Source organism: Mesorhizobium sp. BHbdii, assembly GCF_053848045.1.
In genome coordinates, this window is the sequence record NZ_JBSPKX010000003.1 from 458,516 (window position 1) to 516,186 (window position 57,671).

The following is a 57,671-nucleotide window of genomic DNA, read 5'->3' on the forward strand; positions in this document are numbered from 1 at the left end:
GCCGGTGCCAATCCGCCCTGGCGGCATGAAATCGCCTGACCGGATCGGATCATTCAGAAGGCATTGCGCCGATCGATCACTTTATGTTTCGCCTCACCGGATAGGATGCGATGCAAAGGTCGGACCTTGCTCGACGAAGCCCGGATTTCCGGCGTCTTTACAAAGACACACCGGCAATCGCGGGTAACAGGCTGCGACACTTGAGCAATTCGCGGTTTTGCCCATGCGGCTTTCTCGGCCGCGGCAAGTCTGATACCAGCGGCCGTTATCTGGCTAGTACCGTTTGAGGCCGACATGCAGTTCATCGATCTAGGCGCGCAGCGCGAACGAATCCGCGACAGGCTGAAAGTAGCGATCGACCGCGTCGTCGACGAGGGGCGCTATATTCTCGGCCCCCAAGTCACCGAATTCGAAAACAAGCTTGCCGCCTATATCGGCACCAAGCATGTGGTAGCCTGCGCCAACGGCACTGACGCACTGCTGCTGCCGCTGTTTGCGGCCGGCATCGGCCCAGGTGACGCGGTGTTCGTGCCGAGCTTCACCTTCGCCGCCACGGCGGAAGTGGTGGCGCTCGCCAAGGCTGAGCCGGTTTTCGTCGATGTCGATCCCCAGACCTACAACATCGACATCGCCAGTCTCGAGGCGGCCATCGCCATGATCAAGGCGGAAGGCCGGCTGAAGCCAAGGGCGATCATTCCCGTCGACCTGTTCGGGCTCGCTGCCGACTACGAGGCGATCATGGCGATCGCCAACCGCGAAGGGCTGATGGTGATCGAAGATGCCGCGCAGGCGATCGGCGGCTCGATCGACGGCAAAATGTGCGGTTCGTTCGGCGCGGTCGGCTCGACCAGCTTCTACCCGGCAAAACCGCTCGGCTGCTATGGCGACGGCGGCGCGATGTTCACCAATAACGATGCGCTGGCCGAGCAACTTCGCTCGTTCGCCTTCCACGGCAAGGGCGAAACCCAATATGACAATGTCCGCGTCGGAATCAATTCGCGGCTCGATACGCTGCAGGCGGCGATACTGATCGAGAAGCTGGCCATTCTCGAAGACGAGATGGTTGCCAGGCAGGCGGTCGCCAATCGGTATGCCGAAGGCCTCGGCGACATCGTCAAGACGGCGCGCAACCTGGAAGGTGGCCGTTCGGCCTGGGCGCAATATGCCATCGAGACGCCGAAGCGCGACGGGCTGAAGGCGCATCTCGGGGACAAGGGCATCCCGTCGGTCATCTATTACGTGAAGCCCTTGCACAGCCAGATCGCCTACCGCGACTATCCGCGCACGCCGACGGGTCTAACCGTTTCGGAGGAGCTGCCGAGGCGCATTCTCTGCCTGCCCATGCACCCCTATCTGGGCGAGGCCGACCAGGACCGGATCATCGAGACGATCCGCAACTATATCGGCTCGAATTCGGCGCAAATCGCCGCCGCGTAGACGGTCGTTAGACGGATCTGGGCTCCGCAGGCTTGCCGCTGGCGATGAAATGCGGATTCGCGAAGTCCTCGTCATCGCTCTGGTTGCGCTTGCCGTAGGCCAGCGGCTGACCATCGAGTGTGCGCGTTATACCGCCTGCCGCGCGCAGCACCGCATCGCCGGCCGCGGTGTCCCATTCCATGGTGCGGCCGAAGCGCGGATAGACGTCGGCCTCGGCGCCGGCGACAAGACAGAATTTCAGCGACGAGCCGACCGACACGATCTCGGCAGCACCCACGGTGCGAATATAGGCTTCGGTCTCCGGCGTATTGTGGGACCGGCTGGCGACGACGGTCAGTGGCGCCACACCCGTTCTGGCCGAAATCGGCCGACGGCCGATGATCTGGTAGTCGCCATTGACTTCGATTGCTTCCGCCCTGCCCGGCCGGCCGGAAAAGAAGCGTCCCGTGCATGGCGCAAAGACCACACCGATATCCGGCACGCCGTGGCGAACGAGCGCGATGTTGACGGTGAAGTCGGTCCTGCGGTTGACGAATTCCTTGGTGCCGTCGAGCGGATCCACCAGAAAGAAGGCGTCGTCGAGGTCGGGCGGCACGGTGCCGGTCGATGCCTCTTCCTCAGCCACACAAGGGATATCGGGGAAAGCCGCGCGCAGCCCAGCGAGAATGATCTTTTCGCTCTCGCGATCGGCCTCGGTCACCGGCGAGCTGTCTGATTTCTGGTCGACCGCGCAGCCGGCATCGAAGACGCGCATCACCTCTCGCCCCGCCGCCAAGGCGATGCGCTCGAACACGCCGAGCATCGCTTCGTCGTCAGATGCCGCCGCCGCTATCATATTGGTTTTCGGCAATGTCACGCTCGTTCAGCCAGAGTTCCAGGGCCTCTACCATCTCCTCGGCAGACTTGCCGAGTGTCTTGAGATGGATTTCGGGGTTTTCCGGGGCTTCATACGGTGAATCGACGCCGGTGAAATTCTTGATTTCGCCATTCAACGCCCGCGCATAGAGGCCCTTCGGATCGCGTCTGGCGCATTCCTCAAAGGGTGTGTCGACAAACACCTCGACGAATTCACCGGTGGCCATCAACTCCCTGGCCATGCGCCGCTCGGCCCTGAATGGCGAAATGAAGGAAACAATGACGATCAGCCCGGCATCGGCCATCAGCCGCGCCACTTCCGCAACGCGGCGAATGTTTTCGACGCGGTCGGCGTCGGTGAAGCCAAGATCGCGATTGAGGCCGTGGCGGACATTATCGCCATCCAGGATGTAGGTATGCCGGCCGGTGGCGAACAGCTTCTTCTCGAAAAGATTGGCGATGGTCGACTTGCCCGAGCCCGAGAGCCCGGTGAACCAGAACACGGCGGGCCGCTGGTTCTTCAGATCGGCACGGCCGTGCTTGCCGACATCGAGCGATTGCCAGTGGATGTTTTCGGCGCGGCGCAGCGAATGCAGGATCATGCCGGCCCCGACCGTGGCGTTGGTGATGCGGTCGATCAGGATGAAGGCGCCGGTCGTGCGGTTCTCGGCGAAAGTATCGAAGGCGATCGGCGCCCGCGTCGAGATGTTGCAAATTCCGACTTCGTTCATTTCGAGCGACTTGGCCGCCTCATGGGCAAAGTCGTTGACGTTGACGCGGTACTTCAGGTCGGTGACGGTGGCACTGGTCTGATCGGTCTCGGTCCGCAGGATGTAGGAGCGGCCCGGCAGCAGCGCATGCTCATCGAACCAGACGATGTTGGCGGCGAACTGGTCGGCGACCTGCGGCCGCGCCGCCGGCGACACCAGCATATTGCCGCGCGAGACCTCGACCTCGTCGTCGAGAACAAGAGTGATCGCCTGGCCGGCGACCGCTTGGCTCAGGTCGCCGCCATGCGAGACGATGCGCCTTACATGAGCGGACTTGCCGGATTTGGCGACAACGACCTCGTCGCCTGTTGAGACGGAACCGGACGCAATCGTGCCGGCAAAACCGCGAAAATCGAGATTGGGACGGTTTACATATTGGACGGGAAACCGGAAAGGCAACTCGACCGCGGCCTCGTCAACCGAGACGGTTTCGAGATGTTCGATCAGCGTCGGGCCGGAATACCAGTTTGTCCTATCGGAAGGGCCCGTAACGTTATCGCCATAACGGGCAGACATCGGGATGGGCACGATCGTCTCGAAGCCGAGCTTGTGCGAAAATTGTCGGTAGTCTTCGATGATGCGTTCGAACACGGCCTTGTCGAAGCCGACGAGATCGATCTTGTTGACGGCGAGCACGATGTGCCGGATACCCAGCAGCGACGCGATAATCGAGTGGCGCCTTGTCTGGCGCAGCACGCCCTGCCGGGCGTCGATCAGCACGATGGCCAGATCGGCGGTCGACGCGCCCGTCGCCATGTTGCGCGTGTATTGTTCGTGGCCGGGTGTGTCGGCAACGATGAATTTGCGTTTCGGCGTGGCGAAAAAGCGATAGGCGACATCGATGGTGATGCCCTGCTCGCGTTCGGCCTCTAGGCCATCGACCAGCAGCGCGAAATCGACGTCGTCGCCAGTCGTCCCGTGCTTGCGCGAATCACGCTCAAGCGCGGCAAGCTGGTCCTCGAAAATCTGCTTGGTGTCCGAAAGCAGGCGCCCGATCAGCGTCGACTTGCCGTCGTCCACCGAACCGCAGGTCAGGAAGCGCAGCAGCGACTTTCGTTCCTGCACCGCAAGATAGTCACGAACGCCGTCGGTGGAGGCGAGACTCTTGGCCATGATGTGGCGCATGCTCAGAAGTACCCCTCGCGCTTCTTCTTTTCCATCGAACCGGCTTCATCACGGTCGATCAGGCGGCCCTGTCGTTCGGAGGTGCGCGCCGTCAGCATTTCGCCGACAATGGCCTCCAGCGTATCGGCGTCGGATTCGATCGCGCCGGTCAGCGGATAGCAGCCGAGCGTGCGGAACCGCACCAGCCGGTTCTCAACCGTCTCGCCGGGACGCAGTTCCATACGGTCGTCATCCTTCAGAATGAGCATGCCGTCGCGTTCGACGACCGGTCGCTCCTTTGCGAAATAGAGCGGCACGATCGGGATGTCTTCCTGGAGAATATACTGCCAGATATCGAGTTCGGTCCAGTTCGACAACGGAAACACCCGGATCGATTCACCAGTCGCGATGCGGGTGTTGAATATCTTCCACATCTCCGGCCGCTGGTTCTTTGGGTCCCAGACGTGCTGGGCGTTGCGGAAGGAGAAAATCCGCTCCTTGGCGCGCGATTTCTCCTCGTCGCGACGCGCCCCGCCGAAGGCTGCATCGAAGCCGTATTTGTCGAGCGCCTGCCGCAGCGCCACGGTCTTCATCACATGCGTATGGGTGTTCGAGCCATGGTCGAAGGGATTGATGTTGTCGCGCACACCATCCTCATTAACGTGGACCAGGAGATCGAAACCGAGCTTTTGCGCCATCTGATCGCGAAAGGCGATCATCTCGCGGAACTTCCAGGTCGTGTCGACGTGGAGAAAGGGAAAGGGCGGCTTGGCGGGATAAAACGCCTTCATCGCAAGATGCATCAGCACGGAGGAATCCTTGCCGACCGAATAGAGCATAACCGGCTTGGCGAAGGCCGCCGCTACCTCGCGAAAGATATGGATCGATTCAGCCTCAAGCCGCTGAAGGTGCGTAAGCGCGATATTCATGGACTGTAAGCGTTCTCTCGTGCCAATCCAGACCTTGCATTGATGCATCAGGCGCAATTTTCAGCGGCCCGGTTCAAGCTTCACTTCTGGACGATCTCATTTTCGTGCAGGCGTTCTAGCAGATCGCCATGGTTTATAACAATGCGGGACAGGCTTGCCCTGGAGTGGTTCGGGAATGAATTTTCCACGCAAGAACCAGAAACCGGAATTTCCTGCTCAACGGGCTGATGGGCTTGGCGGCCCAAGAAAAGTATTCCAGGGGAACGAGATCAGCCTGTGCGCCGCTGGGACAATCGCAATCCTCTTCTCGACCCAGTCCTGATGATCTTCCTGGTTTCCGAGACATATGGTGGGTCAGGACACTACCCTGATGGAAGAGCAGAGCCGTCGCCAAGAGGCGCTACGACGAAGTTCCGATGGGAACAAACAACTTGTCACCGTTATGGTCGATCTCGATCAATTCGTTCTTCTGGGCCAAACTGTCTGCAAATCCTTTGTGGAAGATAATGGCGTTCATAAAGGCGAACGTCATTGCGAGCGCCTCGGTCCGCAATGGATAATCGACGAGTGAATGGATGAGGAGAAAAGACACCGAGAGAAACGCCGCCTTTTGAAGAGGATCTCGGCGAACTTTGGTAAGCGCCCCAAAAAGTAATATTAAGTAAAAGACCATCAGTAGAATTGCAGTAAGCCCTCCCTCGAAGGCTATTTCGAGGTATTCGTTGTGGGCGTGGTTTACATACTTGCTATAAATCATTCCTTCCTTTTCGTATATCTGATAGGCCTTCTGAAAATTCCCAAATCCAACACCTGTTGCCCAATTCTCTTTGATCCCCTCAATAGTGGTGCGAGCAAACTCTCCTCGCCCGAAAGCCGGATCAATCGCGTCGGCCTCGATCTTAGTCCATGCGCCTATCGTATAGGCCGAAAGTCCTATGAAAACGGCAAGGATGCTGAGCCGACTCACCCTGGAACGCGCTGAAAGAAAGACTATGGACAGTACGGTGATCGCTAATCCGATCAGAACGCCGGCCCGCGAACCGGCGGCCAAAAGGAGCAGCAGAAGTATGGCCAGCCCGAGCGATCCGGACAAAAGATGTCCTCGGAACAGACCATAATAAGCGACAAAGGGGATAGAAACAAAAAGTAATGCCGCAAAATGATTCTCGTTGGCAAAAAGCCCGGCATTGATCGTGAACGGCAACAATCCCTCTACGGCGATGTCGTCAGAGAGCGAATATTGAATCGCTCCCGCTAACCCATTGCAGATAACGCCCATAAAAAAGAAAGGCAGAAGCCCTTGAACCTGCTCGGTGCGCAAGCGCAATACGCTCAAGAAAAACGCGGCTGACGCCACCAGATACAACAGACATTCGATCGTCCGTCCCACTCCGACGCTGACGAAGCGAAATCCGCTCTGTCCCGCCAGCCATGAATCTCCGAGCAACGGCTCCGGCCGCAACCCGTTGAGTATGGCCGCAGGCAGCGGAACGATTTGCAAAATCACCAGCGCCACAGCGAAGATAAGCAGCCACAGAATTGTATACGGGATTCTTTGGCCAGAGGTCTGTGAAAAGACCGCCGCCGCCGAGACAATTGCCGCGACCTCAATCAGCGTGTCCGTGTAAAGGCCGCTTGCAGTGCCACCGCCGATCAGCAGCGATATAAACAGAACCGATCCAAGGAGATATTTATCCCATTCCGATGGCCGGTCGCTCAAGATGAAAGTCTCTCGATGCTCAATTTGTGCATTACCAACGTACCGACGTAGCGAAATCGCCAGCTCTCAGCAATGGCGGCCGTCTCCAGCCGTAACAATTGCATGGGGCACCCAGCCGGTCCAACCGAAAAATCGTGACTCAGTGCCTGACGATTGTATGTACCCTCGGGAATATTGAACCGCGCTATTTCCCCAGATGGACCCAAGCACCTGATCGACCAGAATAATTCCTTTGGAAGTTTCAGGTTCCTTGCAGAGGCATTAAGAGAAATCTTGTACGAACCTGGAGGGAGTTCAATATACTGCTGAAGAGAAGCGTTCTTGACGGGCGTGTTCAGGAAGCGAATCGTCGCACCACCCTCACCTGCGACCGCATCCTGAGATGTTACAAAGGTAACTTCCAAACCTGACTGCTCGCCGACTTGCCAATCGAAAGGTTTACCACTGGGTACCGGTTCAAAGGTACTGTTGAAAATGTATCCGCCCAACTTCCGTTCCTGATCAGACAGGCTGAAAAGAAACAATCGATACGCTTGTTCGTATTCTTTTTGACGAATATAGCCGTGGATCACATAGGACAATTCGCTCGAGTTTGGTGGCGCACTTGACCCAGTCAAATCGAGCAGCAGCCGATTTGCGAAATCGAGCCCGTCGGGGGTTTTGCCCAGCGCGACGAACAGACTTGCTCTCCAAGGTGCCTCGGCCTTGATGGCTGCCAGAACGGCCTGGTATCCGTCGGGGCTTGAGAGGATTGTCGGCAGGCCCTCGGCGATAGCCGGAAATCGATCTGGCCATCGCCGCAGCAATATATCGATCTCGCCGACAGCCTTCGACAGATCGCCGGTCTCGATCGAGTGGCCGATGGACCTCTGGAGCGCGTGGATTTCGGTCTTGGATAACTTTCGAGCTTGATCGAAGAAGTCATAGGCTTCTTCTTTTTTGCCCTGTCGGTATTTGATCTCGCCAATAAGGCTGTAGAGACGCGCATCTGCCACGTCAAAGCGAAGCGCGCCTTCGGCCTTGGCGAGCAATGCATCGAAATCGGGAGTGTTGCTTGTATCGTTCAGGTCGGCGGTTATTCCGCCTATCAAGGCATTGACGTTCAACGGATCCAGCGCGAGGGAAACGGCCGGCGTTTCAGTTTCAAGAAACCGACTTAGCCCGATCGACGAAGCCGCCAACACTAGAGCGGATGCGACGAACCAAACGCCTGAACGCCGGAGATTTCGCGAAAGCGGGCTGGTCTGCTCCATCATCGACTTTGCCCTCAAGTTTCGGGGTACTCGTGCCGTAATCGTAATACTGGTAATTCATATACTTATAGGCGTAATTGTAATCGAACTTGTTCACCGCAAACTTCGACATCGCGGCTCCCACCACGTTCGCGCCGGCAGCTCGCAGACGCTTCAACGCCGTCTTCGCCGACTTGCGTGTGACCTGATTGGTCGAAATGACCATCAATGTGCCCTCCGCAAGCCGGCTGAGGATGGGTGCATCTGAAAGGCCGACGACCGGCGGGGCATCGATGATGACAAGATCAAAGCGCTTGCCGAGATTGGTAACGATCAGTGCCATCTTTGGCGAAGAGAGCAGGTCAGCAGGGTTGGGCGGGATCGTTCCGGAGGTCAGGACGGTCACGTTAGGATATTTCGTCGCCCTGAAAATGCTCGCCAGATCCTCCTTGCGGACAGTGTTTGTCAGGAGATTGCTCAGTCCGATTGTGTTGTCGAGACCAAATAGCCTATGAAGATTCGGCTTTCGAAGATCGCCGTCAACGATGAGAACCCTTGCACCGAGCGCTGCAAAGTCCTGCCCGAGCTTGAACGAGGTGGTCGACTTGCCTTCCGACGGCTCCGAACTCGTGACCAGCAGCGATCGCGGCGCACCTTCGGCGCCGGAGAACTGCAACGAGGTTCGAAGCGAACGGTAGGCTTCGGACAATCCTGATTTCTGGTCGGTAATACTGGCTATGAGTTCCCGATCATCGACTAGCGGCAAGATGCCGAGCATCGCCAATCCCAACTCCTTCTCGATCTGCTCAGGGTTGGTGAAGGTGTTGTTCAACAGCTCGATCACGTAAATAATTGACGCGCTCAGAGCCATGAAGAGGCCAAGCGCCATCGCAAGATTGATGCTCAGGCGCGGAGAATAAGGGCTACCAGGCTGCGTCGCGAAATCAACGATTGCGGCGTTTTGAGACTTGAGCTCGGAGCTGACGCCAACTTCGTTCAGCTTGGCGATAAGATTATCATACTGCGATCTATTCGAATCAACCTCGCGCTTCAGGATCGTATATTTGATGTTTTTGTCGTTGAAGATAACTTGTTGCTTTTCCATCTCGGCGAGTTTGGACCTAAGGTCGGCCTCCTTGTTCTGAGCCTCCTGGTATTTCTGCCGCAACGAATCGGTTATAGTCAAAACGCCATTGTTATAAAGCCGTTGCAGCTCCTTGATCTGCGCCTGAAGCTGCTGCATCTCTGGGAAGCCAGGCTTCAATATGCCCAACTTCTGCTGGTACTGGCTGGTCAAATCCGCCAGTTTATCGGTGATCTTCTGCAGGCCTTCGCTTTCCAGGACGGGACCAAGGCTCGCCCCGCGACCTTTGTCTATCTGGTCCACCATTCGTCCGGCATCGAGACGTTCCTGGATTGCTGTCGCGAGCGCCGTGTTCAAGGCCTCGATGTTGGACCCAATCAGCGATTTGTCGTCGCCGGTTATCGTGATGCCCGCATCCTTAGCATAAGCGACGAGTTCCTCTTCGGATTTCTGAAGCTTTTGCTTTACCTGCAAAACTTGCTCCTGGATGAATTGCCGCGCCAGGTCCGAGGTTTCGCTGGTCTGATCGAGGCGTTGATCGATAAAACTTTGCGCGACCTGGTTCGCTATATCACTTGCATACTTCGGTTTCTGGTCGGCAAATGTGATCGACAAGAGGCTCGTGTTGGTGACCAAACTTACAGTGAGGTCATTTAGAACGCGACTGATCGCAATCTTCTCACGCTCCTCCGGGGTTTTCTCTTCAATGGAGGGCGATTTGGAAATTCCGAATGCACGATAGAAGATGTTGCTAGGCGAAAAGCTCGGCGTCGGAAACAGGAAATCCGGCTTTTCACTGAGACCCAGTTGGAAAACCACGCGCTGGGCCAATGCGCGGCTTCTCAGCTTTTCCCGGGCCGTTTGAAAGGCCCGTAGGTCGCTGTTTTCAGAAACCACTTCAATGTCCTGGAAGACCTTGGCCGAAGGAACCAGCACTTCCAATTGCGCTGTAGCCCGATATTTTGGCGTCTGCATCATGGTAACGACGACGCCACCGACAAGCCCGGCAGCCGCCATCATGACGATCAGCCACCGATACTGGACAACGTAAAAAAACAGCTTGAGGGGATTGAAGCCCTCGTCGTGCTCCGCGTAATCGCGGCCGTACGAGCTATAGTTTTGCGCACCGTCATAATACAGGTCGGGAGACAAGGCCTGGCCATGCCCTGGGCCTGCAATTTGATGCTGTCTATTGCGATCGAGCATGGTGCGAAGTAATCCTAGCTTGCCTGTATCCTGAATTCTGACCGGTGATGGTTAAATTCCCGGGATCACCGCAATTCGGGCTGCACTCGAGGCGACGCCGAGCGCGTCCTTGAGATTGTTCAGCGCAATTTTCGATTTCGAGGCGAAGACGACAATCTTGTCGCCACCATAGATGCGTGGATTGCGGCTCTTGCCGGCGCGAATCTGCTCCACATTGTAATTTGCGACCAAAGTGTTTTGGCCGACATTGCGATAGACAAAGACTTTTTTCGCATCGCCAACGGCATTGAACCCGCCAGCAAGGGCGATCGCATCGATGAGAGAAGAATTGCTCGACACCGGAAAAATACCGGCCTTGGCGACTTCGCCGTCGACGGTAATGCGCTGTCCGATCGATTCCTTGACGAAGACCGACACATCGGGCGACTGCAGATAGTTGGCGCCGTAGGCCGTTTCGATTTCCTGCTCCAGCTGACGGACGGTCTTCCCTGCCGCGGTGACGGTCCCGATAAGTGGAAGCGAAATTTGCCCGCCGGCATCGACTTGAACGGTTCTGTTCAGATTGTCGACTTGGAATACATTCACCTCGAGCACATCGTTCGGAGACAAAGGCTGCTCATTGCCGTTCTGGGTGTTCCGCGGCGCAGGCAGTTCCTTTACGACCTGCAGGGCACCGCCGCCCGAGAGCGGCGCCGACGATGATGTCAGTTGCAGCGCATCGACCGAAGTCGGCGAAGACGATGTCGTCGACGAGTTGCTCGTGCAGGCAGACATCGAGAGCGAAGCAAGCAAGACACATATCGTGCCCGTATAGCTTTTTGCGAAATGAAAAACGCCCATTACGCTGTCCCACCCTTCAACAAGCGACCCAATCCCGCAAAGCGACCGACGTTGCCGGAGCCTGGCTTTTTCGAGCGTGCCTTCCCGACCGGCTCGAGAGGCCGGTTCGCCAATATTTCGCCTGGGCGTTTCAACACCATATTGCGGGCCTCATCTTCCCCACATCGCTTCGCGGCAGCGGCGACTGCCTGCGAAAGCCCAGGCGGCCGACGGGTGGCGCCATGGGTGTCCGATGCGATAATATCTACCCTGCCCTCGTCAATCAGCTTTTCCGAATAGTAAAGTGCCGTGCGGCCAAAAGCACCAACAATCGAGTCTGCGGTAAGCTGAACAAGGCAGCCGATTGCATTCAACCTCTCGACAACGTCGTAATTTGCCTTGATCCAGGTCAGCCGCTCAGGATGGGTAAGAATCGGAATGAACCCGGCGTTTATGAGGCGCAGAGCAAGCTCCTCCAGTCTTGGGGGTAAAACGTGATGCGGCGGTTCGAAGAGAAAATAACGAGATCTGTTCAAGGTCGGCACGCTACCTAGCGCTAATTGCTCCGGAAGATCCGGCGCTATATGCACGTCGGCCCCAACGTAAAGAGCAAGCGGGATTGCCGCGCGGCGTAGCGCCTGCTCCAACCCTTGAACTGCTCGGGCAATATTTGCCGATCCGTTTTCGTACATGCCCGGCACGATATGCGGCGTACACGCCATATGCGTCGTTCCATCTGCCACCGCCAGCCGCGCCATTTCCAGCGATTCAGCAAGACTGGGCGAGCCGTCATCAAGACCGGGCAAGATGTGGGAATGCAGGTCGATCATTGGCGTTTGTGGCCGCACTGAAGCAACGTGACGACTTCTCCCCGATAATAGGCAAATGCGCCATCCGCACGATAGCGAATGACGCATCTATCAAGCTCATGCAATGCGGTAGACGCCAGATCCAAGCTATTCGCCGACAGCGCTGTCGTCATTCTGCAAGCTGATAACCAGCACTGCCGCGCCACCTTTCACAGCGCCGCCCAGCGGCGCGAGACGAACTCGCCCAGCACGAAGCGCATTCAGCTTCAACTCAAGCAATAGAGCGGTATGGTTGACGAATTCCGTCAATATCCCGACTCCAACCGACGCGCCAAGGCTACGGCACAGAGGCGCCGGCAATACAACATAGCAGAGCAGTCACCCGCCTCTGCTATGTCATCTACTGAGCCTAAGGGCTAACGCCGCCGTTGCCGTCGCCATCATCCTGCGTTGCGGCAAGAATACCGGCCGCACCAGCCATGCCCCCAAAAATATAGAGCGGGGTGTTGGACCGGTTGGACTGGTTGCCACCCGGGGGAATCTGACCCGTATGCTCGGAGCTAACGGCGGCAGCCGTCTGCTCGGAGCCGACAACTTTCAGGCAGATATTGTTCTCGATACGGGAAATGTCGAGGCTTGAGTTCGCAGGCACATCCAGGTTGCAGCCACCGACATTGACGGAAGCCGATCCCCTGGCACCGACCACTACGCGGCTGCCGAAATCCAGAGCATTTCCCGCCTTGGCCGGGCCATAGCCGGCGGCTTGCGAAACCATTACGTCGCCATTGGCGTGCCCGATGGAACCAATCGAATTCGCCGCTGCCTGATAGGGTGTCGTACAGGTGCATGGCGTGTCCTGAGCGAAAGACGAAACCGGGCCGAAGCCGATCGAGGCGACAAATCCGGCCAACGCAATTTTTACAGTAAGGTTCATTCGTTTCGATCCTTTTTTCCCGCCGTACCTCGGCCCCGCCCAAGCACTAAGGTATTGAGTAAGCGCGTAACAGCTTTTTTCTTTGATTCCAACCTGTTTCGCAAGTGCGAGATGTATTTTTGGTTTCCGCTGTGTTTCATTGGACACACTCACCTGGCAGATTTGAATCTTCCATTTTCGCGCCGCCCCCGCTGCAAATTGTAGGAAAGGCAAGTTTATTTCGCGGCATTTGATGGCCGCTATCGCGCCGATGCTTGGTACAGGGATTGTGGCCAACTCTGTTTAACGTGGGGCGTTATCGCACATTCTGTCTTTAGTTTTATGACAGGCAGTTGGCGAGCCGTGAACTACGAACCTGATAGGCAAGATTTGTAGGTCGAACCGGCCTGCGCGGGCTGTCCGCACAAAATGCCATTCTCGGCAAGTTTCGCCGCTAAATCCATGCCATCGGACGTGAGGCACTGCACAACGATGGCATCACCAAACTTTGAGGCGACATTGCCGTCGCAAGGTGTCCCCGTGCCTACCGGCTTGCAGGTCAGAGCGAGCCCTTGGTAATCCCGGCGCGCTGCCTCCGTTACCATGGCACGCATGGATCCTGGCTTGGTAAACGCCACGCCGCACAGCACAATCTTGCGGCCGGCGACGCGAAGATCATCGACCGCCTGGACGGAAAGCTTGCCCTCAAACGGCTCAAGCGCCGCTTGTAGCTTTGGGGGTTGCGGACGAACAGGCGTCCCTTTTTCCACGATAATGACAAAGAAGCCAACCGCAAACGCCAAGGCAACAAATGCAAGCAAGCCCATTTTCTTGAGCGACAATATCCTACTCCGCCATGGCCAGGTACGCATCTCTATCGCCAACGGAAACGCCCGCACAACACACCGTTTGTTTGGTCGCATCGATAGCGGCTGATGGGCCCCGAGATCTGGTCAAAAAACCGATGTTTGGCTCGAAAAACAACAGACCGGTTTCAATCGAAGAGACTTTTTATTCAGCCAACCGCTCTATCGAGATTTGCCGATGGTGCCGTCGAGATACTGGGTCAGCGCACAGACCAGATGGTAAAAGATACTTGCCGGCACATCGGTCGCCAGCGAGCGGCCACGTTCGTCGATCCGGTCTATCCACAGGCCAAGCGGTGCCGGGTCGATGTGCCAACGGAACAGGCGACCGACACGCGCTTCGATCTCGGGCTTGAGGTCAGGTCCGCCTGAACCGTCCAGCGCAATCGCCGCCTTGATCGCTTCCGCCTGTGGCCAACTGCGTGAGACACGGTCGAGCGGCAGACCTTGCCGCGAGACGGCACCATAGGCAAGGCCAGTGGCGCGATTGAGGCCGTTGGCGATGGCTGAGGCATAGAGCTTTCTGGCAAAGCCGGTCAGTTCACTCTGGCCGCTGCGCCCGGCAAAGTCGACCAGCAGCGAGGCCCATTCGAAATGGTGGCCGGGTTCCGTCCATGTACCCTTCTCGCCCTCCGCCGGCCTCCACTCGGCATCGAAATATTCGCCCAGCGTCCAGCTTTCCGGATCGAAGAAGTGGCTGCGAAACAGATCGACGATGCGCGCGGCGCGGCGAAGATAGGCGAGTTCGCCGGTCGCTTGATACCAGGCCAGAAAAGCCTCGAGCAGATGCATATGCGGGTTGGAACGCCGCTCGCCCGCGCCGCTCGACGTTTCGAGAAAGCCGGTCATGCGGTGATCCTCGAGATGCGCGTCGAGAAACGAGAACGTTTCTTCGGCAAGCCGTAACGCATCAGGATTGCCGACCATATGAGCATGCGCCAGCGCCAGGAGCACGCAGGAATGATCATAGGCATCCTCGACGGCGTCGGCGACCGTGCCGTTGACATTGAGCGTGCGCACCCAGCCGCCATTGTCGGTGCGGCCGTTTCTGGCCATGAATTCGAGGCCGTGGCTGATCAACCGGTCGGCAGGCCCGTCCCAGCCGCGCGCCTTGGCGACAGCGAAGGCGTAGACTTGCCTGGCCATGGTGCGCATGCGCTTGGGCTTCATCAGCGGTGTGGCGTCAAAGCCGAGCGCCTCGTGGAAACCGCCATGGCGCTCATCGACCCCGACCGTGGACCACAGCGGCACCGTCTCTTCAAACAGCCAGTGGTGCACACGGCGCCGCCAGGCGCCGCTTTCGATCACGCGGTCGGCGGCGGGCGTGAACCTGGTTTCCAGCCGACCGCTCTTTTCGAGCTGCTCGACGATCTTCTTGACGTTCTGGCTGCGGCTGACCGGGGCGACGAAGGTGGCATCGGCGGTCGAGACGACGGCAACGTCCTTCAAGCCGATGGCCGAGAGCAAGCGACTGTCGCTGCGGATGTAGGAGTTCTCGCAGTCGATGGCGACCACATCGCCGACGATGACATTGCCGTCATTGTCGGACGGGCCGACATCGAGCAACGACTGCCAGGAACCGAGATCGTTCCAGCGGAAGCCGGCCGGCACCATGGCGATGTGGCTGGCGCGCTCCATGATCGCATAGTCGATCGACGTCGAGGGAATGGCGGCGTAGAGCTCCAGAGGCATATACAGACCGGAAAGATCTGATGTCGCGGCCTGGTAGGCAATTTCGGTGGCCTGCCATATCTCCGGCTCGAAAGCCGTGAAGGCGTCGCGCATGGCGCTGGCGCGAAACAGGAAGATGCCGGTGTTCCAGTAGAAATTACCTGCAGCCAGGTAATTCTGCGCGGTCGCGAGGTCCGGTTTCTCGACAAAACGCGAGACATCGCAGATGCCATCCCTCTCGCCGGCGATCTCGATATAGCCGTAACCGGTCTCGGGGTGGCCAGGCTTGATGCCGAATACCACCAGCCGGCCCGCACGCGCCGCGCCGGTGCCGTTTTCCACGCTCTGCCAGAATTGCCGTGCAGTCGTGATCTCATGATCGGACGGCACCACCAGCACCAGGCTGTCGCCATATTCGGACAAGGTGCGCAGGGTCGCCAAGGCAACGGCGGCGGCAGTGTTGCGGCCGGTCGGCTCGAACAACGGGCCACCACCGGAAAGGTCGAGGCCAGCGAGGTCGGCGTGGACGCGGTCGGCGTGCCGCTCCGAGGCAATCAGGAAGACCGGCGTTTCGCCCTTCGGCCGTGCGGTCAGCCGCCGCAACGTCTTGGCCAGCATCGAGCCATCGCCCGAAAAATCGTGGAACTGCTTGGGATTGTCCTCGCGCGATAGCGGCCACAGTCGTGAGCCGATGCCACCACTCATGACAAAACTCACGATCCGTTCGGTCATTTGGGTGACACCTTTAACTTTTTGACATTTTCATAACTACGCAAGGAGTGCCGCCACATATCGGCGATGCATCTGTTGCCGCCCCTGCGGCGGGACTGTCCAGATGCTTGGGAAAGCTATACGCGGACCAATGTCAAGGAGTTACTCCACGGATTGAGGAGTTCTTTGGCTACCGCGCCAGGGCTATCGGGGTTTCTGTTTGGGAAAGTTCGAATAGGGATTCAGGATGGTCACCGGTTTGAAGCCCCGAGCATAGGCGTTCTCCGCCGTTTCGCCGTTCGAGCCGTCGATCACGTTCCAGTACGCCTTGAGATCCCCCGCCATCAAGAATGAAGGAATGTTACCCCAGCCAAAATCCTGCGGCGCACACGAGCCTATCGCGACCGAGCGCTGAAGCACTAGTCACGGAACCGGAGCGGGTAGCACGCTGGGGCTTTCTGGGACTTTGAGGCGTGGCCATGGGATTCGTAAAGTCAGGCTTCGAGGTTGTTTTAAAACTCACTCCACTCGCCCTCAAGCGTCATCCACCCGTCTCCAGTGCCCCCGGTCCGTGCGGCCATTAGCTGGCTGCCTACAACGCTAAAACTTACAAAGTCCTCGAAGCCGGATGAAGGGAGGACCGGTCCAACCCATCCCCAGTGAATATTATCACCGGCACGATCCAGCGCAACTATGTACATTCCCACAGTGACTGTGTCGGCCGAGCGCTTTGTTGCAGTGACTCTGACCCACCCATTGCTGTTCGCAGAAATGCCCGTAGCAGTCATTGTAGTTCCGAGCGCAAGCCGCCCCGTCTTCTTAATGCCTGGCTCGTCGCGGCGCACCGCCATTGCCGCGGTGTTAATTGTTCCGGCAAAGCAATTCAGCAGCGCAATGGAGCAGCCGTTTGATTGGCCGTTCCCATCGATCGAGTTGCTCCGCGATGGATTTCCACCGCGAATAATAATATTGCAGTTTGGCGCCATCAATCGCGCAAAAACACCATCTACCTGCCCCAAGCCATCGGTCGATTTACTAATCTTGTCGATATCGAGCTCAGTAAATATACCGCTAGAACTGTCAACAAGGATATCTATTGGCAACCCGTACTCAGCGACGACCGCCGAGCCGCCGCCTTGTGTGCTTGATTCTGCAAGCTGCGTACCGCGGGCGATGGAATAGGAGTTAGCGTTGATCCTCCTGATAGTAGACTTGCCATTCGCCGCTATATCGCCAACGAGGGCAGCTCCTTTTATATTAATCTCGTCACCGGTTGAGAGACCGTGACCTTTATGCACCACGATGATGATCGCCGATCCTTTGAGAGTAGTGAAGGGATCGATTCCAAGCGAAACAGGAGCCACTGCTGGTTTGATGCGCCCGTTTCTTTCGAAATGATTCGCCCCTAACATCTTAACTCGCATCTTGTTAACATACAGACCGGCCCCATCATTTCCTTCAATCGTTGCGGATTCTATGGTTAGCTCGGACAGACTAGTTCCAATATTCTCAAGATGGATGGCTGTAATCGCAGTTCCTGAGACACGGATGTTGCTGATTGTAGAGCCATTCATTCCGGCGTTTGCGCGCCAATAAATTCCGCGCCTTCCTCCCTGCAGAATCACGGATTGCAACACGCCAGCATACATAGGCATCGTCGAGTTGATGCTTGCTATTACCGGATTAAGACCTCGGATGTTCCGGAAATAGCTGCCTTGCGTAATGACCGCCGATCCGCCACCGGCATCAAATAACACTCCGTTATCGGCGGTGCCACTACCGTCAATTTGAAAATCTTCCCACTGAACTACTATATTTGTCGACGTGCTGGCATGAAAAACTGCGTCAATCTTTCCAATGGCCTTAAACGTCGAAGCATACATGCCGGCACCGCGGATAAACGTATCTCCGACGATAAACGCCTTAACTGATGTCTTGTAAGTTCCCTTCCTTGCGATGAGACGAAACCCATTCGATTGACAGTAAGCGTTGGCGTCCGGCCAACGAGATCCATTGTCGGTCGAATTATCTCCCACCAAACCTAGCGCTTCGCAAGTAATCTCACCGCGCGGCACTATGAGTTCGCCCCATCTTCCCGCACCAAGGGCAATCTTTCCGAAGTGTGCAGGTTCCGAACTTCTAACTGCATAAAGCCAGCCGCCACCATCATCAACAGCGTTGTAGCCCCGCGTTTCGAAAGCAGCCAGCCCAGTCGGGAGATTGATTGCAGCCATGCCAACCGCTGTATCATAGACAGGGACATTGCCCTGGCTGACGGCATCTGATGCATCCCCGGCGGCTTCATCGCGAGCCGCTACGGCTCGCTGAGCCACACCAGAGAATACGGCCGCAGGCGGCACGGCCATTAAAAACGAACGGCGGGTGGTAGTTGGCGGTTTCACTGCTGCTTTTGTCGCTCAGGTGCTAATTGGTAGCGGATGGAAAACCCGCGTGCGAGTCAAATGCCTATGAGCCGGACCACGAACTCTCTGCCCTGAAACTAGGGCCCTATCGGACCAAGACGACCGCATTCGGTATTCCCAATACAGCACCTATCAAAGTACACGAATCGCAACCGCAATAGGATGGCAACAAAAGAGGCAGAAACCGGGGCGTGAACTTAACAGGTTTGCTTAGATTGTTTGATGTTTGTGTGCTGATGACGCGATCGGCAGGCCGTCTTGACCGACGACACATTAACTTTGGTGCTCAGCCCGCCATGAGAACGGCCGATGGCGCTTTCGGCCCCCTTTCAGCCAGTTGCACGCCACTCTCGGACATTCATTTCGGGTAGAAAAATAGATTTGCGCCATGTCCCTGCCGTGAAGGGCGCTGCACATAGTCATACTGCTCCATCAGTTCAAACGTCTTCCTCCGATCTGAGGTCACCTCACAATACAACTTAGGTCGGATCGTGGAGAGTATCTTCCTCATTCCGCTTAATACCAAGTTTTCTGCGCCTTCAACATCTATCTTCACGACCGACGGAGTCACGCAATATTCAAGAAGATAATCCAACTCGAACGTTGGAACAAGAACGGTCGATCTGGCTCCACCGGATTGAGTACTTCCAGTCACTTCCCCGAGGTGATTTGACGCTCGGCCGCGAGCGGCGATTAAGAATTTCTGAATACTTGATCTGTTAGATGCTGCTATGGGAACCACCTCGATCCCGTATCTGCGATTCTCGTCTAATTCAAATGTCTTTCGCAACATATTTACTAACCAAAGGTCGGCTTCTACCGCCACTACCTTCCCAGTCCCAGACCGAAACGCGGAAGCCAGGCTGAACACTCCCATATTCGCTCCAATATCCCAGACAGTGTCTCCAGCCTCTACAAGTTCATCGACGGCGTGCAACAGTTGAGGGTCAAAGGCGGCACGACCCGGCTTAAGTACCTTCAATTGCGCATCAGGGCTGACATAGATGGGCAGCGAGCCATACTGCTTAGGCAGACGCCTTTTAAAGATCCGATTTCTGGTCAACAACTCAACTATATGCCGCACGGTACCTCCGCCTTATCGCCCAAAGAAACATCAACGACGCGCATCACCCATTACGAACTCAACGGGTCTCTACAATCGCGTGAAATATTCAATGGTCTTCTTGAGACCTTCGCGCAGCTGAACACTTGGTTGCCAACCAAGCATCTCACGCGCCTTCGCCAGGTCTGGGCGTCGTTGACGTGGGTCGTCTGCCGGCAATTCTTCACTCACTATTACCGATTTCGAACCCGTCAGTTCTATAATTGCCTCGGCGATACCCCTTATCGAGATTTCGCTATCGTTACCTAGATTTAACGGCCCCGGATACTTGACATCGTCATCCATAAAATCGATGAAACCCTTGATCAAATCGTCAACATAGCAAAACGACCTAGTCTGCTCACCGTCCCCGTATATCGTGATCGGCATCTGGTTCAGCGCTTGAACTATGAAGTTCGAAATAACACGCCCGTCGGCCGGATGCATTCGCGGCCCGTATGTATTGAAAATTCGCGCCACTCTAATATCAAGTCCCACTTGTCTGTGGTAGTCAAAAAATAGAGTCTCTGCACAACGCTTGCCCTCGTCATAACAGGATCTTGGGCCTATAGGATTTACATTCCCCCAATATTCTTCCACCTGCGGATGCACAACCGGGTCGCCATAAACTTCGCTGGTGGACGCCTGAAAGATTCTGCAATTAAGCCTCTTTGCAAGTCCAAGCATATTAATCGCGCCATGGACAGATGTCTTCGTAGTTTGGACTGGGTCGTGCTGATAGTGAATAGGAGACGCCGGACAAGCAAGATTGTAAATCTCATCAACTTCAACATAAAGCGGAAAAGTGATGTCATGGCGGATGAATTCAAACTTTGGATGAGACGCGAGGTGTTCGATATTTTTCTTGGCTCCCGTAAAGAGATTGTCAACGCATAAGACTTCGTTGCCCATCCCGATGAGCTTGTCGATCAGGTGAGAGCCAAGGAAACCGGCCCCTCCAGTTACAAGAACCCTCTTTGCACTTTGATAAAGTCGTGTCACTACTACTCTCCAAATTAAGACTGGGTGGACAGACGATTATTTCTAATGTCAACGTTTTCTATTTTTTCCTCGTACTCAAGGATTAGATTCCTTATAGTATGAAAATACCACGTTTTATAAAACGCGTATGAGAAGCCTGGCCACCCGTCCAATACGCCCCCTTTTAAAACGTAGCTATAAAAAAAGTAAGCAAACGCATACCAACGAGACGATAAGTATTTGTATTTCACACTTTGTCTCTTTGTTAAAATATTCTGCGTCACCCGTGACCGAAGTAGCATATATCGGTTCGCCTCCCACTTGGCATATGCTTGGTGACGGCCTATGAACCTGTCTATGCCCCGGAAGTCGCGGTGATCGATTAAGGTCTCAATCGATCCGACCCGGCCCGTGAGTATTGGATGCTCATGGACTTCCATGTCCAAGCTACTCCATTGATCTTCCTCAATACGCTCATACAAACCCGCGTCCACTCGAAATAACGCCAACTTCTTTTGTGCTACACCGAATTTAAGCTCCCTCCCCATAAAGTAATTCCTGTATTTTAACCAGAAGCCGACATATTCGTCTGACGCCGTTCTAGCTTTCACCTCATCGCAGAATACATCATCAATCACCTCATCCGCATCCAGAAAAAACACCCAGGGAGTCGCGATTGCATGATTAATAAGCACCCAATTCCGTTTCTTTGGGTAAAAGCCGTCCCACCGAAAGTTAACTATCTCGGCTCCGTTCTTTTCGGCTATCGCAGCCGTATTGTCCTCGCTTCCGGAATCCACAACAATGACACGCTCAAACCTGCCAAGCCTTTCCAAACACCTTGGCAAGTTGTCTTCCTCGTTCTTCACTGGAATAATGACGGTAATGGGAATCTTCTGCACAGGATTGCCCTTAATCAACTCTTGTTTCGTGTTGTTAGGATCTTCAAAGCCAAGTCCAATTGCGTTTCTAAGAGCCGCTAGACACTTGGCCCGTTAAATTCATCTTTCGGCGTCCCACACTGCGCGCAGGATTGCCAACTACAATGTCATACGAAGGAACACATCGCATGACCACGGCTCTCGCACCTATTATAGCCATAGATCCAATTTCCACCTTTGGGCCCACAAACGCTTCTGCGCAAATCCATACGCCGTTCGACACACGAATAGTCGCCTTGACGAGTGGCATTGACGGGTCACGATAGTCGTGAGTCCCCGCGCAAAGATGCGCTCCTTGGGAAATGGTCGCTTCTGCCCCAATGCTAATTGGCCCAAGCGCATACAATGTGACCCTGGATCCTATGGCAGCGTTATCTCCAATCGAGATATTCCATGGCATCGATATGCGCACATCGGGATAAATATGCACATTCCTTCCGACCTTAGCTCCAAACGATCGCAGTAAGAGTACTCTCCATTTCCAAAGTGGTCGCGGGCTTAAGATGAATAGAGGACCCACCAAGCCCCACAGCACGCGTCCGAGTTGCTCGGCCCTGCTCCACTTCCGTGCTCTCCGGTTCTCATTTACGTCGAGCATTCCAGCCATAACTTCGATTTCAACGCAGTTTGAACCGCCCGCGTTCACAAGTTTTTATCATTGTCGGCTCAATCCTAAGCCTTGACCAGATTCCTGCACACGATATTCCTACGAGCAAAACAATTCCTCGTATCCACTATCAATTTTGCGTGTTCAGCTAACAGTCTGTAGTCGATTTGGTCGTGATCTGTCGCTATAAGAACCGCGTCATAATTCGAAAGCGTATCTGTCGTTAGTTCAACGGACTTCCGCCCAGACAAATCGGGGTGCTCTCGAGTCTTTGGAATCTCCTGAACGTGAGGATCGTAGTAGTCTACAGATGCGCCTCGTTTCACCAACGCCTCAAGCATTACAAGCGTCGGACTTTCTCTAATGTCGGATACGTTTGGTTTGTAAGCCAGTCCGACAATTAAGATCGAGGCACTGCTAAGAGAAATCTTCTGCCGTGTGTCAAGAGACTGCTCCAGCCTAGCTATTACATACCGCGGCATTGCGACGTTTATTTCACCAGAAAGTTCGATGAAACGAGTTGAGAGACCGTATTCTCTCGCCTTCCACGTCAGATAGAAGGGATCAACAGGGATGCAATGCCCTCCGAGTCCAGGTCCAGGGTAGAACGGCATATACCCGAAGGGTTTTGTGGAGGCGGCGTCAATCACTTCCCAGATGTCAATTCCCATCGCATCGTAGATTACTTTTAGTTCATTTACGAGAGCTATGTTTACGGCCCTAAAGATATTTTCAGTAATTTTAACGGCTTCGGCGACTGATGGATTCGACACTACAACTACTTTTTCAACTACATTACCGTAAAAAGCCTCCATGAGCTCGGATGCCTCCCCGCCGTCGCCGCCTACTATTTTCGGGATATTGACAGTTGAATATTTCTTGCTGCCGGGGTCCTCACGCTCCGGCGAGAACCCGATCCAAAAATCTATTCCCGCCCTCAGACCGCTTCGTTCCAATATCGGCTTTACAATACCCAATGTTGTATCTGGATATGTTGTGGATTCGAGGACAACTAACTGGCCAATATGCAAATAACGTGAAATGTTTTCAGCTGTGTCTTTGACATAGCTCAGGTCGGGTTCGCGCTGCTTCGAAAGGGGTGTAGGGACACAAATGATAACTACATCGCATTCGGCTAAGTGTATAAAATCTCCCTCAGCTCGAAATTTCTTTTCTTCCACCCTGGACTTCAGGTCGCATGACTTAACAGCGTCTATGTAGGATTTTCCAGAGTTCAGCATTTCTATTTTTCTAAAGTCTGTATCAAATCCAATAACATTAAAACCCGCTCGAGCCGCGGCGATCGCTAGCGGAAGTCCAACATATCCAAGCCCAATAACACCTACGACGGCTTCATGAGAGTTTATTTTCCGAAGCAACTCAGCCCCCTGCCCCTGTTTCATCGCCAAATTCGTAACCACTTCCCTGCCTTCAGTTTGGATTCAAATGCTGGTTGGTGAGACACTGCGGGCGTCTCTGCGGCGCAATAGTTCAAACTAGTCGCTTGCAGAGGCTAAAGAATGACCGTAGGCGGTGGCGAGCCTTGACCTCGTAACCAACTATAGGCTTCAATCATCCGCTCTGCTATTCCCGACCATGCGAAATCGCGGATCATCCAATTTTGGCCGCGGGTACCCATTTGGTGAAGCTCGATCATCCCTGATGTGAGGGCGGCGTGAAGCGCATGCCTCAGTGGCTCCACTCCCAGATCGACCCACCATCCACATCCATACGTCTCAAGTCCACGCCACGGGGTCGCTTTCGTGGTAATTACGGGGGTTGCGCATGCTAGGCTCTCCGCAACAGTCATTGCGAAATTTTCTGATGCGGACGGCAACACAGATACCGCCGCTCTTCTATAGAGTTCGTACTTTTTTTCGCCATAGACCGGATCACCAAAAATGCATCGCTGTAGCCCGTGCTCGACGGCCTCTTGCTTCAACTTCTTGACATAATTTGGCTCACCAGGGCCCCGAATCTCGAGTGTCCAATTAGGAAAGACGTCCTCTAGTTGAGCCCATGCCTTTAGGAGAGTCTCAATACGCTTGATCGGATGTAAGCGGCCGAGATACAGAACAACAGCCGAACGCTCACCGTCGCAACATGGCAATTCGGAGGGCTGCGGATGGGAGACCCCAACCCCGTTGGGTAAAATTACAACCGGTTGCCTTAGACCAAAAGCACGGATGTCCTCATATTCTTGCTCGCTTGTAGCGTGAATAAGATTTGCTGCCTTGAGTGCTGATCGCTGCGCGATGATCCAAAAGACAGACTTTACCGCTCTTGAATATTCTAGAGCAGCTGGACTGAGCATGCCTCGAGGCGATACGACAAATGGAACTTTAAACGCTTTGGAGACCCGAGCTGGATAAACATTTGGCATCATCCACAGTCCGTGCGTGTGAAGTACCTCGGCCCCAGCTGCGACCTCGACCAACCCCTTCCTCATCTTGGAAGATAGGCCTAGTTTTTTAAGGTGCCCGAACCTTTCATAATCACGATTAAATTTCCTATTTCTAAATTTTCCGTCCGAGGTATCGATTGGGGCCCCTAATGAAAAAAGCTCCACTTCCCTTCCAATTTTCTCCATTGCCCTAGCAAGCTGTAAAACAGAGTACGAGGGACCAGAGGCCTCCGCTTCGATTGACGCAACGATTTGTACTATTTTCATCCGCTTCTCAAAACAGTACACACTGCAATTAAAATCTCGTCATGTCCGTGAGCTGCCTGACACTGTCAAGAGCGAAACACAATATTACCGGATAAGCCATCAAGCTTTTCCTGATCGAATGTCACGGCACGATAACCAAAGGCCGCCATAAATGACACGAGGTCCGCGGATGTGTACCCGAATGCCTTCTGATTAATCTCACTGGTTTCTAGAACGATTACTCTTGGCTTGAGTTCAGGGTTACAAAGAACGGTTTGGGCGCCTCGCATTACAGCGAATTCCGCTCCCTCGACATCAATCTTGATCAGGTCTGCTCTCCGCCCTGCAGCCAAAAGAAAGTCGTCCAACCGCCTCTGCGGGACCGTGATCATTGATCTTACTGCGCGCCGCTTTGTATCACGAAGTCCGGAATAGCCAGAGTCACCGGAGCGAAAAAACTGGGCATCTCCGTCGGTGTCTGATAGCGCTACCTTAGCGACTTTGCTGCCGTCGTATCCATTTAATTCAATGTTGAATTCTGCCAGACTGGCGATCAATGGATCCGGCTCAAAAGACAATACTTCCCCTCCCTTACCAACTAATTTCCAAAGGTAGCAGGAAATATAGCCAAGGTTGGCTCCAACATCGACGCAAAAACTGCCTTCAGACAGTTCTTTATCGAAGTAATCGAGAAGTTCGTTCTCATAGGCTCTATCCCAGTACAATCTCCAACCGACTGTCTCATGAAGCGGCACTACGATCGCAAGCCCGCGTAACCTTACGGTTGCAAACGTTGGCTCTATTGGCTTTTTGAAGCTTCCGATTCGGGAACGAACATTTGTAAATATTGACACGCATTTTCCCTATCTATAATTCTTGTCCAGCTGCTTGCAACAACTCAAAACGCCCGATCCGCATCCCAGCAGTATTTCTTGGCATTGCTCCGACCTTCAGATGCTCGGTCGGAGAGTTCGACGTTCCTCGCAAAATGCAATCGCCGCCTCGAACCCCTGCACCATGTTTTCGATATCCAGCTTCTCTATATAATACTTGCGGGCATTTCTCGCCATCTCTTCTCGTAGATCACTATTAAGCAAGCGCTCCATCACCCGTGCCAACTCATTGGCGCCACCGCGATAAAACAAGGAATTCTCGTTTTCCACACAATATTCGAACTCAGGCGCGTGCCGATTGCCAGGGCGAGTTACCACTGGAACGCCGGCCCAAAACGATTGAACGACAGAGAGACCGACGTGCCACGGCGACACAGTTGCGATCGCTCGATCAAGGAATTTTTTTAGTCCCTCGGGTGTATTCGTCCTAGGATGAAATTCAATGCGGTCAGAAAAGCCACCCCTATTTGCCCTTGTTTTCATGGACGCCTCTGTCGACCCACTTCCGACCAATACGAGGCGCACGCTAGGGTGCTCTGCCGCTACGACAGCAAAAGCGTCCAGAAGCTCCATCAACCCCTTTTCATCGCGGTAGTCACCGAAGTAAAGATAGCTGTCACGGCACACCGTCGGATCCGCTTCAAAGCACGCAAGCGCGATCGTATTTCTCGCTACAAAGAGTTTGTCATTTGCAAGCCAGCGCGCAAATTGGTCTCTGCCGGACTCTGTGTAGAAGATAGAAGCCGTTACCCGGGCAGCCGCGATTAGCCGCAAGGGTCGTATAAAAAAACTTCCCCATCTTCTTCCGAAGCCATGACTCCAGATTACCACCTGACCACGGGAGCTGAAGATTATCGAAAGAAGCGATGGATTACGAAGATCAAGGCCGGTAATCAGTATATCATTCTCTACATCAAATGGAATGTTCCACCCATGCTGTCCAAATTTCTTTTTGTCGAACTGTAAATGCATCCATTTGAAATCAGTCGGGCTTTTTGGTGGCTCCTGAGAACAAACGATCAAGTCCCTTCGCCGACGCGCAATTGCGTTAAATACCCCTATTCGATATTCGGCGATCCGCCTCTGTATTATATATATAGTCATGTCACTCGGTCACTACAGCGTACATCTATATTTGTCGCGCAAAAATCACGTCAACCTGATAGACGCGACCGGATTCCTGATCAGCGAAACCGGGCTCGATCGACCAGATATTAAACCCGTGATCAGAAAACCATCTCAGGGCTTCCGAAAACTCCCAGTAAGACTCGTACAATGGAACCAGAGATAGCTCCAATTCGACCACCTCCGCACGTACCATAGTCTCCATTGCGCCCTGAATAACCAGAAACTCTGCTCCTTGAACATCGCACTTTAGATACACCTTCTCGACGCCAGGCAAATTCTCCTTGCAATAGCTATCGATTGAACGCATCGGGACTGATATCCTGCTTTCCTCTCTCGCATTTGCTGCTCTCTCCGCTAGGGCTGTCATTGCAAATAGCGAACTCGAAGTGGTTCGCGAAGAGACGGAGAATTCTGCCGTAGCATCACGGTCGCCGATCGCAACCGGCACAACCGACCATCGATTTTGGCGGGACGCGCGACGGCGTAGCGCATCGAGGGCCTGAGGCAGAGGTTCAAAAGAGATCAGAGCCCCATCAAAGCCTGCCCTGTAAAGTGCATTTCCAAAGCCACCATAGTGTGCGCCCACATCGAGAACACAACCGACCTTTCGCTGCCGCAGCAACTCAATTCTTCGCGACCACGGGTCAGTATTCGGGCCAATTCGGGTTACGTTAAATCCGGCCTTTCGAAACACTTCCTTCAGTCTACTCATTTGACGAGCCCTTTATGTTAAACAAGGCGTGGGAACGCCAATGAATTTGGCAATTTTTCTGGCGCTGCTCTGGACAGAGTATTCTTCGATTGCAAATTTTCTGACTTGTGTAGCCGCGGCAATCCACTGCGACTCTGGCTGGCGTAGAACCCCATCAAGCCTGTCAGCAAAACGATCCGGGCTTGCGACACCACTACAACCTAGAACGGAAACGAGGTCACGCGGCATGCCTGCCGTATCCGTCGATAAAATAGGGCGAGAATAAGACATATATTTCAATAGTTTTGAGGGGAAATTTGTGTCGGACGCTGAGAAGCTTGGGTCGCGAGGATTCAAAAACGCATACGCGTCAGAGCACAAGGCGTCTAGCTCGGCTGCATTCAAAAACCCTGTGACTTGAGCGCCCATTTCTTTTAATGCAATCGCTGACTGCACGTCGCTAACCCGACCCGCAACAACAACGTCGATGTCTGACAGGTCGATTCGCTTAAGTGCTCGAACCAGGAAATCAGATCCACTTACCTTGTCGACTCCGCCGACGAATACGAGCTTCTTCCTTGTTCCGACTTTTGGAGCTGAGACTTCCGCGACGTGGGGAATCGTCCCATGAAACGCCATACAGCGCCGCCCCTCCAGCAGAGATCCTATGCTTGCGGGCAAATAGAGTAATCCACCTGTCGCAACTTTTGCGACTTCCTTGACTAAGTCTAACCCAGCTGAATTAGATGGCGCGTCGGGAACGATAACGACCACGCGCTGGACCAAGTTGCCGATGCGTTTAACTGCAGCCGCGGAAAGCGTTCCCTGCCCATAGACAAAAACGAAAGCCTCACGACTTACTTCGGCACAAACGGCTCTCTCCAGCGCACGGCTAATGGACCTGCGCTTGATAGCCGGAAGGTTGAGGAATCTCACCAGCTTCATCCCAGTCGAGGACGATTTGATCTCCATTCCAGGCTGCAGAAAAGGTCCACGTGGCCACGACGATTCGTTTGAAAACCAAAAACTTCTGTCCACACGACCAAACGTCTCCAACGCGTCAACCAAGCCTCGTATCCAAGCGGACGCCGCTGGTGAAACAAAAGGAAAACGGAGAACCTGCTCATCCGAGAACGTCGGCGCTATTAGAACAACTGGATACATGCCATCCATCCTCTCCAGTACCTTCACCTCCGTCTCTCTCGCCCATAGCGATCTGCGCCTGCCCGGGTGGTACGCCAATTACCAGCACTCGCGATTTCGGAAGTTCCTACGGCCACCAGCCCGGGCAATGACCAGTAGCACAGCGATCCAATTAATCCAGGAAATAGTACCGAATTCTCCTTGAAGAAGAACAGCACAAACAAAACAAAATGCAATGCCACCAGCGGTCCACACCAATACTGACCCGATTTTTTGATTCTCCTTATCATCTCGATTTGCAAAATGATAAATATCGCCGTGAACAATATGAGTCCCAGAACTCCATTCTCCGCCACAATCATCGCAGCGCCTACTTCCGCAGCCATACTAAGGTCACGCACCTCGAACGCCTTCCCAGCTCCAGAAGCATACCCGGTGAAATTTCCAAAAGGCGCCAAATTTACCCATTCGACAACAAACTTCAAGAAGATCGCATTTATTCTTTCGCCTATGTCTAACTGACCTTCACTTAGTAACACCATTCTTTCGCCAAAGATCACGCTGTTAACACGGTCCCAAAAGAGCGCTAGAGAAAAAACCGCTACGGGACTCGCCGCGAAAAGCGCGAAAATCAGACGGCCGCGATGAACCCGAATTTCGATTGCCAGTAGAATGAAAGCGATAAAAATGGCACTAAATAAAGCACCTCTACGGGCGGTCATCCATATTACAGCGAGTATCATCAGAGCGATAGCCAACTGAACTAGCCGCTCTTTTGAACTCCTTGACCTCAACACAAGCGCCGAAGCAAAACCAAATGCACACAGCGATGCAATTGAGTTAACGGGCGCAGTAGTAAAATAGCCAGCAAGTGTTGCTTGTCCGATACGAAACTCCTTCCCTGCTAGAAGCTCGATAGCGTTTGCCCTAAAAACGCTCGGCAGCGCGTCGTTGCCAAAAACAAGCATTACAATGCCTAGAGGGAACTGAAGCGCTATAACCGAAACGAAAACCTTTGCCGCTCTAACAAACTTCATTGAATCGCCTGGCCGGCCGTACGTCAGGAATGCCAATCCAAGCATTGGAGTCCCGGCGCCCAACAAAAGAGCTTGAATTCCGAGCATAGTGTCGATTGCAAACGCAGGAACAGCGTAAATCGCCACGAGCGCGATCCAACTGACGATCCATCCATAGGCCACTGAGGCCTGATTTTTGTTGACTTTGACAAGCCCGAAGAAAACAAGCGCAAGAAATATTGAGACTGGCAGTGCCTCAATTTGCACTGGCTGCGTCGGAGTCAATTTCCTCAAAACGCCAGCAACCGCAGGTCCAACTAGCGCGACCAGCATCAACCTGTCCACGCTCAGGCTGCTGTTCTTGCCGATCCGACCGCTAGGGCGCGGCCCAGCCGCCAGTGCTTGATTTCGGTGAGCCTCGGACTGAAGTTTCATGTCCTCGTGCTCTCCCGCTTTCGCCAAAATATGAACGGGACGGTATAGAACATTCGTCCCAGCGCGACGCCGGCTGCTCCCAGCAGCGATCCCAACGCCACAGCAGCCACCAGGTTAGCAACCGCCCCGCCAATGGTTAGCATATTTGCGAATCGCAACTCCCCTCGACCTATAAGCGAGAAGTAAGGAACGATTATCATCGCAATTGCCACATATGACAAAGTATATGAGCAATAAATAACCATAAGCTCTTGGTAAATAAAGCTTGATTGACTTAGCAGAATCACCAAAGGCGGCCCAAATGCAATTGACGCCAGCGAGAGCATTATTATTATACGCTTTATATTTGCAGAGCTTCTCAGCAAGATATTCTGAAAGCCGACCTTGTCATTTGCACGATCTAGCTTGATAAGCTCTGGCAGTATAGGCGAAAAGTATGCTCTAGGCAGTGACTGTATTTGCTGGTTCATCTCACCGCAGAGGCTCGCGACGGCAACTATTTCGGCGGACACAAAATATCCAAGCACGATACGATCTGCTGACGAGTATAAGAGAGAAGATACGTTATTTACCCATTGCAGAACGGAATAATGGACGGCCAGCGAAAGCAATCCGAGCACCTCGTGGAGGCTAAATTTTTCAATTCCCCTTGTTGCCACAAATGCTTTCACGCCTCCGCGCAAGATAATACACAGGAGGTTTATAACTAAAAGCTGTGTCAATGGAAAACTTAGCATCCCGGCCGTGGCTACACTTCCAATGCTAAATAACCGCGTAGACACCTCACATAGCGCATTCTCTTTAAAACGACTTTGCGCTCTCAGTGTCGCAGCGCATATCATATCCCACTGTAATGCAATCGCAGTGAGTACAGCAAGCAAGACAAATCTTACAATATCTATATGATTTTCGGTCCAGATCAGTGGCGGGTAACTGCGAAGGACAACACTAGACAGCGCGAACGCAATGCCACCTGAAAGAACTGAAACCGCTAAGCCGCCGAACACAATCAAGCTAATTGCCGCGGACCGCTTCGTGCGATCGACCTCGGCCGATATCAACTGAGTAGCAGCCATACCGACGCCGGGTGTTGCTGCACCAAGTACGCCCGCAAGCGATAAGTTGAAGGTCCACAGGCCATAGCCACTCAAGCCAACAGAGTAGATCAGCGGCGCAGTTAACAGCAATTGCAAAGTAGGCATACTAATTTGCTCAACCAACGCCCAAAGTCCGGGCTTTGATATACCGGATAGGCTCCCCAGAAGCGCTCCTTTTCGGCTCCTTGCTGTCAAACTTTTCTATTCTCTAGTTCGGAAGTGGGTACTGGCTTCTTCCAGGTAAATTGCATGCTATGAATGCTAGCGTCAGCCAGCCTGCGCTCATATTTTGCCAATTAGAGTTCGGTATTCGGGCGATTTGCGCACTTTGTCCTGTGCCCATTCGAGGTTTTTGACAAATATCGCGTTGCCATCCCCATCAAGCGTATCCCGCAGAATTTCCCGTGTTCGAGGTTCGTACCTTATCCTGGTAAAGCCGCTCGCCGCGAGTGCGCCTCGGACAGAATCCGCAGCGAAGCCATATCTCTTTTCTTGCCCATTGACCTCCACAATCACTGCTTGCAAGCTCTCCAGCTCAAGCGTTCTACTCGCCCCAGCAAGAACGGCAGGCTCAAATCCCTCAACGTCAATCTTCATCAAAACCGGCATTCTTCCTTCCAGGAGGTCATCGACTCTTTTGACCTCGACCGGGATGAATGCCTCTCCATCAATTGCTACTCGATTTCTCGTATCAGCATTGTTGATGAACCCAATTGATCCATCTTCTGAACCTGCGCCAACATTATGGAGCTCTACACGGCTGTCGAGGAAATTAATGGCAATGTTTCGGCGCAGATGAACAAACGTGGATTCGATCGGTTCTATGCAGACACAAGGGGACCCCACTGCTCCCGCCGCCATCACGGAATAGGCGCCCACGTTCGCTCCAACGTCGACGAAGAGCTGTTCGGGACGCAAAAAATGAAGGACAAAGCCCATTTCCTCCCATTCAAGAAGGCCATTGTAAATGTTTCCGGTGGCACCGGTCATCCCGTTTGCAACTAACAAAATTGTGTCGTTCACGAATGGAACGGCAATCGAACCCAATGCCAGTCGCGAAGCGATTTGCCAACGGATAAATCGAGCCAACGCTGCGACTTTGCCATACCGATTACCAGGATGCTCAAGGATGAGCCTCATTGTCCGAATTATGTTCATGCCATGGGTCCTAGCTTACCCCTTGGAAGGAGCAATGATATGTTCTCGAATTCATCTAACCGTCTGAAGATTTTAAATTTCCTGGCAATCGGTAAATAACGTCGCCTCGGATTCACACACTGTTTCAACCTGACCTTGCGGCCCCGCTTTCCGGCGGTCGCGGACTATTTGATCGCTTGATGACGCAAAGACGCCTGCTCGAGCTTCGTACCTTCGAATTGTTGCGCTATCTTGGAAAAAGCTGTCCTAGTTTTCGGACTGGCTTTGCAACGAGGGCATAGTCTATGATGCCGGATCCAAGCCATCGGCGTCGAGACCGAAGAGCCTCTATATTGTGCTCTATATACGAGCGCAGATCCCGCGTACTGGCCCCTCCAACCATCATATCCACAAGCGTATTGTTAGTAGTCGCACAGTTGAATTGGTGGAGGTCTACCGCCCTCAGCATCCAATCGTAATCTGATGCCACTTTGAGACTGAGGTCAAATATGCCGACCGCTTCCGCTACCTTGCGCCTGACGTAGAACGTGGGATGAGCGGGCATCCAACCGGTCCGAAAACCCTTGGCGGGCCTAGGGGCGGCATGCCAACGCCGGATGACCCGCTTCTTGAAATGATCTTCAACAAAATCCAGATTGCCATGCACGATATCGGCCTGTTCGAGTTCTGCCGAAATTCGCGTCAGCACAGTATGGTCATGGAAACAATCGTCGGAATTCAGCACGCCAACTGCGTCTCCAGTATAGAGGCGCAGCCCCTTATTGAGTGCATCATACATTCCACGATCGGGCTCGCTGACCAACTGAATCTGGTCCTGCGGATAGGACCGGACGATTGTCAGCGTTTCGTCCGATGACCCGCCATCGACGACCACCAACTCTTTGTCCTGATGATCCTGGGCAAAGAAGCTATCGACCGTATGCCTGATTGTTGCGGCCGAGTTCCAGCAGACCGTCAAAACCGAGATTCTCATGTCAACTCGGTCCAACGTTCCTTACTGTGCCGCAACCCGAATGCGATCCTCGTCCAAGCGCCGGTGCTCGGATTCCCGTCTTACCGTTTCGAGATCGGACTGGACCATTTCCTGGACCATTGTGGCTAGGGAGGTTGTTGCCTTCCACCCGAGAACGCGCTCCGCTTTCGAGGGGTCGCCGATCAGAAGCTCTACTTCGGTCGGCCTGAAGTACCGCGGATCCACCTCGACCAGAACAGCGCCGGATCTTGCATCGATGCCTTTTTCGTCGATGCCGGAACCGACCCATTGGATCTCGGTCCCAACTTCGCTGAATGCAAGCTCGACAAAACGGCGGACCGAGTTCTTTACTCCGGTTGCCAGGACATAATCGTCGGGCACGTCCTGCTGAAGGATCCTCCACATGCCCTCGACATAGTCGCGGGCATGACCCCAATCTCGCTCGGCAGACAGATTGCCGAGGTAGAGTTTGTCCTGAAGGCCCAGGCTGATCGCGGCAGCTGCGCGCGTGATCTTACGCGTCACAAATGTCTCGCCGCGCATCGGACTCTCGTGATTGAACAGGATGCCGTTGGAAGCGTGAATGCCATAGGCTTCGCGGTAATTTACCGCAATCCAGTAGGCATAGATCTTTGCTGCCGCATAAGGCGATCGCGGATAGAAGGGCGTCGTCTCCTTTTGAGGGATCTCCTGCACCTTCCCGTAGAGTTCGGATGTCGATGCCTGATAGAAACGCGTCTTTTTTGTCAGGCCGAGCAGCCGGATGGCCTCAAGGAGGCGTAGCGTGCCTATCGCGTCTGCATTCGCCGTATATTCGGCGGTCTCGAAGCTCACCTGAACATGCGATTGTGCTGCGAGATTGTAGATCTCGTCTGGCTGCACTTCCTGGACGATGCGGATGAGGTTCGTGGCATCAGTCATGTCGCCATAATGCAGCGACAGCCTTACGTTCTTTTCGTGTGGATCCTGATAGAGATTGTCGATGCGACCGGTGTTGAACGAGGATGAACGCCGCTTGATTCCGTGGACGTGATAGCCCTTTGCCAGCAGAAGTTCCGCCAGATAGGCGCCATCCTGGCCAGTGATACCGGTTATGAGTGCGATCTTCCTGGTCATTGTGCTTCTCCGGCGATTTCTGGAACGCGATTGTGAGTGTCTGCCAAGCGAATAATATGATCCTCCCGCAATCAGTAAGCCTCTTCGGCTCTACCGAGCACCAAATCCTGTCAGCATGGTTCGGATCGTACGAAACACAATCAGCACGTCGAGCCAAGGCGAAAAATTCTTGATGTAGTAGAAGTCGTAGTGAAGTTTTTCCAGAACGTCGTCCACCGCCGCAACATGGCCCTGATTGACTTGCGCCCATCCGGTAATGCCAGGCCGGACGATGTGCCGATATCGGTAGAATGGCAGCTCAGCCTCATACCATTTCGACAGCACGAGTGCCTCCGGCCGCGGTCCGATCCAGCTCATTTCGCCGCGCAAGATGTTGAGGGCTTGCGGCAACTCATCAATCCTGGATTTTCTCAAGAACTGTCCTAAGCGAGTGATCCGCGTATCGCCGGCCTTTGTGATGGCCTCTTCCTTTTCATCACCAACAGCGGCGCTGAGTTTCATCGTCCGAAATTTGTAAACCTCGTAAATATTTCCTCTGTACCCCATCCTTTTTTGTCTAAACAATGCCGGTCCGGCCGAGTCGAGTCTTATCGCCATCGCCACGAATAAAAACAATGGCGAGAAAACGATAAGGATAAACAGCGCTGAAATCCAATCAATAGCCTGCTTCATCTTTAAATAGGCATGATTTGGATTCAGTGACCCTAGCGTATTTTCTGAAAGATGCTCGATCTCTACCCTACCGGTGAGCGACTCGGTGATTTGCTTGACGTGATAGACCGGCGTTCCCGAGAGGGCGCGATCGGCGATATACCGCTCCCATTCCTCTGAAAGATCGGCTCGCAGATCCGCCACCACACCGCTAGCGTCCTCAACTACCGTCTCAGGCGAATCGACCCGATGCCAGTGCACGCCCGGTATGCTCCCTAGCCTGTCGACATCTCCGCCAGGAATTACCGCCAGTCGATATGAATCGAGCCGTCGCGTGGCAAGGCTCAAGCCAAAATACCACAGTGTCGATTGGATGAAGCTGGCGGCGGCCTGGAACCGACTATAGTCGAATCTGAAGAAGAAGATGGTGACGAACACAAGCCCATAAGTCAGGGCGAAGGTGGGCAGGATGTAGCCAGCCGCCGCGACCCCCGGAAAGTTGCCAATGCGCTTATAGAAAAAGTAACCAGACGTGTGGGCGATAAATGCAGCGAGAATAGTAACCTGCATATTTGTGGATAGGAGAGCTCCTGGACCAAATGCCATACGAATCAAAGCTGGCACGACGATAGCAGCAGTAAGGCCACCTAGTAATTGAAAGCGTATCCGGAACAGAAGATGCCTTCGGTTGGATGGATTACGCGTGGAGGTGTTCAAGTTTGTCAGATCGGTCTCTAATGAGGTTAAACGTCAGAACTGTGAGAGTTCGTATTCATTTCGAACAGGAGGTAAAGTCTCGATCGTACCTATGCTGTCCCTATGCGCCCACGCGGTTGCACGGCGCAGCAGCGGAAGCCTCTCGCTCGACGCAACTTTATGTCATCAATGGCTACCGCACTCCCGGGTGAAACCCGAGAGCCGACTCTGCAGCACTTGCACCGCATGACCCCGCGTCAATTGCGGTTATGCGATCGCGACGAGTTCCCTTGAATCTAGGTCAACAGGGATCTCGCCATTCATGATGGCAACCAGAACCCGGGCCCTTCCGGCCGGATCGAGCCGGTCAAGACGACCGATCATCTCCGCGAAAGGACCTGAAAGAATCCGAACCGAGGCGCCCGCGGTAAGGCCTCCGCTGAAATCAAGCAAGCCGTCCTTGCCGGTCAGGCCAATGAACCGCTCCACCAGCCCCGAGGGGACCGGCAATGGCCGCTCGCCCTGCATGATGAGGGAGCGCACGCCGAACGTTCCATTGACCGAGCGCCACCGCTGCAGCGCGACATCGAGGGCGATGAACATGTAACCTGGAAAATAGGCCGCCGGCCGCGTCTCGATGCGCCGGGCATGACGTGTGGTCTTCTCGCGGCGAGGCACAAACGGGTGAAACCCCTGCATCCGGAGATGTCGTTCGGCGACGTCTTCTTTTCCCGGAAATACGCTGGCGGCATACCAGCGTGCTGCGGTGCCGGCTGCGGGCCGTCGCAACGATTTAACAGCCTTACTCGTTGTTTCTTCCAGGCTAATCACGCGTCTCTTTCGGCAGTTTTCGGCATGGTCAATGTCAAGGGTTACGACAGCGTGAAGGTACCAGCAAGCAGCCATCTCGCGAGAATCAAGGCGATTCGTCTAAAAAAGTCCCGCGAATGATCCATTAACCTTAGCCGTGCCTAATAGATGATCGAGCCGCTTTCTTTTTTGCTATGCGAGAATCGATTTCGGGCAGTTACGTCGATGTGTAGCTGCTTGGTTACGCTGGCTCGCGACGAATCGCTGGCTGTTCTGGTCCTTAATCGGTCGATTTGACCATTGTGTGACCGTATCGTTAGCAAAGTGTTGCGAAGCAGATGCCGACCAATTGGCGCCGGCTTGCGTTGGCGAGAAGTCTCGACAGGCCCTCGCTGAAACAGGGACCATTCCACGCAATCACATCCCTGTGGTTGCCGATCAGTGCCGCGTCCGATCCATCGACCGGAATTCAGGAGCGCTTCAGCAGCGACCAGACGGCTGGCACAAGGCTCGCCGCCAGGCCGACCTTGATCAGGTCGCCGAAGATGAAGGGCACGACGCCGAACTGCCATGACTTTTCCGGGCCGATGAGCAGCGCCAGCCAGGCAAAGCCCATCGCCATCATGACGATTTCGGCAACCAGTATCGCGTTGAAGAGCTTGATCGGATGGCGATCCCAACCGCGATCAGCGGCCCAGCCGACGATCGCCGCCATGACCACGAAGCCAGCAAGATAGCCGCCGGTCGAGCCGAGCATGTAAGCGACGCCGATGCCCTTTTCCGGCGTGCCCTGGAAGACCGGAAGACCCATGGCGCCCTCCGCCATGTAGAGAAGCAGCGTGGCGACGCCGAGGCGCATGCCGAATGCTGCGGCGATCAGAAAGACGGCTAAGGTCTGCATCGAGATGTCGACCGGCCCGAGCAAAACTCTGGTCTTGGCCGACAAGGTCAGCGCCAGCGTTCCAACGATCGCCAGCAAAAGCTGCATTCCTAGGCGGGCCGCGCCCTTTTCAGGCAGAGCGAGAGAAACAAGCGGTGTCGTTGCAATTGCCATGGTCTTCCTCATATCGGACTGCCGCAGATCGCGGCCTTGCGTTTTCCTATATTGGCTTCCGTGTTATGCGGCAATCGGTTTTGCCGTCTCCAGAACAGAGCTGAACGACATTCGCCATGGCGCTGAAATTCGACACAGACTTCGACCCGTCCTACGGCCAGGGCGTGACCATTGCGCCCGACGTGCTTCGGATTACCGCGAACAATCCCAGCCCGTTCACCTTTCACGGCACCAACAGCTACATCGTCGGGCGCAAGACGCTGGCGGTGATCGATCCGGGGCCAGATGACGATGCGCATCTCAAGACACTGCTCGAGGTGATCGGAGACAGGCCGGTCAGCCACATATTCGTCAGCCACACGCATCGCGACCATTCTCCGCTGGCAGCGCGGCTGAAGCAGCACACCGGGGCAATTGTATTGGCCGAAGGTCGGCATCGGCCGGCCAGGCCGCTGCGCATAGGCGAGGTCAATCCGCTCGACGCCAGCGCCGACACCGCCTTTTATCCGGATATCGCGCTTCCCGACGATACGATGGTCAAGGGCGACGGTTGGGCGATCAGAACGGTACTGACGCCGGGTCACGCTGCCAATCACGCGGCTTTTGCGCTGGAAGGAACCGGTATCCTGTTCTCGGCCGATCACGTCATGGGTTGGTCGAGCTCCATCGTTGCGCCGCCGGACGGCGCCATGGCCGACTATATGGCCTCGCTGGATCGGCTGATCGAGCGCGACGACCGCCTGCTGCTGCCCGGCCATGGCGGGCCGGTGACAGCGCCGCGCAGTTTCATGCGCGAGTTGAAGACGCATCGCCGAATGCGCGAACGCGCGATCCTGGAGCGGATCAGAAGCGGCGACCGGACGATCAAGGAGATGGTCGCGGCGATCTACAGAGATACCGACCCGCGCCTGCACGGCGCTGCCGGCCTGTCGGTGCTTGCCCATCTCGAGGATCTGGTGGCTCGCGGCCTGGTGAGCACCGACGGCGACCCGGCGATCGACGGCATTTTTAAGCTGGCTGGCTAAGATCCCGCCACGAACTCGCACTAAAGCGCGTCGCATTTGACCGGCTGACGCGACGCGCTTTAGGTTGTTGTTTTATGCATGTCGTTATCCCAAAACCGCTGCACACTTTGCGCGACATGCATTAGGCTCCTGAAAGCTCAGAACCGGCTGGAACGCTCTTCTGGTTGAGGCGACTTCAGACCCTGGCAAGAGCATTCCGGACTGGCCGGAAGTCGCGCGGCGGTCTCCAGCGCGACCCGCGAGGCTGTCATGGAGAGATTGGGCAGCACGTCCTCCTGCAGCAATTTCTGGCGATTGCGGTCCATATAGTCGTTGAAGCCCGCCGTGACGAACGCACAGGGCACGAAGCAAGCGCCGATCTCGCGCGCCAAGGTGGCCTCAGGAGCGATGGAATGGTTGAGCACATCCGCCCCCATTCCCCGATACGCCAAGGCTTCGGCTGGGGTTGTCAGTCGCGGCCCATAACAATGGGCAGCCACCAACTGCTGTTCGATGCCATGAACGCGGCATTCGGCTGGCCAATGGCGGCGGGCCGTTTCGACCAGAACCGCCGCACATCTGGGACATACGATCTGCTTGCCCGAACAGTCGAAGCTCTGGCGGTCAGGAAGCAGTGAAAACGGGGTCTGCGTCAGTTCGATGATATCGGCGTTCACCACCATGTCGCCGGGCTGGATCGCCTTGTTGACGGCGCCAACGGTCGAGCAGGCGAGAACTTGCCGTACACCCGCTTTCATCAATACCCAGAACGCGCGGCGATGGCAGGAATGGTCGATATGGTCGCGGGGATTGCCGTGCGAATACATGCACAGCGCCCGCTTCGCTCTCCCTTCGGCTGTAATCGAGGCATCGAACTCGAGCAGCTTCCAGTTGTCGGTACGACCGAAAGGCGTTTCAAAACTCATGTCGCGCCGCAACGTGCGCACGCCATCGAATTCGACATCTTCCGGGAAGGCAAGTCCCCAGTTTGCCGATCCGGTGATGATGGCCAACCCTACCTGAGGTATATCAGTTGATTGATCCGCCGGAGCACCGGCTGCGCGATGATTTGTGGGCATGCTTCCAATCTCGGTCAGGATTTTTGGCTCGGTCAGGATTTTTGTCGAAGGGTCACAATCAGGACGACGGCCACGACGATGACGGTCCACAATGTCGAGATCGCCGCAATGGTCGGATCGATCTGATCGCGCAGCGACACGAACATGAGCTTCGGCATCGTGCTGTTGCGACCACTTGCAACGAAGATCGAAATCACAGACTCGTCGAGCGACGTCAGGAAGGCCATCAATGTCGCCGACAACAAGCTGATCCGAAGTTGCGGAACGATTATTCCGCCAATAGCTCTGGCCCAATTCGCACCGAGGCTACGCGCCGCCTGAACCTGGTTCCAGTCAAAGCGAGCCAGGGCGGGCAACAGCACAATGCACGCCACCGGAACGGCCAGCACCACATGTCCGACCAGCACACCGAACAACGTTCCGACCAAACGTTGTGCCGCCAGCACAAAAAAGAGGCCGATCGCAAGCAGGATTCCTGGGGTGATCGAGGGGGTGAGCAGGACGCTCTGGATGATCGCAGCGGTCTTCCCGCCCAGCCGATTCATTGAGATGCAGGCGAGCAGCGCGAAAGGCACCGCGATCAGCGCCGTCAATGTCCCAAGGATCAGGCTCGTCCTCAGTGCAGCCATCCACGTCGCCGAGCCGAAGAAGTTCTCGTACCAGCGCAACGAGTAGGCGTGCGGCGGAAACTCGAGAAGATTCGAAGCCGAGAAGGAAAGCGGCACCACCACGAGCGTCGGCAACATCAGAAATGCCATGACAAGAGCGGCAAAGCTCCAGAGGACAATGCGGGCGAGCCTGTTTTGCGGATAGGCTTCAAGCATGGGCGGAGGCTTCCACCGTGTTCTGGGCCAGCAGGCGGCGTGCCGCCAGCAGCATCACACCGATCAGCGCCATGAGAACGAGGAGCAGAATGCCAAGGACGCTCGCCGACCCCCAATCCTGAAAGGTCGATAGCGTACGCTCGATCCGGGTAGAGAGAGGATTTACCTTGCCGCCGCCAAGCACTGCCGGCGTGATGAAAAAACCTATGGAATAGATGAGGACGATGATCGAACCCGAGAAGATGCCGCCGGCCGAAAGTGGCATTATGACGGTGCGGATGACCTGCCCGAGTGTGGCTCCCATGCTCGCTGCCGCGCGAATGAGGTTTGGGTCGATATCGCGCATCGCGGCATAAACCGGCAGCAGAAAAAGCGGCAGCATGTAGTGAACCATGCCGATGAGCGTTCCGGTGAAGTTATAGACCAGCGGCAAAGGCTCCGCTGTCAGGCCCGAACCAGTCAAAGCCGCGTTGATCAGGCCATCACGCCGCAAGAGCACGAGCCAGCCATAGGTGCGCACCAGGATAGCGGTCCACAATGGCAGCATGACGAAGGCCATCAGTACGTTGGCCACCCTTGGTCTGGCGCTGGCCAAAGCGAGTGCCAGCGGGGTGCCTAGAAGAATGCAGATCGCCAGCGTACCGAGGGACAGTTCAAGGGTTGTGACGAGCGCCGACCATGTCAGTCCGCTCGAAAGTACCTTCGCGTAGTTGCCGACAGTGTACTCACCCCCTGTGGTCAGGAAAGATTGCCGGATGATCCAAAGGATGGGCAGTATCGCCGCCAGTCCAACGATGAACAGCGCCGGGAGCGAAAGCGAAAGAAAAAACCGCCGCTCGCGGCGCGCATCCGCCACGAGCGCTGGATCCGGAGTGACGGTCACGCCATCGCTCCCGGTATCGCGTGAACCTTCGCCGCTGGTGCATATGCGGTCATCCGCTGACCGGCGGCAAGCTCGGCGCAGCCGCTGGCCAGCGCTGCCGGAATGCAGACAAGAACCTCTTGCCCACCGTCGAGCGCCAGCGTCAAAAGCCAGTTCTCGCCGCGGAACGCTTTGGCGCGCAGTATTCCTTCGAGAGCCACTCCGTCTTCCCCGACGAGCTTCGCATCAAGATGGAAGCTTTCGGCGCGAATCATCAGAGTTTCGCGTGACGCTTCGGCGCCGTCGATCCTGCGCACCGAGCCTGGCGCCACAATGTTAGCCTCGCCCATGAACTCCGCGACGAAGCGGGTCGATGGACGATCATAGATCCGCTGCGGCGTATCGATCTGCTGGATGCGGCCGGAGTTCATCACCGCAATCCGGTCAGACATAATCAGCGCTTCGCGCTGATCGTGGGTCACGTAGATTGTGGTGATCGCCAGATCATCGTGCAGGCGCCGGATCTCATACTGCATGGTTTCGCGCAGATTCTTGTCAAGCGCCGACAGCGGCTCGTCCATCAGCATCACGCGCGGTTCGAAGACGATTGCCCGCGCCAATGCCACCCGTTGGCGCTGGCCGCCGGACAGTGCGGCAACATTGCGCTCCGCCAGACCATCCAGCTTCACGCGGGCCAAGGCGGCAAGCGCCCGCTGACGCGCCTCCGCTCCGGGCGTCTTGCGCAGCGCCAGTGGATACGCGACATTCGCCAGGACATTCATGTGGGGAAACAAAGCGTAATTCTGGAACACTATGCCGATGTCCCGTTTGTTGGGCGCCAGGCGAGTGATGTCCCGATCGCCCAACAAGAGTTTACCGGAATCCGGCCGGACAAAACCGGCCAGAGCCATCAGTAACGTGGTCTTGCCCGATCCCGATGGCCCGAGCAGCGTGAGGAATTCGCCAGCTTGAATGTCGAGCGAAACATCATCCAGTGCGATGTAGGACCCGTAAGCCCTGCTGACGCTGTCGATGGTGATCGGGAGCGACTTCATCATCTGCTCCAGCCTTGCAGCTGAGACTCAGCGGCTCATCATCTCATCGAAGGCTTTTTGGGCAGCCTCGCCGTTCTTGACCCACCATTCTGAATTCGAAAACACCGAAGTGCCGGCATTTTCGGGCGCGGTCGCAAGCGTCTTCAGGCGATCCTCGGGAATGAGGCCACCCTCATACGCCGCAGGATTGACCGGGCCATAGGCAATGAAATCGGTCAGCTTCGCAACTCGCGCGGGCTGCGTCATCGCTGCGATGAGCTTCATGGCGGCTTCCTTGTTCGGCGCTCCCTTCGGCACTCCAAGGCAGTCCGTGCCGATGACCGACCCCTTGAACGTGTAGTCAGCCGCGCCGCCATCTGCTTTCACAGTCTCTGCCCGTCCGTTCCAGGTGACGACCAGATCCGCCTCACCGTCTTTCAGCAACTGGGCGGACTGAGCTCCCGAGGTCCACCACACGGCGACATGTGGTTTGATTGCTTCAAGCCGCTTGATGGCGCGCTCCAGACCTTCCGGCGTGCTGAGCACGGAATAGACGTCCGCCGGCGCCACGCCATCGGAGAGAAGCGCGATCTCGATCGAGTCCTGCGCATTGGCGCGCAACGCGCGGCGGCCCGAGAATTTGGCAACGTCCCAGAATTCCGCCCAGGTCTTGGGCGGGTTCTCGCCATAGGTCTTGGTGTTCCAGGACATGACGGTGCCATAGGAATCGAACGGATAGCAGTAGTCGGACTTTGCGCCGTCCGGCACGGATTTGGGATCGATGATCATGTAGTCGAGTGGCTCCAGCAGCGACTGAGCGGCCGCCTGGGCGCCTTCCGGTGAGCCCAGGTGAATGACGTCGGTCGCTACCGCACCCGAAGTGACCTGCATCTTCAACGCGGCCAGGCCGTCGCTCTGGGTCTCCTCGCGGACATCATAGCCGAGCTCTTTTGCAGCCGGGCCCCACATGGCCTCTTTCATGGCGTTGCCATAATCGCCACCTGCGGTCGTGATGGTGACTGTTTGCGCATGGACGGGCAAGGCAGCCGAGATTGCGAATGCTGCAAGGGAAATGCGTAGCCAGGACATAGGTTCTCCTCCCCAACTTTTATCAAATGTTGCTCGAAATGGCCTTTTATTTGTAATCGTAACGTTACGATTGCATCTGAATGCGCTGGAGTCAAGCTGCTTCCTATGGCAGTTTGGATTGACCGGGATGTCGAATCCGGTAACGTTATGGCGGTCAGCAAATCAGCCGGCGCTTTCGCAAATGAAGTCGGGCGAACAATGGCCAATCTAAAGCAGATCGCGGCGGAACTTTCCCTGTCGGTGACCACGGTGTCCCGCGCTCTGAAGGATGGGCCGGAAGTGCAGCCCTCGACCATAGCCCGCGTCAAGGAGGCGGCTAAGCGGGTCGGCTATCTACCAAATCATCATGGTCGTGCGCTCAAAACCGGTCGAACGCTGACGCTGACGGCAATACTCCCGATGGAGACACGAGACCATCTGTCCGATCTGTTGAAGCTTCCTTTGATCGAAGGCATGACGCTGGCGGCGCGGCAAGCCGGGTATAGTCTGTCCATCTATTCCACCACTCCCGACGACGATCCCGTCGAGAGTGTGCAGCGGCAGCTTCAGGCGCGAAGCACGGACGGCCTGATCATCACGCGGTTGGTGTCGGGTGATCCGCGCGTCAAGCTGCTGTTGGACAAACGCATGCCATTCGTCGCGTTTGGAAGAACCGACCTGGATGCCCCGTATCCCTATGTCGATGTCGACAATGAACAGATTGCCTACGAGGCAACCCGACGGCTCATGGATAAGGGCTGTCGACGCATTGCACTGCAACTGCTGGTTCCGGAGGATCAGGCGAGTGCCATGCGTCTTGCCGGGTATGGAAGGGCAATGGCCGAGGCCGGTATTCCGATCGACCAATCGCTGATCGGTCATGGCATGTTCACCATGGAATCGAGCGCAGCCTGGTTCGATCGCTTGCTGGCTTGTTCAGATCCACCGACAGGCTTGGCATGCGCCAACGAACTGGGCCTTCTAGGGGCGCTACACGCTCTTGGCAGAAGAGGCCTTGCGCCGGGGAGCGACGTCCACATTGTCACGCGTGACAGCACGCAGCTGGCACGCTTCCTGCCGGCGAAGATTGGAGTTCATTCCGTGGACATGGCGGGGGTCGGACGCAAACTCATCGAAGTCCTGGAGAGCCGGATCATTAATCCGCTGGGGCCAGTGGAGACAATCTTGCTAAAGGGTGACTTCGACCCTGGCGAGTAGTCTGCTTCACGGCGCAACCGGTCGCCGCAATCCCGCAACCGTCCCGTCGAGCGGAGCACGTACGTTTCGACTGCAGGGGGCCGGCCCAAGTATGCAAGGCGACTGGCGAGACAAGTCGAATAGTCTCCGGCAACCCGTGATTGTATTAGCCGCGTTTCTGTGGCGCCGAGCGATACCGCTTGGCTGCAAGATGCTCTGGACATCACTCGACCGGGGCCGTGCCGACCTGACCGGCGACTTCCTGATCCAGCTCGGCGAGGAAATCCACGATGCGGGCCGCATTGTCGCCAAGGTCGTAGCGGCCGTAACGCGAGGCCGAACGCATGTCGACGATGACCGTATCGCCATCGTCGGTCACACGGATGGCGACGTCGGCGGGAAGGCTGAGGATGAAGCTCTTGGCCAGGGCGCTGATCGTCACCTCGCTTTGCCCGATCGCACGGGGAAACGGCGCCGTTAGCTGCCAATCCCGACGATCGAGCACGGTTTCGACTGCTTCCAGAACCCGATCGAAAGGCAGGTTGTAGCTGCGTCCGGTGACAAGCGGATAGGTCTCGGTCTGCAGGCGCTGCTCGCCCGGGGTCGGTGGCGAAAGCGCGTTCATATCCCCGGTCCGGGTGCTGGTGTCGAGCACCGGCGGATCGTCGAAATCAGTCGAGATGTCCCTGAGTGGCGGAGAAGTCGCTGCCCAGTAGGCAGCGATACCAAAGGGAGCAAGCACCATCAGTGCCAGCACCGTGCCGACGGTGAGATCGCGACCGCCACGGTCGCCGAAATTCCACAGTCTCGAAAAGGCAAATCCGGCGAACAACAGCGCAAAGGCGGCAAGCAGCGCGACAATACCGAGCACCCAAAGGAAGGCCGGCGTTTCAACAAGCTCATATCGGTGGCCGACGAGGACGGTCAGGAGCAGGACCGCCGAAAAAGCGCCTGTCCGCCGCGACCAGCCGGCCGCCTTCGACGTCTGTCGCTCGGGAATGTCCATTGTTTTCTGCACTGCTCCACCCGAACGAGCGTTTAGCGCCGTTTAGCGGCGGCTGGAAGGAGAAAGACAGCATCTCAGTCAATCCGTTGGCAGACGATAGTCCCTGAATTGCTGGCGCAAGGTGGTCTTCTGGATCTTGCCGGTGGCGGTGTGGGGAATTTCGTCGACAAAGGCGACGTCATCCGGCATCCACCACTTCGCCACCTTGCCATCCATGAAAGCGAGGATATCTATCTTGGTCGGCTCCCGGCCGGGCTTGCGGACGACGACAAGCAACGGCCGTTCGCCCCATTTCGAATGCTGGATGCCGATGGCGGCCGCCTCCGCCACATCCGGATGACCGACCGCGAGATTCTCGAGCTCGATGGTCGATATCCATTCGCCGCCCGACTTGATGACGTCCTTGGCGCGATCGGTGATCTGCATGTAGCCGCTCGGGTCGATATGGGCGACATCACCGGTATCGAACCAGCCTTCTTCATCGAACTGTTCGGATCCGATGCCGCCATAGTAGGCGCGCGCAACAGCCGGCCCGCGGACCTTCAAGCGTCCGAATGTCTTGCCGTCCCATGGCAGCGCGTTGTTCTCGTCGTCGGTCACCTTCATTTCGACGCCGAAGGGCGGATAGCCCTGCTTGCTCTGGACGTCGAGCCGGGCTTCGCCTTCAAGCCCGGCATAGCCCGGCTTCATTGTACACAGGGTGCCGAGCGGCGACATTTCGGTCATGCCCCATGCATGGATGACCTCAACATCGTAATTGTCCTGGAACTTCGTTGTGATCGCACGCGGGCAGGACGAGCCGCCGATGACGACCTTCTTCAGATAGGGAAGTCGTTTGCCGGTCTCCTCCAGATGCTGAAGCAGCATCAGCCACACTGTCGGCACCGCGGCGCTGAACGTCACCCTTTCGGTGTCGAGCAACTCATAGATCGAGACGCCGTCCATCTTGCAGCCAGGCATGACCAGCTTGGCGCCGATCATCGGCGCGCTCTGGCCAAGACCCCAGGCGTTGGCGTGGAACATCGGCACGACCGGCAGTATTGTGTCGCGCGACGAGAGCCCCATCGCGTCGGGCATCGCGGCGATCATGGCGTGCAGCACGTTCGAGCGATGGCTGTAGAGGACGCCTTTCGGATCGCCTGTCGTGCCCGAGGTGTAGCACATGCCGGCGGCGGTGTTTTCATCGAACGTCTTCCAGGTGAAGGCACCGTCGGCTTCGCCAAGCCATTCCTCATAGGCAACGACGTTCGGCAGCACCGTTTGCGGCATGTGCGCCTTGTCGGTCAGCACGATCACCTGCTTCAGCGATTTGACCGCGCCGGCGATCTTTTCAAGCAGCGGCATGAATGTCAGATCGACGAAGATCGCCTTGTCTTCGGCATTGTTCATGATCCAGACGATCTGCTCGGGAAACAGGCGCGGATTGAGCGTGTGATAGATCGCGCCGACACCCATGATGCCGTACCAGGCTTCGATGTGGCGCGCCGTATTCCAGGCCAAAGTGGCGATGCGGTCGCCAAGCCCAAAGCCATCACGCTCGAGCCGCTCAGCGACCCGCAGGGCGCGGCGATGAATTTCGGCGTAAGTGGTCCGGACGATAGGGCCCTCGATCGAGCGCGACACGATCTCGCGTTCGCCGTGCTGCCTGGCTGCGTTGTCGATGAGCTTGTGGCAAAGCAGCGGCCATTCCTGCATCAGTCCGAGCATTCTTTCCTCCCATTGGTTTTTCGTTCCATTGTGGGACGAACAAGCATATTGTCCAGCCATGACCGGGCAGAAGCAGCGCATTGGTCGAAAAGACAGGGAAAACCGCCACAATCCGGCCATCGTCGGCGTTAACTTTGATTAATTGGGCAGGGGTGCGATTGGCGAATGAAAGAGGTTCGCATGGACGCGCAGCTCGAAGACAAAACTCTCGAAGATACGCTCGCCGAAAGCCTGGCCGATCTGGTGCCGGACGCCAAAACCGTTTCCGAAGACGAATTCGTCGAAGTTGTCGGCGGCGCGCTTGAGGCGGTCGGCGGCACGCTGCTGTTCAAGATGTGCGTTCAGAACGAAGGCGAAGGCCAGCACGTCGCCGCGGCTTGCGTCGGCGATGGCGGCAACCGCCAGTTCCTGCTTCTTACCTTGCCGACCGGCGGTGGTGCACTCAAGGTCGAAACCGCGTCGAGAAGCACCAATCCGGTTGCCGGTATCGCCGCCGCCTATGCCGGGCTGTTGGATGCGTTTCAGGCTGCCGCCTGATCGGTCAACGGCAAAGGTCGTTTTGACGAGAGATCTGCCAACGCCGAAGGCGATGGTTTTTGAGTCTCGTATTCGACGGCGGTCTTGCGCGGCGCGCACGCCCGACACACCTTAAAGTGCGTCGCGTCAAAAGGACTTCACGCGACGCGCTTTAAGTTCTTATTTTTATTCCTGTCATTATCCCAAAACCGCTGCGCACTTTTGGGCGACATGCATTAGGTCGTGCAAGGAGAACCCGTCATGGACCAGATCGCCAATCCGTCACCCGGCTTTCAAAGCAACCCGGGTAAAGTGATCACTGTCGAGCCCTACATCGGAACTGTGACCGTACGCGCCGGCGACGCGGTCATCGCCTCGTCCAAGAGGGCCAAGGTGTTGACCGAATCCCCCTACCCCCGGGTCCTCTACATTCCATTCGAAGACATCGATTTCGACCAGCTTCGCAAGACGGAATTGTCGACTCATTGCCCATACAAGGGCGATGCGAGCTATTGGAGCGTGCTGCCTGCCGCGGAAGCAGGCAAGGATGCGATGTGGGCCTATGAGCAGCCTTTCGACGAGATGATCGAAATCCGCGATCACGGCGCGTTCTATCCCAACAAGGTGATGATCGAAGCCAAACCAGCCTGAGCGGGGACGGCTCGAGACCTGTCCTTACCGATCATCCGGTGGAACGGTCACGGCCAGCGTCGTGCCCTTTACGCGCGACCGTTCTTTGCAGCCTGTACCGCCGCCTGCGCGGCAGCCAGCCTGGCGATAGGCACGCGGTAGGGCGAGCACGACACGTAATCGAGGCCGACCTCCTCGCAGAAATGGATCGATGCCGGATCGCCGCCATGTTCGCCGCAAATGCCGAGCTTGATCTCCGGCCGCGTCGCCCTGCCTTTTTCGGCTGCCATCCGCACCAGTTCGCCGACGCCCTCAATGTCGAGCGACACGAACGGATCCTGCTCGATGACGCCCTTCTGGCGATAGGTCTCCAGGAAAGAGGCCGCATCGTCGCGTGAGATGCCGAAGGTGGTCTGGGTCAGATCGTTAGTGCCGAAAGAGAAGAATTCGGCCGCCTCGGCAATGACATGGGCGCGGAGCGCGGCGCGCGGCAGTTCGATCATCGTGCCGGTAAGATAATCGATCTTGACGCCGGTCTCCTCCATTACGCTCTTGGCGACGGCGTCGATCCGCGCCTTGACATAGTCGAGCTCCTTCACCAGACCGACCAGCGGCACCATGATTTCCGGAACCACCAGCGCGCCGGCCTTCCTGCCGGCCTCGACGGCGGCCTCGAAAATGGCGCGCGCCTGCATCTCTGCGATTTCGGGATAGGAAACCGCAAGCCGGCAGCCGCGATGGCCAAGCATCGGGTTGAATTCGTGCAGGGCTTCGGTGCGCTGCCTGAGCTTGTCGGGCGACACCTTCATGGCAGCAGCGACTTCGGCCACCTCTTCCTCGGTCTTGGGCAGGAATTCGTGCAGCGGCGGATCAAGCAAGCGGATCGTCACCGGCAGGCCGGCCATGATCTCGAACAATTCGAGGAAATCCGAGCGCTGCATGGGCAAGAGTTTTGCGAGCGCCGTTCGCCGGCCCTTTTCGGTGTCCGCCAGGATCATCTCGCGCATGGCAACGATACGGTCGCCCTCGAAGAACATGTGCTCGGTGCGGCAAAGTCCGATGCCTTCGGCGCCGAAGGAACGCGCCATGCGCGCGTCGAGCGGCGTCTCGGCGTTGGTGCGCACCTTCATGCGACGCACGGCATCGGCCCATTCCATGATGGCGGCGAAATCGCCCGAGAGTTCCGGCTGCAGCATCGGTACGGCGCCCTTCAGCACCTGGCCGTTACCGCCATCAATGGTAATGATGTCGCCCTTGTGGAACGTCGACCCCATCGCCATCAGCGTGCCGGCTCTGTAGTCGACGCGCAGCGAGCCCGCGCCCGACACACAAGGCTTCCCCATGCCGCGCGCCACCACAGCGGCGTGGCTGGTCATGCCGCCACGCGTGGTCAGGATGCCTTCCGCCGCATGCATACCGTGGATGTCCTCGGGACTGGTCTCGATGCGCACGAGGATCGCCTTGCGGCCTTGCGTCTTAAGCTCCTCGGCGTCGTTGGAGGAAAAGACGATCTCGCCGGTGGCTGCACCCGGAGACGCGGGCAGACCGATGCCGATCACATCGCGCGCCGCCTTCGGATCGATGGTCGGATGCAGCAACTGGTCGAGCGAGGCCGGATCGATGCGGGCGACGGCCTCCTCCTTTGAGATGAGCTTGTCGCGCGCCATGTCGACGGCGATTTTGAGCGCCGCCTTGGCGGTACGCTTGCCGGACCTCGTCTGCAGCATCCACAATTTGCCGCGCTCAATGGTGAATTCGAGATCCTGCATGTCGCGGTAGTGCTTTTCAAGACGGTCGGAGATGGTGACGAAAGACTGGAAGGCTTCCGGCATCAGCTTCTGCAGCGACGGCTTGTCGGAGCCGGCGGCAATGCGCGCCGCCTCGGTGATGTTTTGCGGCGTGCGGATGCCGGCGACGACATCCTCGCCCTGCGCATTCACCAGGAACTCGCCATAGAGCATCTTTTCGCCGGTGGAAGGATTGCGGGTGAAGGCGACGCCGGTGGCCGAGGTCTCGCCCATATTGCCGAAGACCATGGCCTGGACGTTGACCGCAGTGCCCCAGCTTTCGGGAATGTCGTGCAGGCGCCGATAGGTGATGGCGCGGTTGTTCATCCAGCTCGAAAACACGGCGCCGATCGCCCCCCAGAGCTGCTCGTGCGGATCTTGCGGAAACGGTTTGCCGAGTTCCTCCTCGACCTTGGCCTTGTAGAGTGCGATCACGCCCTGCCATTCGATGGCCGTCAGTTCGGTATCGAGTTCGTGGCCGAGCCCGCCCTTCTGGTCTTCGAGGATTTCTTCGAACACCTCATGGTCGAGGCCCATTACGACATCGGAATACATCTGAATGAAACGCCGGTAGCTGTCATAGGCAAAGCGCGCATCGCCCGAATCGGCGGCTAGCGCCTCGACCGTCTCGTCGTTCAGACCGAGGTTGAGCACGGTGTCCATCATGCCGGGCATCGAAGCGCGGGCACCGGAACGCACCGACACCAAAAGCAGTTTCGAGGGATCGCCGAAACGGCGCCCGGTCAGCCGGCCGATGTGATCAAGCGCAACCGCGACGTCCGCCTCCAGCGAGGCCGGGTACGTGCGGCCGTTGGCGTAGTAGGCGTTGCAGACCTCGGTGGTGATGGTGAACCCCGGCGGCACGGGCAGACCCAGGCTGCACATTTCGGCCAGATTGGCGCCCTTGCCGCCCAGGAGGTTCCTATCGCCGGCACGGCCTTCCGCAGCGCCGTCGCCAAAGGTGTAGACCCATTTGGTCATGCTTGCTCTCCGGTTGCAGGAGATTGAAAAGATTAACGAAGCCGAAGTTTCGCCGTGTCACATCCGAGCGATATGATGCTGCAGTGCGAAAGGCAAGGCGTCGCCCAAGCCGGCCGGCTTCTACAATCGATTAAGAAAAAGCGATGGCGAAAAGACTTGCGGCCCGGCGGCCATTTGAGTAGAACATAACGGGAACACTGGGTAACACCATGAAACTGACCGGAAAACTCGATTATCTGGAAATGCCGGCAACTGGTGGAACGCTGGATAGGCTCAAGGCTTTCTACAGCGCCGCCTTCTGCTGGCCGTTCACCGACTACGGGCCGACCTATTCGGCCTTTTCGGAAGGTCTTGACGGTGGCTTCCAGGCTGATGCCGGCGAAGCGCCCGCCAAGCCGCTTCCTGTGCTTTATTCCGAGGATTTGGAAGAAACCCTGGGCGCCGTCGAAAATGCCGGCGGCACGATCGTCAAGCCGATTTTGTCATTCCCTGGTGGCAGGCGGTTTCATTTCGTCGATCCGGCCGGCGGCAATGAAATGGCCGTCTGGGGTGAATAGACGCCATCGCCCGACAGCAGACGATGATATGCGAACGCCAATCTGCGGGAACCGGTGGATCAGTCCCGCGCACTTGCTATTCTCGGCATTGAGCTTTCCGTCGGCTCGTCCTATAAGGCCGCGCGCACAGCGGGCATGTTGCCGCTGTTGGGGCGTAGCCAAGTGGTAAGGCATCGGTTTTTGGTACCGACAATCCCAGGTTCGAATCCTGGCGCCCCAGCCAGTCATCTGATAATGAAACCAACAGCTTAGTTCACCTTTAAGACAACCGTGCAATGCAGTTGTCGAGATCAACAATAGTCCTATCATTTCGACAGCGTCTGTAGCTGCCAAAATATAAATCTCATTGCGCCGTTCCCTGCGGTGATTCCAGCGCTCTCTCCGCCAGCGCATCGGCAACGGCCATTCAACTCAGGTCGACTACTTTAGATGCTTGGATCGTCACAACTGACTTGGTGCCACTGATCCATCTGCCGCTCGCGTCTGGCCTACCTGGGCCGAGTTCGGGGCATCCTCAGCCAAGAGCGTGGTCGGCCGCGGTCCAACTGGTGCATGACCGGGGTCACCATAACGCCATGCATAACAATTGAACTCAGAACGGCGAAGCAGACGGTTACCCAAAGAATTGTCGCACCCTCGAATTCAGCCTGCCCAAGTGCAAATGCGAGGTAGTAGAACGATCCAAGGCCGCGTATTCCAAAAAAAGCAATCACGGCCTTTTCGCGTGATGACGTCTGAAATCCGATTAGCCCAACCCACGCCGCGAGCGGGCGCACAACGAAAAGCACCAAGGCGGTCGTGACGATCACCTGCCAACTCAAGGCGCCAAAAATCGACCCTTCTGCGATGGCTGCCCCAAAGCAGACCAGCAGGACCATCATCAGCAATCGCTCAATCTGCTCCGCGAAGTCGTGCAAGTTCTCATGGTACCGGTGCTGCCGCTCGACGGAGCGTAGCGCAACGGCCGCGACGAACACCGCAAGGAAGCCGTAGCCGTGAAGCATTTCGGTCGAGCCGTACGCAAGGCAAGTGATACCGAGCGCAACGAAGCCGTCTCTCGTCTCTGACAAACTCGACCGTTTTGGCAGATGAAACGTAAGGTAGCCCATAACTTTTCCGCCCAGCCATCCGATGCCAACGCCTGCGGCGATCTTCCAGAGAACGTCAACGGCGAGCCAGCGTGAGAAGAAAGGCTCGCCGGACGCACTGGACAGCGCAATTGCGATGGCGAGATAGACGAACGGAAACGCCGCTCCATCATTGAGCCCGGCCTCGGAGGTGAGAGCAAAACGCACATCATCCTCCTTGCCGGATTGCGGTGGACCAACCTGTATGTCGCTTGCCAGAACAGGATCAGTAGGCGCGAGAGCAGCCCCAAGCAGAAGTGCGGCAGCAAGGCCAAGCCCGAGAATTGACCAGCCGAGAAATGCAATTCCTGCGATCGTCAGAGGCATGGCGATGCCGAGAAGGCGCCATGACGGCTCCCAACCCCGCCAACTCACCGGCCGGTCCAGCTTCAGGCCTGCCCCCATCAGGGCGACGATGATAACCAACTCTGTGAGGCGCTCGGTTAGTATCCGGTTCTCGAGTGGGTTCACCCCTACGATCGGAGAGAATGGCGACCAAACCAAAAGAACCCCGATCCCGATGCAAACCATTGGCAGCGAAAGCGGAAGCTTCCTGAGAAACATGGGTAGCCAGGCCGTGAGGAGCACGATTGCTCCAAAAACCGCCAAGAGGAGGGCGTCCGACTGCATGTGGACTTAGACCGGTGAGCGCATGTTCGGAGCGCCGTCCTGCTTCCACCCCGAGCGCAAACAGGCACCCCTTCTCACCCAACATTCTCCCGCCATGTGCATCCCCAGCGCGTCGCTCGACCGACGCAATCGTAGCACGGACATGGAGCCGCTGTCCGCGCCCTAAGGGCAGATCACTGTCGGCGGCGACCCGGCGGCCTATATGCGGAGGCGCTATCGCGGCTTATCCTTCTCGAATTCGGTAGCTAAAGCTCGAGCAGGATTGATCCGTGTATCGGCTATTGGTGCATTGGCCATACGATCATTAGCATCGGCACAGCAACGATGATGACGAGGAACGATAGCGGCAGTCCCAGGCGTGGATAATCGCTGAAACGGTAGCCGCCAGGCCCCATGACGAGTGTGTTGCACTGGTGGCCTATCGGGGTGAGAAAATCGCAACCGGCGCCAATGGCGACTGCCATCAGAAATGCTTCCGGTCTGTAGCCGAGATCGCCAGCAAATTCGGCGGCGATAGGCGCCATGACCAGAACGGTGGCGGCATTGTTGAGGAATGGTGTAACGGCCATGGCGGCGACAAGGATGAGCATCAATGCGCCGGGCGCCGGAAGAACGGTGCCCAGTCTGGCAAGCTCGCCGGCTATTACTCCTGTGGCCCCTGTACTGCGTAGCGAATCGCTCACTGGAATGAGAAGGGCGAGCATGATGAGGATTGGACCATCCAGCGATTGGTAGACGTCCCGGACCGGAATGACCCTGAAAAGCACCATTCCGACCGCGGCCGCAAAGAACGCGACGGAGACGGGGAGCAGCCCAAACGCAGTCGCCAACATAGCGAGAGCAAGGATCGTTACCGGCACGATACCCTTGCGCACGCTACCAAGCAGGATAGCCCGTTCTGCCAGCGGCAGGCAGCCGAGTTCACGCAGTATCTCGGGTATCGTCGCTGCATTGCCCTGCAACACGATGACATCACCGAGCCTTAGCTGGATTTCGGCCAGCCTACGGTCGAGGCGCTCGCCGTGACGGCTGACAGCCAGGAGGTTGACATTGAAGCGGTCGTAAAGGGCAAGGCGCTGGGCTGACCAGCCGATCAAAGGGGAGCTTTCACCGATCACGGCTTCGATAGCGATCATCTCGCTGGCCGTGTCGTCACTGCCGACCCTATCGCCCGTGACGCTGAGTTTGCCCTGGGAAACAAGGCGATCCAGCGCCACTGGGTCGCCCTCGAGCAGCAGGATGTCGTTCGCCTTGAGGACAACGTCGGGCAGTGGCGTCATCCGCATAGTCCGGTTGCGCAGGATCGACGTCACGATAGCATCGCCGCCGGACAGCTTAATGAGGTCTGCGACGGTTTTCCCAAGCACCGTGGAATCGCTGACAATTCGGGCCTCTGTCAGGTAATTCTTGATATCGATGGCTTCATTCACCGACCCGCCGAGCTTTTCGCGCACCGGTAACAGCCAATAGAAAAGCAGCAGGAAGATCGTTCCGGCGGCGGCTAGGGCGGCTCCAACAGGTGTAAAGTCGAACATTGTGAAGGCGGTGCCGGTCAGCTCCTCCCGCACACGGGACACAACGATGTTGGGAGATGTTCCCACCTGCGTCATGAGCCCGCCGAGCAGTGATCCGAACGCCATAGGCATCAGGAATATCGAGGGTGAAACGCTCGACCGGCGCGCGAACTGGAAGGCGATCGGAATCATGATAGCGAGCGCACCGATATTCTTTACAAAGGCAGACAGGATCGTGACCACGATCACCAGCAGCGCCAGTTGCGACCGAACGCCCGATAGGTTGGGAACAAAGCGCTTGATGGCGACTTCCATGATGCCCGAGCGGGCTATGCCTGCGCTCACCAGCAGGGCACTGCCGACAATGACCACGATATCGTCGCTGAACCCGCTGAAGGCCTCGTCAAAAGGCACGATGCCAACCGCGAGTGCAAGCAACAGTGCCGCGGCTGCGACCAGATCATATCGATAGCGACCCCAAACGAGCGCCGCCATCATTACGAAGATGACGGCGAACGAGAGAATTTGCGGCGTAGTCATGTCTTCGGATGCTCCGCCGCTAATGCGGCTGATCAGAACGGCCAAACCGCCCTTTTGTTGCCTTCGCTGATCACGGTTTTGCTAGCACGGTTCTAAATGCTGAGCTTCCATGCTTGCGAACAAGCCCGTGTCGGCGATGGTCCTGCCTCTTGGGGGCCATCCTGGTAGCGTTGCATCAAGGTGCGCGATCGGTCAGTGCGCTTGCACCTTCCTCCGCGGCGCAATGTGCGCAGCAGTAGATAATGTCACCTTGTTCGACGCCATGTCCGATGATCCGGCACCCGCAATGCGGGCAGAGCGGCGCAAGTTTGTGGATCGCGCATTCGAAGCTGTCGAACGTATAGGTTTCCTCAGCTAGCTTCACTTCGAAAGCCTTGTCGTAGTCATTCCCGCATTGATCGCATCTGGCCATAGTTCTTTCCTTCTTCTTCATTGGCTCAAGCTCGACCAACCCGCCGCATGGCGACAGGTTCCCGTCAGGACCGTAGAGTCATTAAGCAGGAGACGAGCGCGAGCCGGCGTCACGCGCGCCGATGGATCAAGCGGATCACCTCCTCGATGCCCCGCGGCTCGATGTCGAGTTCCTTCAGGCCAGGCGCGCCGATTGCTGCCACATTGTCGTGCCGCATAAGATCGACCTGGTTGCGCGTTATGGGCGCTCCCGGAAGGAGTTCCGCGACGCCGGCCAAGGCGCCCCACGCCGCAAACGGCACCGGCATCAGCCTGATGTGGGTACCGAGCTGTCGGGCGATCTCCCGCAGCAGTTCCTTATAGGTGTAGATGCGCGGGCCACCGAATTCGAGTGTACATGAGCCCTTGTGGTTTCGCCCGTCGATAAGCCGGCTCACTGCTTCTGCGACATCTGCCACATAGACCGGCTGAAGCCGTGTGCCACCATCGCCGAACAGCGGATAGACCGGCAGGAGACGTATCAGCCTCACAATCGTCGTGAGGAAAACGTCGTCAGGTCCTGTCATGACGGCGGGACGAACAATAAAGGCGCCGGGAAATGCTCTCGCCACCGCCTCTTCTCCGCGCCCACGTGCCCCAATATATTTCGAATCCGATTGAGGATCGGAGCCGATCCCCGAAATCTGGACGAACCGGTCTACCCCGCCATCGCGCGACGCAGCGGCGAGATCAGCGGCAGCTTTCACATGCACGCGTTCAAACGTCTGCGCGCCCTGCTCGACATAAAGGCTGACAGCATTCACGATCGCCTGTGATCCGGCAATGGCCGAGCCGATCGAGGACGCATCCAATATATCCGCCTCGACGGCTTCGGGCATCCTTGCAATCGAAGAAAAGACCGGGCCCACACGAGCCGGGTGGCGGGATGCGGCGCGGACCGTGAAGCCTCTTTCAAGGAGCCGCTTCACGATCCTGCGCCCGAGAAAGCCTGTTCCGCCGAACACAGTGGCGATCCGTTCCGTGTTGAGATCGTCAGGATCCATTGCCATCCCTTCTTCGCGTGCCGGCCAAGCGCCTGCCGCGAGGATTGCCCTGGCCGGCGTATGAACCAGCCGTCGAACATCAGGACGGTTGGAGAACAACGCAGGAACGCTTTTTGTTCCAGTCAGCGCTGGGTTGATCGGGGGACGGCCGATGTCGCCATAGAAGGCGAGTGTTTGACGCTGAGTTGCTTTATCGTGCTATCAAACTGGTCGAGGCACTGCAGCGTCGAAATTGACAAATCATCGCTTGCAAATCGGTCGCCGCTGTCTTTTGCTCGCGCGACAGTTGTCCCATGACTGTTGAATGGTTGGCGAACGGATGAACAAAATCGATCGGCGACGGCCAGAGTCTGAAGCGGACGCCACCGTAAATGCCGCGCGGCTTGGAACGCGGTTGCGCCTCGCCCGGCAGACACGGGGCATGACGCTGAAGACGCTGGCGACAGCTGCGAACTGCTCTGAA

51 protein-coding genes and 1 tRNA gene (2 of these 52 running past the window's edge) are annotated in these 57,671 nt (G+C 56.4%); 9 read left to right on the forward strand and 43 right to left on the reverse strand.

Features of this window, described 5'->3' with window-relative positions; all coding sequences use genetic code 11:
- A protein-coding gene (locus tag ACWTU8_RS19035) for a carbohydrate kinase family protein (protein ID WP_455849383.1) crosses the window boundary here: on the forward strand, positions 1 to 39 show its final stretch. Its footprint begins 885 nt before the window's first position; only the last 39 of its 924 coding nucleotides appear in the window; its start codon lies beyond the left edge, outside the window; it ends in the stop codon at positions 37 to 39.
- A gap of 255 nt (positions 40 to 294) precedes the next feature.
- Positions 295 to 1,437, forward strand: coding sequence for a DegT/DnrJ/EryC1/StrS family aminotransferase (locus ACWTU8_RS19040; RefSeq protein ID WP_455849384.1), 1,143 nt, complete (start codon positions 295 to 297; stop codon positions 1,435 to 1,437).
- A 7-nt stretch (positions 1,438 to 1,444) separates the two neighbouring features.
- Here the strand turns inward: ACWTU8_RS19040 and cysQ are convergent, their stop codons facing one another.
- The 31 genes from cysQ to ACWTU8_RS19195 form a co-directional block, all read right to left on the reverse strand.
- A complete protein-coding gene (gene cysQ / locus ACWTU8_RS19045; RefSeq protein WP_455849621.1) occupies positions 1,445 to 2,239 on the reverse strand; it encodes a 3'(2'),5'-bisphosphate nucleotidase CysQ in 795 nt (264 codons plus the stop codon).
- Positions 2,240 to 2,249: 10 nt separating this feature from the next.
- Positions 2,250 to 4,187: a sulfate adenylyltransferase subunit CysN gene (gene cysN, locus ACWTU8_RS19050; protein WP_455849385.1), complete on the reverse strand. Its 1,938-nt coding sequence runs from the start codon at positions 4,185 to 4,187 to the stop codon at positions 2,250 to 2,252.
- A gap of 2 nt (positions 4,188 to 4,189) precedes the next feature.
- Positions 4,190 to 5,095: a sulfate adenylyltransferase subunit CysD gene (cysD, locus tag ACWTU8_RS19055; RefSeq protein ID WP_095492359.1), complete on the reverse strand. Its 906-nt coding sequence runs from the start codon at positions 5,093 to 5,095 to the stop codon at positions 4,190 to 4,192.
- Positions 5,096 to 5,495: 400 nt separating this feature from the next.
- Entirely contained in the window at positions 5,496 to 6,815 is a 1,320-nt protein-coding gene (locus tag ACWTU8_RS19060; protein ID WP_455849386.1) for an O-antigen ligase family protein, read from the reverse strand.
- Positions 6,812 to 8,071 (reverse strand): tetratricopeptide repeat protein, encoded by a 1,260-nt coding sequence (locus ACWTU8_RS19065; protein ID WP_455849387.1) that lies wholly within the window; start codon positions 8,069 to 8,071, stop codon positions 6,812 to 6,814. The genes ACWTU8_RS19060 and ACWTU8_RS19065 overlap by 4 nt, the downstream gene beginning before the upstream one ends.
- Complete coding sequence (locus tag ACWTU8_RS19070; protein WP_455849388.1) at positions 7,959 to 10,337, reverse strand: GumC family protein; 2,379 nt, start codon at positions 10,335 to 10,337, stop codon at positions 7,959 to 7,961. The genes ACWTU8_RS19065 and ACWTU8_RS19070 overlap by 113 nt, the downstream gene beginning before the upstream one ends.
- Positions 10,338 to 10,388: 51 nt before the next feature.
- Positions 10,389 to 11,129, reverse strand: coding sequence for a polysaccharide biosynthesis/export family protein (locus tag ACWTU8_RS19075; RefSeq protein WP_455849389.1), 741 nt, complete (start codon positions 11,127 to 11,129; stop codon positions 10,389 to 10,391).
- 47 nt (positions 11,130 to 11,176) lie between these two features.
- Positions 11,177 to 11,986: a tyrosine-protein phosphatase gene (locus tag ACWTU8_RS19080; RefSeq protein ID WP_065006275.1), complete on the reverse strand. Its 810-nt coding sequence runs from the start codon at positions 11,984 to 11,986 to the stop codon at positions 11,177 to 11,179.
- Between the two features lie 126 nt (positions 11,987 to 12,112).
- Positions 12,113 to 12,274, reverse strand: coding sequence for a hypothetical protein (locus ACWTU8_RS19085; RefSeq protein WP_166488049.1), 162 nt, complete (start codon positions 12,272 to 12,274; stop codon positions 12,113 to 12,115).
- Between the two features lie 100 nt (positions 12,275 to 12,374).
- Positions 12,375 to 13,175, reverse strand: coding sequence for a hypothetical protein (locus ACWTU8_RS19090; protein WP_455849390.1), 801 nt, complete (start codon positions 13,173 to 13,175; stop codon positions 12,375 to 12,377).
- Between the two features lie 71 nt (positions 13,176 to 13,246).
- Positions 13,247 to 13,720 (reverse strand): hypothetical protein, encoded by a 474-nt coding sequence (locus ACWTU8_RS19095; RefSeq protein WP_455849391.1) that lies wholly within the window; start codon positions 13,718 to 13,720, stop codon positions 13,247 to 13,249.
- A 186-nt stretch (positions 13,721 to 13,906) separates the two neighbouring features.
- A complete protein-coding gene (locus ACWTU8_RS19100) occupies positions 13,907 to 16,147 on the reverse strand; it encodes an AGE family epimerase/isomerase (RefSeq protein ID WP_455849392.1) in 2,241 nt (746 codons plus the stop codon).
- Positions 16,148 to 16,330: 183 nt separating this feature from the next.
- On the reverse strand, positions 16,331 to 16,546 hold the full coding sequence (locus ACWTU8_RS19105; RefSeq protein ID WP_128341228.1) for a hypothetical protein: 216 nt from the start codon (positions 16,544 to 16,546) through the stop codon (positions 16,331 to 16,333).
- A 92-nt stretch (positions 16,547 to 16,638) separates the two neighbouring features.
- The gene (locus ACWTU8_RS19110) at positions 16,639 to 18,360 is read right to left on the reverse strand and encodes a hypothetical protein (protein ID WP_455849393.1); all 1,722 of its coding nucleotides are present in this window, start codon (positions 18,358 to 18,360) and stop codon (positions 16,639 to 16,641) included.
- 547 nt (positions 18,361 to 18,907) lie between these two features.
- Positions 18,908 to 19,633 (reverse strand): FkbM family methyltransferase, encoded by a 726-nt coding sequence (locus ACWTU8_RS19115; protein WP_455849394.1) that lies wholly within the window; start codon positions 19,631 to 19,633, stop codon positions 18,908 to 18,910.
- 69 nt (positions 19,634 to 19,702) lie between these two features.
- Positions 19,703 to 20,653: a UDP-glucuronic acid decarboxylase family protein gene (locus ACWTU8_RS19120; RefSeq protein WP_128341226.1), complete on the reverse strand. Its 951-nt coding sequence runs from the start codon at positions 20,651 to 20,653 to the stop codon at positions 19,703 to 19,705.
- Positions 20,654 to 20,667: 14 nt separating this feature from the next.
- The gene (locus ACWTU8_RS19125) at positions 20,668 to 21,552 is read right to left on the reverse strand and encodes a glycosyltransferase family 2 protein (RefSeq protein WP_163603070.1); all 885 of its coding nucleotides are present in this window, start codon (positions 21,550 to 21,552) and stop codon (positions 20,668 to 20,670) included.
- Positions 21,553 to 22,245: 693 nt separating this feature from the next.
- Positions 22,246 to 23,583: a nucleotide sugar dehydrogenase gene (locus ACWTU8_RS19130; protein WP_455849395.1), complete on the reverse strand. Its 1,338-nt coding sequence runs from the start codon at positions 23,581 to 23,583 to the stop codon at positions 22,246 to 22,248.
- Positions 23,584 to 23,693: 110 nt separating this feature from the next.
- Positions 23,694 to 24,851 (reverse strand): glycosyltransferase, encoded by a 1,158-nt coding sequence (locus ACWTU8_RS19135; RefSeq protein WP_455849396.1) that lies wholly within the window; start codon positions 24,849 to 24,851, stop codon positions 23,694 to 23,696.
- A 65-nt stretch (positions 24,852 to 24,916) separates the two neighbouring features.
- Positions 24,917 to 25,684 carry an FkbM family methyltransferase gene (locus tag ACWTU8_RS19140; protein WP_455849397.1) on the reverse strand — a complete coding sequence of 256 codons (768 nt, stop codon included), beginning with the start codon at positions 25,682 to 25,684 and terminating at the stop codon, positions 24,917 to 24,919.
- Between the two features lie 96 nt (positions 25,685 to 25,780).
- Positions 25,781 to 26,746 (reverse strand): glycosyltransferase family 4 protein, encoded by a 966-nt coding sequence (locus tag ACWTU8_RS19145; RefSeq protein WP_455849398.1) that lies wholly within the window; start codon positions 26,744 to 26,746, stop codon positions 25,781 to 25,783.
- Between the two features lie 106 nt (positions 26,747 to 26,852).
- Positions 26,853 to 27,563, reverse strand: coding sequence for an FkbM family methyltransferase (locus tag ACWTU8_RS19150; protein ID WP_082982128.1), 711 nt, complete (start codon positions 27,561 to 27,563; stop codon positions 26,853 to 26,855).
- A gap of 12 nt (positions 27,564 to 27,575) precedes the next feature.
- Positions 27,576 to 28,733: a glycosyltransferase gene (locus ACWTU8_RS19155; protein ID WP_082982127.1), complete on the reverse strand. Its 1,158-nt coding sequence runs from the start codon at positions 28,731 to 28,733 to the stop codon at positions 27,576 to 27,578.
- Positions 28,730 to 30,136, reverse strand: coding sequence for a hypothetical protein (locus tag ACWTU8_RS19160; protein WP_455849399.1), 1,407 nt, complete (start codon positions 30,134 to 30,136; stop codon positions 28,730 to 28,732). The genes ACWTU8_RS19155 and ACWTU8_RS19160 overlap by 4 nt, the downstream gene beginning before the upstream one ends.
- On the reverse strand, positions 30,133 to 31,356 hold the full coding sequence (locus ACWTU8_RS19165; RefSeq protein ID WP_455849400.1) for a lipopolysaccharide biosynthesis protein: 1,224 nt from the start codon (positions 31,354 to 31,356) through the stop codon (positions 30,133 to 30,135). Before ACWTU8_RS19165 ends, ACWTU8_RS19160 begins: the two co-directional genes overlap by 4 nt.
- Before the next feature lie 159 nt (positions 31,357 to 31,515).
- Positions 31,516 to 32,391, reverse strand: a complete 876-nt coding sequence (locus tag ACWTU8_RS19170; protein WP_455849401.1) for an FkbM family methyltransferase — start codon at positions 32,389 to 32,391, stop codon at positions 31,516 to 31,518.
- 226 nt (positions 32,392 to 32,617) lie between these two features.
- Positions 32,618 to 33,364 (reverse strand): glycosyltransferase family 2 protein, encoded by a 747-nt coding sequence (locus ACWTU8_RS19175; protein ID WP_455849402.1) that lies wholly within the window; start codon positions 33,362 to 33,364, stop codon positions 32,618 to 32,620.
- Between the two features lie 21 nt (positions 33,365 to 33,385).
- Positions 33,386 to 34,480, reverse strand: a complete 1,095-nt coding sequence (gmd, locus tag ACWTU8_RS19180) for a GDP-mannose 4,6-dehydratase (RefSeq protein WP_455849403.1) — start codon at positions 34,478 to 34,480, stop codon at positions 33,386 to 33,388.
- A gap of 90 nt (positions 34,481 to 34,570) precedes the next feature.
- A complete protein-coding gene (locus ACWTU8_RS19185) occupies positions 34,571 to 35,848 on the reverse strand; it encodes a sugar transferase (RefSeq protein WP_455849404.1) in 1,278 nt (425 codons plus the stop codon).
- Positions 35,849 to 36,094: 246 nt separating this feature from the next.
- On the reverse strand, positions 36,095 to 36,658 hold the full coding sequence (gene nusG / locus ACWTU8_RS19190) for a transcription termination/antitermination protein NusG (RefSeq protein WP_455849405.1): 564 nt from the start codon (positions 36,656 to 36,658) through the stop codon (positions 36,095 to 36,097).
- 448 nt (positions 36,659 to 37,106) lie between these two features.
- Complete coding sequence (locus ACWTU8_RS19195; RefSeq protein ID WP_455849406.1) at positions 37,107 to 37,691, reverse strand: biotin transporter BioY; 585 nt, start codon at positions 37,689 to 37,691, stop codon at positions 37,107 to 37,109.
- Between the two features lie 116 nt (positions 37,692 to 37,807).
- Between ACWTU8_RS19195 and ACWTU8_RS19200 the strand changes: the two genes are divergently transcribed.
- Positions 37,808 to 38,716 (forward strand): MBL fold metallo-hydrolase, encoded by a 909-nt coding sequence (locus ACWTU8_RS19200; protein ID WP_455849407.1) that lies wholly within the window; start codon positions 37,808 to 37,810, stop codon positions 38,714 to 38,716.
- Positions 38,717 to 38,853: 137 nt separating this feature from the next.
- On the opposite strand, the gene ACWTU8_RS19205 is transcribed toward ACWTU8_RS19200, so the two are convergent.
- The 5 genes from ACWTU8_RS19205 to ACWTU8_RS19225 are packed head-to-tail and all read right to left on the reverse strand — an operon-like array spanning position 38,854 to position 43,583.
- Positions 38,854 to 39,774, reverse strand: a complete 921-nt coding sequence (locus tag ACWTU8_RS19205; protein WP_455849622.1) for a phosphorylase family protein — start codon at positions 39,772 to 39,774, stop codon at positions 38,854 to 38,856.
- A 32-nt stretch (positions 39,775 to 39,806) separates the two neighbouring features.
- Positions 39,807 to 40,598, reverse strand: a complete 792-nt coding sequence (locus ACWTU8_RS19210; RefSeq protein ID WP_455849408.1) for an ABC transporter permease — start codon at positions 40,596 to 40,598, stop codon at positions 39,807 to 39,809.
- Positions 40,591 to 41,481: an ABC transporter permease gene (locus ACWTU8_RS19215; RefSeq protein WP_095518329.1), complete on the reverse strand. Its 891-nt coding sequence runs from the start codon at positions 41,479 to 41,481 to the stop codon at positions 40,591 to 40,593. The genes ACWTU8_RS19210 and ACWTU8_RS19215 overlap by 8 nt, the downstream gene beginning before the upstream one ends.
- Positions 41,478 to 42,515, reverse strand: coding sequence for an ABC transporter ATP-binding protein (locus tag ACWTU8_RS19220; protein ID WP_455849623.1), 1,038 nt, complete (start codon positions 42,513 to 42,515; stop codon positions 41,478 to 41,480). Before ACWTU8_RS19220 ends, ACWTU8_RS19215 begins: the two co-directional genes overlap by 4 nt.
- Positions 42,516 to 42,542: 27 nt before the next feature.
- Positions 42,543 to 43,583: an ABC transporter substrate-binding protein gene (locus ACWTU8_RS19225; RefSeq protein WP_455839146.1), complete on the reverse strand. Its 1,041-nt coding sequence runs from the start codon at positions 43,581 to 43,583 to the stop codon at positions 42,543 to 42,545.
- A gap of 105 nt (positions 43,584 to 43,688) precedes the next feature.
- On the opposite strand from ACWTU8_RS19225, the gene ACWTU8_RS19230 reads away from it, so the two are divergent.
- Positions 43,689 to 44,780 (forward strand): LacI family DNA-binding transcriptional regulator, encoded by a 1,092-nt coding sequence (locus ACWTU8_RS19230; protein WP_455839145.1) that lies wholly within the window; start codon positions 43,689 to 43,691, stop codon positions 44,778 to 44,780.
- A 202-nt stretch (positions 44,781 to 44,982) separates the two neighbouring features.
- Here ACWTU8_RS19230 and ACWTU8_RS19235 read toward each other — a convergent pair whose 3' ends face one another.
- Positions 44,983 to 45,765 carry a DUF1499 domain-containing protein gene (locus tag ACWTU8_RS19235; protein ID WP_455849409.1) on the reverse strand — a complete coding sequence of 261 codons (783 nt, stop codon included), beginning with the start codon at positions 45,763 to 45,765 and terminating at the stop codon, positions 44,983 to 44,985.
- A 78-nt stretch (positions 45,766 to 45,843) separates the two neighbouring features.
- Positions 45,844 to 47,472, reverse strand: coding sequence for a fatty-acid--CoA ligase (locus ACWTU8_RS19240; protein ID WP_455849410.1), 1,629 nt, complete (start codon positions 47,470 to 47,472; stop codon positions 45,844 to 45,846).
- A gap of 180 nt (positions 47,473 to 47,652) precedes the next feature.
- Between ACWTU8_RS19240 and ACWTU8_RS19245 the strand changes: the two genes are divergently transcribed.
- Both ACWTU8_RS19245 and ACWTU8_RS19250 read left to right on the forward strand, forming a co-directional pair.
- On the forward strand, positions 47,653 to 48,009 hold the full coding sequence (locus tag ACWTU8_RS19245) for a hypothetical protein (RefSeq protein WP_095518426.1): 357 nt from the start codon (positions 47,653 to 47,655) through the stop codon (positions 48,007 to 48,009).
- Between the two features lie 240 nt (positions 48,010 to 48,249).
- The gene (locus tag ACWTU8_RS19250; protein WP_455849411.1) at positions 48,250 to 48,639 is read left to right on the forward strand and encodes a DUF427 domain-containing protein; all 390 of its coding nucleotides are present in this window, start codon (positions 48,250 to 48,252) and stop codon (positions 48,637 to 48,639) included.
- 68 nt (positions 48,640 to 48,707) lie between these two features.
- Here the strand turns inward: ACWTU8_RS19250 and ppdK are convergent, their stop codons facing one another.
- Positions 48,708 to 51,386 (reverse strand): pyruvate, phosphate dikinase, encoded by a 2,679-nt coding sequence (gene ppdK / locus ACWTU8_RS19255; protein ID WP_455849412.1) that lies wholly within the window; start codon positions 51,384 to 51,386, stop codon positions 48,708 to 48,710.
- 209 nt (positions 51,387 to 51,595) lie between these two features.
- Here ppdK and ACWTU8_RS19260 point away from each other — a divergent pair, with 209 nt between their 5' ends.
- Both ACWTU8_RS19260 and ACWTU8_RS19265 read left to right on the forward strand, forming a co-directional pair.
- Positions 51,596 to 51,943, forward strand: a complete 348-nt coding sequence (locus tag ACWTU8_RS19260) for a VOC family protein (protein WP_455849413.1) — start codon at positions 51,596 to 51,598, stop codon at positions 51,941 to 51,943.
- Between the two features lie 148 nt (positions 51,944 to 52,091).
- Positions 52,092 to 52,166: transfer RNA gene (locus ACWTU8_RS19265), tRNA-Gln, on the forward strand.
- A gap of 265 nt (positions 52,167 to 52,431) precedes the next feature.
- Here the strand turns inward: ACWTU8_RS19265 and ACWTU8_RS19270 are convergent.
- The 4 genes from ACWTU8_RS19270 to ACWTU8_RS19285 all read right to left on the reverse strand — a co-directional run bounded on the left by ACWTU8_RS19270 (position 52,432) and on the right by ACWTU8_RS19285 (position 57,208).
- Positions 52,432 to 53,700 (reverse strand): cation:proton antiporter, encoded by a 1,269-nt coding sequence (locus ACWTU8_RS19270; RefSeq protein WP_455849414.1) that lies wholly within the window; start codon positions 53,698 to 53,700, stop codon positions 52,432 to 52,434.
- A gap of 278 nt (positions 53,701 to 53,978) precedes the next feature.
- Positions 53,979 to 55,754 carry an SLC13 family permease gene (locus tag ACWTU8_RS19275; RefSeq protein WP_455849624.1) on the reverse strand — a complete coding sequence of 592 codons (1,776 nt, stop codon included), beginning with the start codon at positions 55,752 to 55,754 and terminating at the stop codon, positions 53,979 to 53,981.
- A 175-nt stretch (positions 55,755 to 55,929) separates the two neighbouring features.
- Positions 55,930 to 56,187, reverse strand: coding sequence for a hypothetical protein (locus ACWTU8_RS19280; RefSeq protein ID WP_240992546.1), 258 nt, complete (start codon positions 56,185 to 56,187; stop codon positions 55,930 to 55,932).
- An 88-nt stretch (positions 56,188 to 56,275) separates the two neighbouring features.
- Positions 56,276 to 57,208, reverse strand: a complete 933-nt coding sequence (locus ACWTU8_RS19285) for a complex I NDUFA9 subunit family protein (RefSeq protein WP_455849415.1) — start codon at positions 57,206 to 57,208, stop codon at positions 56,276 to 56,278.
- Between the two features lie 319 nt (positions 57,209 to 57,527).
- Between ACWTU8_RS19285 and ACWTU8_RS19290 the strand changes: the two genes are divergently transcribed.
- A protein-coding gene (locus tag ACWTU8_RS19290; RefSeq protein ID WP_455849416.1) for a cupin domain-containing protein crosses the window boundary here: on the forward strand, positions 57,528 to 57,671 show its start. Its footprint extends 468 nt past the window's final position; only the first 144 of its 612 coding nucleotides appear in the window; it begins with the start codon at positions 57,528 to 57,530; its stop codon lies beyond the right edge, outside the window.

Coding starts and splice junctions, on each gene's coding strand:
- ACWTU8_RS19040 (WP_455849384.1), top strand. CDS start 295: ATGCAGTTCATCGATCTAGGCGCGCAGCGCGAACGAATCCGCGACAGG.
- cysQ (WP_455849621.1), bottom strand. CDS start 2,239: ATGCTCGGCGTGTTCGAGCGCATCGCCTTGGCGGCGGGGCGAGAGGTG.
- cysN (WP_455849385.1), bottom strand. CDS start 4,187: ATGCGCCACATCATGGCCAAGAGTCTCGCCTCCACCGACGGCGTTCGT.
- cysD (WP_095492359.1), bottom strand. CDS start 5,095: ATGAATATCGCGCTTACGCACCTTCAGCGGCTTGAGGCTGAATCGATC.
- ACWTU8_RS19065 (WP_455849387.1), bottom strand. CDS start 8,071: ATGATGGAGCAGACCAGCCCGCTTTCGCGAAATCTCCGGCGTTCAGGC.
- ACWTU8_RS19070 (WP_455849388.1), bottom strand. CDS start 10,337: ATGCTCGATCGCAATAGACAGCATCAAATTGCAGGCCCAGGGCATGGC.
- ACWTU8_RS19080 (WP_065006275.1), bottom strand. CDS start 11,986: ATGATCGACCTGCATTCCCACATCTTGCCCGGTCTTGATGACGGCTCG.
- ACWTU8_RS19100 (WP_455849392.1), bottom strand. CDS start 16,147: ATGACCGAACGGATCGTGAGTTTTGTCATGAGTGGTGGCATCGGCTCA.
- ACWTU8_RS19110 (WP_455849393.1), bottom strand. CDS start 18,360: ATGGCTGCAATCAATCTCCCGACTGGGCTGGCTGCTTTCGAAACGCGG.
- ACWTU8_RS19130 (WP_455849395.1), bottom strand. CDS start 23,583: ATGAAACAGGGGCAGGGGGCTGAGTTGCTTCGGAAAATAAACTCTCAT.
- ACWTU8_RS19135 (WP_455849396.1), bottom strand. CDS start 24,851: ATGAAAATAGTACAAATCGTTGCGTCAATCGAAGCGGAGGCCTCTGGT.
- ACWTU8_RS19150 (WP_082982128.1), bottom strand. CDS start 27,563: ATGAGTAGACTGAAGGAAGTGTTTCGAAAGGCCGGATTTAACGTAACC.
- ACWTU8_RS19160 (WP_455849399.1), bottom strand. CDS start 30,136: ATGAAACTTCAGTCCGAGGCTCACCGAAATCAAGCACTGGCGGCTGGG.
- ACWTU8_RS19170 (WP_455849401.1), bottom strand. CDS start 32,391: ATGAACATAATTCGGACAATGAGGCTCATCCTTGAGCATCCTGGTAAT.
- ACWTU8_RS19175 (WP_455849402.1), bottom strand. CDS start 33,364: ATGAGAATCTCGGTTTTGACGGTCTGCTGGAACTCGGCCGCAACAATC.
- gmd (WP_455849403.1), bottom strand. CDS start 34,480: ATGACCAGGAAGATCGCACTCATAACCGGTATCACTGGCCAGGATGGC.
- ACWTU8_RS19195 (WP_455849406.1), bottom strand. CDS start 37,691: ATGGCAATTGCAACGACACCGCTTGTTTCTCTCGCTCTGCCTGAAAAG.
- ACWTU8_RS19200 (WP_455849407.1), top strand. CDS start 37,808: ATGGCGCTGAAATTCGACACAGACTTCGACCCGTCCTACGGCCAGGGC.
- ACWTU8_RS19205 (WP_455849622.1), bottom strand. CDS start 39,774: ATGCCCACAAATCATCGCGCAGCCGGTGCTCCGGCGGATCAATCAACT.
- ACWTU8_RS19210 (WP_455849408.1), bottom strand. CDS start 40,598: ATGCTTGAAGCCTATCCGCAAAACAGGCTCGCCCGCATTGTCCTCTGG.
- ACWTU8_RS19220 (WP_455849623.1), bottom strand. CDS start 42,515: ATGAAGTCGCTCCCGATCACCATCGACAGCGTCAGCAGGGCTTACGGG.
- ACWTU8_RS19225 (WP_455839146.1), bottom strand. CDS start 43,583: ATGTCCTGGCTACGCATTTCCCTTGCAGCATTCGCAATCTCGGCTGCC.
- ACWTU8_RS19230 (WP_455839145.1), top strand. CDS start 43,689: ATGGCAGTTTGGATTGACCGGGATGTCGAATCCGGTAACGTTATGGCG.
- ACWTU8_RS19235 (WP_455849409.1), bottom strand. CDS start 45,765: ATGGACATTCCCGAGCGACAGACGTCGAAGGCGGCCGGCTGGTCGCGG.
- ACWTU8_RS19240 (WP_455849410.1), bottom strand. CDS start 47,472: ATGCTCGGACTGATGCAGGAATGGCCGCTGCTTTGCCACAAGCTCATC.
- ACWTU8_RS19245 (WP_095518426.1), top strand. CDS start 47,653: ATGGACGCGCAGCTCGAAGACAAAACTCTCGAAGATACGCTCGCCGAA.
- ACWTU8_RS19250 (WP_455849411.1), top strand. CDS start 48,250: ATGGACCAGATCGCCAATCCGTCACCCGGCTTTCAAAGCAACCCGGGT.
- ppdK (WP_455849412.1), bottom strand. CDS start 51,386: ATGACCAAATGGGTCTACACCTTTGGCGACGGCGCTGCGGAAGGCCGT.
- ACWTU8_RS19260 (WP_455849413.1), top strand. CDS start 51,596: ATGAAACTGACCGGAAAACTCGATTATCTGGAAATGCCGGCAACTGGT.
- ACWTU8_RS19270 (WP_455849414.1), bottom strand. CDS start 53,700: ATGCAGTCGGACGCCCTCCTCTTGGCGGTTTTTGGAGCAATCGTGCTC.
- ACWTU8_RS19275 (WP_455849624.1), bottom strand. CDS start 55,754: ATGACTACGCCGCAAATTCTCTCGTTCGCCGTCATCTTCGTAATGATG.
- ACWTU8_RS19280 (WP_240992546.1), bottom strand. CDS start 56,187: ATGAAGAAGAAGGAAAGAACTATGGCCAGATGCGATCAATGCGGGAAT.
- ACWTU8_RS19285 (WP_455849415.1), bottom strand. CDS start 57,208: ATGGATCCTGACGATCTCAACACGGAACGGATCGCCACTGTGTTCGGC.